The 41,625-nt window shown below is 65.4% G+C and carries 41 protein-coding genes and 1 pseudogene; 20 read left to right on the top strand and 22 right to left on the bottom strand.

The window, feature by feature from the left end; translation table 11 throughout:
* Positions 1-559, top strand: a pseudogene (locus AC5P88_RS20005) (IS110-like element ISStma6 family transposase); the annotation flags it as partial.
* Positions 560-707: 148 nt separating this feature from the next.
* Here AC5P88_RS20005 and AC5P88_RS20000 read toward each other — a convergent pair.
* The 4 genes from AC5P88_RS20000 to AC5P88_RS19985 all read right to left on the bottom strand — a co-directional run bounded on the left by AC5P88_RS20000 (position 708) and on the right by AC5P88_RS19985 (position 3,511).
* The gene (locus tag AC5P88_RS20000; RefSeq protein WP_049427595.1) at positions 708-1,100 is read right to left on the bottom strand and encodes a type II toxin-antitoxin system HicB family antitoxin; all 393 of its coding nucleotides are present in this window, start codon (positions 1,098-1,100) and stop codon (positions 708-710) included.
* A 13-nt stretch (positions 1,101-1,113) separates the two neighbouring features.
* Positions 1,114-1,290 (bottom strand): type II toxin-antitoxin system HicA family toxin, encoded by a 177-nt coding sequence (locus AC5P88_RS19995; RefSeq protein WP_495225868.1) that lies wholly within the window; start codon positions 1,288-1,290, stop codon positions 1,114-1,116.
* 94 nt (positions 1,291-1,384) lie between these two features.
* On the bottom strand, positions 1,385-2,113 hold the full coding sequence (gene hutC / locus AC5P88_RS19990) for a histidine utilization transcriptional repressor HutC (protein WP_286073830.1): 729 nt from the start codon (positions 2,111-2,113) through the stop codon (positions 1,385-1,387).
* Positions 2,114-2,140: 27 nt separating this feature from the next.
* Positions 2,141-3,511, bottom strand: a complete 1,371-nt coding sequence (locus AC5P88_RS19985) for a formimidoylglutamate deiminase (RefSeq protein WP_495225867.1) — start codon at positions 3,509-3,511, stop codon at positions 2,141-2,143.
* 67 nt (positions 3,512-3,578) lie between these two features.
* Between AC5P88_RS19985 and hutI the strand changes: the two genes are divergently transcribed.
* The 8 genes from hutI (at position 3,579) to AC5P88_RS19945 (ending at position 14,058) form a co-directional block, all read left to right on the top strand.
* Positions 3,579-4,802 carry an imidazolonepropionase gene (gene hutI, locus AC5P88_RS19980; RefSeq protein WP_495225866.1) on the top strand — a complete coding sequence of 408 codons (1,224 nt, stop codon included), beginning with the start codon at positions 3,579-3,581 and terminating at the stop codon, positions 4,800-4,802.
* On the top strand, positions 4,799-6,340 hold the full coding sequence (gene hutH / locus AC5P88_RS19975) for a histidine ammonia-lyase (protein WP_495225865.1): 1,542 nt from the start codon (positions 4,799-4,801) through the stop codon (positions 6,338-6,340). The genes hutI and hutH overlap by 4 nt, the downstream gene beginning before the upstream one ends.
* The gene (gene hutG / locus AC5P88_RS19970) at positions 6,337-7,191 is read left to right on the top strand and encodes an N-formylglutamate deformylase (protein ID WP_106549052.1); all 855 of its coding nucleotides are present in this window, start codon (positions 6,337-6,339) and stop codon (positions 7,189-7,191) included. Before hutH ends, hutG begins: the two co-directional genes overlap by 4 nt.
* On the top strand, positions 7,188-8,855 hold the full coding sequence (gene hutU / locus AC5P88_RS19965; RefSeq protein WP_286073835.1) for a urocanate hydratase: 1,668 nt from the start codon (positions 7,188-7,190) through the stop codon (positions 8,853-8,855). Before hutG ends, hutU begins: the two co-directional genes overlap by 4 nt.
* Positions 8,856-9,117: 262 nt before the next feature.
* Complete coding sequence (locus AC5P88_RS19960) at positions 9,118-9,339, top strand: hypothetical protein (protein WP_049443231.1); 222 nt, start codon at positions 9,118-9,120, stop codon at positions 9,337-9,339.
* A gap of 93 nt (positions 9,340-9,432) precedes the next feature.
* Positions 9,433-10,089, top strand: coding sequence for a hypothetical protein (locus AC5P88_RS19955; protein WP_495225864.1), 657 nt, complete (start codon positions 9,433-9,435; stop codon positions 10,087-10,089).
* A 273-nt stretch (positions 10,090-10,362) separates the two neighbouring features.
* Positions 10,363-11,799, top strand: coding sequence for a serine hydrolase domain-containing protein (locus AC5P88_RS19950; RefSeq protein WP_495225863.1), 1,437 nt, complete (start codon positions 10,363-10,365; stop codon positions 11,797-11,799).
* A gap of 147 nt (positions 11,800-11,946) precedes the next feature.
* Positions 11,947-14,058, top strand: coding sequence for a TonB-dependent receptor family protein (locus tag AC5P88_RS19945; RefSeq protein WP_495225862.1), 2,112 nt, complete (start codon positions 11,947-11,949; stop codon positions 14,056-14,058).
* A 46-nt stretch (positions 14,059-14,104) separates the two neighbouring features.
* On the opposite strand, the gene AC5P88_RS19940 is transcribed toward AC5P88_RS19945, so the two are convergent.
* The 3 genes from AC5P88_RS19940 to AC5P88_RS19930 all read right to left on the bottom strand — a co-directional run bounded on the left by AC5P88_RS19940 (position 14,105) and on the right by AC5P88_RS19930 (position 16,357).
* The gene (locus tag AC5P88_RS19940; RefSeq protein WP_495225861.1) at positions 14,105-14,623 is read right to left on the bottom strand and encodes a hypothetical protein; all 519 of its coding nucleotides are present in this window, start codon (positions 14,621-14,623) and stop codon (positions 14,105-14,107) included.
* Between the two features lie 13 nt (positions 14,624-14,636).
* Positions 14,637-15,320: a hypothetical protein gene (locus AC5P88_RS19935; RefSeq protein WP_495225860.1), complete on the bottom strand. Its 684-nt coding sequence runs from the start codon at positions 15,318-15,320 to the stop codon at positions 14,637-14,639.
* A gap of 191 nt (positions 15,321-15,511) precedes the next feature.
* Positions 15,512-16,357: an energy transducer TonB gene (locus tag AC5P88_RS19930; RefSeq protein WP_495225859.1), complete on the bottom strand. Its 846-nt coding sequence runs from the start codon at positions 16,355-16,357 to the stop codon at positions 15,512-15,514.
* A 389-nt stretch (positions 16,358-16,746) separates the two neighbouring features.
* On the opposite strand from AC5P88_RS19930, the gene AC5P88_RS19925 reads away from it, so the two are divergent.
* Positions 16,747-17,091: a hypothetical protein gene (locus AC5P88_RS19925; protein WP_495225858.1), complete on the top strand. Its 345-nt coding sequence runs from the start codon at positions 16,747-16,749 to the stop codon at positions 17,089-17,091.
* Positions 17,092-17,125: 34 nt separating this feature from the next.
* On the opposite strand, the gene AC5P88_RS19920 is transcribed toward AC5P88_RS19925, so the two are convergent.
* Positions 17,126-17,701: a TetR/AcrR family transcriptional regulator gene (locus tag AC5P88_RS19920; RefSeq protein ID WP_495225857.1), complete on the bottom strand. Its 576-nt coding sequence runs from the start codon at positions 17,699-17,701 to the stop codon at positions 17,126-17,128.
* 69 nt (positions 17,702-17,770) lie between these two features.
* Between AC5P88_RS19920 and AC5P88_RS19915 the strand changes: the two genes are divergently transcribed.
* Positions 17,771-18,316 carry a thioesterase family protein gene (locus AC5P88_RS19915; RefSeq protein ID WP_049463187.1) on the top strand — a complete coding sequence of 182 codons (546 nt, stop codon included), beginning with the start codon at positions 17,771-17,773 and terminating at the stop codon, positions 18,314-18,316.
* Positions 18,317-18,322: 6 nt separating this feature from the next.
* Here AC5P88_RS19915 and AC5P88_RS19910 read toward each other — a convergent pair whose 3' ends face one another.
* Positions 18,323-19,456, bottom strand: a complete 1,134-nt coding sequence (locus AC5P88_RS19910; RefSeq protein ID WP_495225856.1) for an agmatine deiminase family protein — start codon at positions 19,454-19,456, stop codon at positions 18,323-18,325.
* 104 nt (positions 19,457-19,560) lie between these two features.
* On the opposite strand from AC5P88_RS19910, the gene AC5P88_RS19905 reads away from it, so the two are divergent.
* Positions 19,561-20,421, top strand: coding sequence for a LysR family transcriptional regulator (locus AC5P88_RS19905; protein ID WP_495225855.1), 861 nt, complete (start codon positions 19,561-19,563; stop codon positions 20,419-20,421).
* A 36-nt stretch (positions 20,422-20,457) separates the two neighbouring features.
* Here the strand turns inward: AC5P88_RS19905 and AC5P88_RS19900 are convergent, their stop codons facing one another.
* The 3 genes from AC5P88_RS19900 to AC5P88_RS19890 form a co-directional block, all read right to left on the bottom strand.
* Complete coding sequence (locus AC5P88_RS19900) at positions 20,458-20,934, bottom strand: hypothetical protein (RefSeq protein WP_146256794.1); 477 nt, start codon at positions 20,932-20,934, stop codon at positions 20,458-20,460.
* A gap of 88 nt (positions 20,935-21,022) precedes the next feature.
* On the bottom strand, positions 21,023-21,826 hold the full coding sequence (locus AC5P88_RS19895) for an SGNH/GDSL hydrolase family protein (RefSeq protein ID WP_495225854.1): 804 nt from the start codon (positions 21,824-21,826) through the stop codon (positions 21,023-21,025).
* Between the two features lie 49 nt (positions 21,827-21,875).
* A complete protein-coding gene (locus AC5P88_RS19890) occupies positions 21,876-22,841 on the bottom strand; it encodes a DUF2268 domain-containing putative Zn-dependent protease (RefSeq protein WP_495225853.1) in 966 nt (321 codons plus the stop codon).
* 138 nt (positions 22,842-22,979) lie between these two features.
* Between AC5P88_RS19890 and AC5P88_RS19885 the strand changes: the two genes are divergently transcribed.
* Complete coding sequence (locus AC5P88_RS19885) at positions 22,980-23,963, top strand: hypothetical protein (RefSeq protein WP_495225852.1); 984 nt, start codon at positions 22,980-22,982, stop codon at positions 23,961-23,963.
* Positions 23,964-23,976: 13 nt separating this feature from the next.
* Here the strand turns inward: AC5P88_RS19885 and AC5P88_RS19880 are convergent, their stop codons facing one another.
* Together AC5P88_RS19880 and AC5P88_RS19875 are read right to left on the bottom strand one after the other, a co-directional pair.
* Positions 23,977-24,297 (bottom strand): hypothetical protein, encoded by a 321-nt coding sequence (locus AC5P88_RS19880; RefSeq protein WP_106549037.1) that lies wholly within the window; start codon positions 24,295-24,297, stop codon positions 23,977-23,979.
* A gap of 202 nt (positions 24,298-24,499) precedes the next feature.
* Entirely contained in the window at positions 24,500-26,962 is a 2,463-nt protein-coding gene (locus tag AC5P88_RS19875; protein ID WP_478446171.1) for a S9 family peptidase, read from the bottom strand.
* A gap of 154 nt (positions 26,963-27,116) precedes the next feature.
* Here AC5P88_RS19875 and AC5P88_RS19870 point away from each other — a divergent pair, with 154 nt between their 5' ends.
* The gene (locus AC5P88_RS19870) at positions 27,117-27,875 is read left to right on the top strand and encodes a DUF6602 domain-containing protein (RefSeq protein WP_495225851.1); all 759 of its coding nucleotides are present in this window, start codon (positions 27,117-27,119) and stop codon (positions 27,873-27,875) included.
* Positions 27,876-28,004: 129 nt separating this feature from the next.
* Here the strand turns inward: AC5P88_RS19870 and AC5P88_RS19865 are convergent, their stop codons facing one another.
* Positions 28,005-28,334, bottom strand: a complete 330-nt coding sequence (locus AC5P88_RS19865) for a hypothetical protein (protein ID WP_142806309.1) — start codon at positions 28,332-28,334, stop codon at positions 28,005-28,007.
* A gap of 540 nt (positions 28,335-28,874) precedes the next feature.
* On the opposite strand from AC5P88_RS19865, the gene AC5P88_RS19860 reads away from it, so the two are divergent.
* Both AC5P88_RS19860 and AC5P88_RS19855 read left to right on the top strand, forming a co-directional pair.
* Complete coding sequence (locus AC5P88_RS19860) at positions 28,875-29,381, top strand: hypothetical protein (protein ID WP_495225850.1); 507 nt, start codon at positions 28,875-28,877, stop codon at positions 29,379-29,381.
* Positions 29,382-29,393: 12 nt separating this feature from the next.
* Positions 29,394-30,821, top strand: coding sequence for an XVIPCD domain-containing protein (locus AC5P88_RS19855; protein ID WP_495225849.1), 1,428 nt, complete (start codon positions 29,394-29,396; stop codon positions 30,819-30,821).
* A gap of 83 nt (positions 30,822-30,904) precedes the next feature.
* On the opposite strand, the gene AC5P88_RS19850 is transcribed toward AC5P88_RS19855, so the two are convergent.
* On the bottom strand, positions 30,905-31,513 hold the full coding sequence (locus AC5P88_RS19850) for a hypothetical protein (RefSeq protein ID WP_495225848.1): 609 nt from the start codon (positions 31,511-31,513) through the stop codon (positions 30,905-30,907).
* Positions 31,514-31,651: 138 nt separating this feature from the next.
* Here AC5P88_RS19850 and AC5P88_RS19845 point away from each other — a divergent pair, with 138 nt between their 5' ends.
* Positions 31,652-32,428 carry a HipA family kinase gene (locus tag AC5P88_RS19845; protein WP_106549031.1) on the top strand — a complete coding sequence of 259 codons (777 nt, stop codon included), beginning with the start codon at positions 31,652-31,654 and terminating at the stop codon, positions 32,426-32,428.
* Positions 32,406-32,807 (top strand): DUF3037 domain-containing protein, encoded by a 402-nt coding sequence (locus AC5P88_RS19840; protein ID WP_106549030.1) that lies wholly within the window; start codon positions 32,406-32,408, stop codon positions 32,805-32,807. The genes AC5P88_RS19845 and AC5P88_RS19840 overlap by 23 nt, the downstream gene beginning before the upstream one ends.
* Positions 32,808-33,062: 255 nt before the next feature.
* Here AC5P88_RS19840 and AC5P88_RS19835 read toward each other — a convergent pair whose 3' ends face one another.
* The 3 genes from AC5P88_RS19835 to AC5P88_RS19825 all read right to left on the bottom strand — a co-directional run bounded on the left by AC5P88_RS19835 (position 33,063) and on the right by AC5P88_RS19825 (position 36,018).
* Positions 33,063-34,496, bottom strand: coding sequence for a serine hydrolase domain-containing protein (locus AC5P88_RS19835; protein WP_106549029.1), 1,434 nt, complete (start codon positions 34,494-34,496; stop codon positions 33,063-33,065).
* Positions 34,497-34,560: 64 nt separating this feature from the next.
* Positions 34,561-35,061 (bottom strand): DUF4952 domain-containing protein, encoded by a 501-nt coding sequence (locus AC5P88_RS19830; RefSeq protein ID WP_495225847.1) that lies wholly within the window; start codon positions 35,059-35,061, stop codon positions 34,561-34,563.
* Between the two features lie 51 nt (positions 35,062-35,112).
* Positions 35,113-36,018, bottom strand: coding sequence for a LysR family transcriptional regulator (locus tag AC5P88_RS19825; protein WP_111113377.1), 906 nt, complete (start codon positions 36,016-36,018; stop codon positions 35,113-35,115).
* A 120-nt stretch (positions 36,019-36,138) separates the two neighbouring features.
* Between AC5P88_RS19825 and AC5P88_RS19820 the strand changes: the two genes are divergently transcribed.
* A complete protein-coding gene (locus AC5P88_RS19820) occupies positions 36,139-37,128 on the top strand; it encodes a zinc-dependent alcohol dehydrogenase family protein (RefSeq protein WP_495225846.1) in 990 nt (329 codons plus the stop codon).
* Between the two features lie 805 nt (positions 37,129-37,933).
* On the opposite strand, the gene AC5P88_RS19815 is transcribed toward AC5P88_RS19820, so the two are convergent.
* The gene (locus tag AC5P88_RS19815; protein ID WP_495225845.1) at positions 37,934-38,416 is read right to left on the bottom strand and encodes an REP-associated tyrosine transposase; all 483 of its coding nucleotides are present in this window, start codon (positions 38,414-38,416) and stop codon (positions 37,934-37,936) included.
* A gap of 230 nt (positions 38,417-38,646) precedes the next feature.
* Positions 38,647-41,175 (bottom strand): membrane-bound PQQ-dependent dehydrogenase, glucose/quinate/shikimate family, encoded by a 2,529-nt coding sequence (locus tag AC5P88_RS19810; protein ID WP_495225844.1) that lies wholly within the window; start codon positions 41,173-41,175, stop codon positions 38,647-38,649.
* A gap of 82 nt (positions 41,176-41,257) precedes the next feature.
* On the opposite strand from AC5P88_RS19810, the gene AC5P88_RS19805 reads away from it, so the two are divergent.
* On the top strand, positions 41,258-41,470 hold the full coding sequence (locus tag AC5P88_RS19805) for a hypothetical protein (protein ID WP_495225843.1): 213 nt from the start codon (positions 41,258-41,260) through the stop codon (positions 41,468-41,470).
* Positions 41,471-41,479: 9 nt separating this feature from the next.
* Here AC5P88_RS19805 and AC5P88_RS19800 read toward each other — a convergent pair.
* The coding region (locus tag AC5P88_RS19800; RefSeq protein ID WP_495225869.1) for an integrase core domain-containing protein at positions 41,480-41,625 on the bottom strand (146 nt) is incomplete at its 5' end.

Below are 41,625 nucleotides of genomic sequence, written 5' to 3'. Positions count from 1 at the left end.
GCGTCTGGCTGAATTTGCGCAATGCCGCAGGCAACTGGTGCAGATGCGGGTCAGTGAGATGCAGCGCTTGCGGCGATTGGTCGATCCGGATCTGATTGCGATGAAGCAACGCCATATAGCTCAGCTATCTGACGACCTGAAACAGTTGGATAAAGCTATTGCCGAGCAGCTTGAGGGACAGCCTGGCTGGAAGAATATCGGCGCGCTCAAAGGCGTCGGCCCCATCCTGATCAGCACACTGGCCTGCGAGTTGCCCGAACTGGGCAGCTTGGGAAGCAAAGCCATAGCATCGCTGGTGGGGTTGGCCCCGATGAACCGCGAAAGTGGCACCTGGCAGGGCCAACGGCGGATCAGTGGTGGGCGCGCGGTGGTACGCGAAGCCCTTTACATGGCGGCCCTGACGGCCATCCGGTACGAGCCAAGGCTGCGCGCGTTTTACGCTGGCCTGAAGGCCAAGGGCAAAGCGAGCAAGGTGGCGCTCGTGGCGGTCATGCGCAAAATGCTGGTGATCCTCAACGCCCGTAAGCGAGACGCCGAGGTGGCCCTCGGCTGCCCCTGACAAGACAGTTGCTACTGAATCCCCATGCACGAGTCTTTGGTAGATCCACGCCATGCGTGGATGCCTTTGCAGAGTCGAGCCACGCTCGACTCATCGCGCATCGCGCGAACAGCAGCCGAGCATGGGCTCGGCTCTACATGGCGCCTGCTCAGCCCAAAGCCGCGAGATGGGCGATGTAACTGGAGCGGGATTCGCCGGCCGCTCTGGCCTGCGCATCCAGCCTCGCCAGGATGCGACGCGGCAGGCTGATGTTGACCCGCTCGATGGTGTCGTCCAGCAGAGACGGATCAATGCAGATGTAGGCAAGAATCCAGGCCGTACCACTGGGAGCCTCGGCGACGATCTTCTGTGGCGCAGAAGGATTCGGAATCGAGCGCCCCTCATCCAGGGCCGCATCGATCCAGGCAAGCGCAGATTCCTCGGCCGCACTGAGTGCATCGTCAAGCGTGTCGGCCGCCGAGAAGCACCCCTGCAGATCGGGAACGATGACACCCCACGCGGTGCGTTCATCGCCCGCCTCAATCAAGACTGGATAGCGCATGGGACCTCCTACGTCAGTCCTGCCAGCTTCCGCAGCGCCAGCACCAGCCCCTTGCCCAGATCTTTTTGGGGTGAGGCACGGTGATGATGTGAGGCCGCTGCGGGTGCACGAATACATGATGGGATCCACGAATCCTGCAACAGGTCCATCCTGCCGCCTCCAGATCCCGGATGAGGTCCCTGCTCTTCATGCAGGGACGATACACATCGTACACACGCACCAACAGAGTTCAAGACGACAGCCGTTCCGGACCAGTAGATCCACGCCATGCGTGGATGGAATCCCTATCGCGCGCCCGGCGCGAAGCGCGCCACCAGGTCCCAGGCATCCCCCAGAAACACCTGCCGCACGCGGGTGATCGGCTGTTCGCCGCGCCAGGTCAGGCGCTCGATCACCAGGCAGGCGGTGCCCGGCTTCACCTCCAGCAGCTTGGCCGTGGCGGTGTCCGCGCCCCAGGCACTGATGCGGTGCTGGGCACGGGTCCACGACACGTTCTGCAGCAGCCAGCTGCCCGGCGCGGTGGTGTTGAAATCGACCTCCAGCACCTCGGGCACGCCCACCGGGCTGATCAGTCGATGCTCAAGTGCCAACGGACGGCCATCGGCCAGATGCAGGCAGCGCATCGCCAGCAGCTGCTGCTGGCCGGCCAGCTCCACCTCACCGGCATTGCTGCTTTCGGCCAGGCGCAGCTCGCGCTGCAGCAGCCGGTAGCCGTACAGGTGGCCGCGTGAGCCGACCTCCATGGCGATATCCGGAATTTCCAGCGCCACCTGCTCCAGGTGCGGCGGCTGCCGCGCTACGAACGAACCCGCACGACGACGGCGCTCGATCATGCCGCTCTCGGCCAGCGCGGTCAGCACCTTGTTCACCGTCATCCGCGAGCAGCCGTACTGTTCCATCAGCTCGTGCTCGTAGGGAATACGGAAGCCCGGCGCCCACTCCCCGCTGAGGATGCGGCTTTCCAGATCGCTGCGGATACGCTGGTTGAGCGTGGCGGACTTGCTGGCCTTCACGTAATGGGGTCCCGGTGGCGGAGGCGATCAGCCCAGCACGCCCTTCAGGGCGGCGGCGAAGGCGGTGGTGATCGCCTCGCGCTGCAGGTGGAGGCCCTCGGCCACGCACTGGCGGCCATGGCGCCAGACCGATCGCAGCGCGCCATTACGTGCGGCGAACACCCAGCTGTCAAGCCATGCGTCATCCTGCCGCGCCTGCAACGCCGGGTGCGCGGCGTCCAGCTCGACCAGGTCGGCGCTGGCGCCGACCTGCAGGCCAGCAGCCACGCCCAGCGCCTGCGCACCACCGTGCAGTGCACCTTCAAACAGGAAGCGACCGGTGCTGCGGCGGGCATCCGGGGCCAGCACGTTGCGCCCGCGCAGGGTCAGGCGCTGGCCGTATTCGAGCAGGCGCAGCTCTTCGGCAGCATCGATCAGCACGTTGGAATCGGAGCCGACGCCGAAGCGCCCGCCCTCGCGCGCAAAGGCCTGCATCGGGAACAGGCCGTCGCCCAGGTTCGCCTCGGTGATCGGGCACAGCCCGGCCACGGCACCGCTGGCCACGATGGCCGCGCGCTCGTCATCGGTGATATGTGTGGCATGCACCAGGCACCAGCGCGCATCCACCGGCACATGGTTGTACAGCCACTGCACCGGGCGCTGGCCGCTCCAGGCCAGGCAGGCCTCGACTTCACGCACCTGCTCGGCGATATGGATGTGCACCGGGCCATCGGTGAGCGGCAGCAGCGCGCCCAGCTCCTCGCCGGTGACCGCGCGCAGGCTGTGCGGGGCAATGCCGAGCACCGCGTCGGGCAGCGCGGCCAACGCCGGCTTGGCCGCGTCCAGCAGCTGCGCGAAGCCTTCGACATCATGGATCAGGCGGCGCTGCGCTGGATTCGGCGGCGCGCCACCGAAATCGGCATGCGCATAGAACACCGGCAGCAGGGTCAGGCCGATGCCGGTCTGCGCGGCGGCGGCAGCGATGCGCGCGCTCATCTCGGCGCGATCGGCATACGGCTGGCCGTCGGCATCGTGGTGCAGGTAATGGAACTCGCCGACGCGGGTGAAGCCGCTTTCCAGCATTTCCATGTAGGCCTGGGCGGCGATGGCCTGCACCGCGTCGGGGCGCAGGTGGGCCAGGAAGCGGTACATCAGTTCGCGCCAGCTCCAGAAGCTGTCACCGTCGCCGCCGCCGATCTCGGTCAGGCCAGCCATGCCGCGCTGGAACGCGTGGCTGTGCAGGTTGGGCAGGCCCGGCACCAGGATGCCGACGCGGGTGTCACCGTCCCGCGCGCCCTGCCCTGTGCTGATCGCGGTGATGCGGCCGTCCTGGACCTGCAGGCGGACATCACGGGCCCAGCCCTGGGCCAGCAGAGCGTGGGTGGCATGGAAACTGAGCTGGGAACGCGAATCGGACATGGCTGGACAACCCGAAATGGACGCCTATATTGTATAGACATATAAGCACAGCCGCGTTGTGGATGCCATGCACGTCGATACCCTCTGGTCCAACGTTCACCTGATCACCCTCGACGGCGAGGGCCTGGGTGTCATCCGCGATGGCGTACTGGCCTGCGCAGACGGGCGCATCGTCCACGTCGGCGCTGCTGGCAGCGATGCGCACCTGCAGCCGACCACCCGCATCGACGGTGAAGGTCGCTGGATCTCGCCGGGCCTGATCGACTGCCACACCCACCTGGTCTACGCCGGCAACCGCGCCAACGAATTCGAGCAGCGGCTGCAGGGCGTCAGCTATGCCGAGATCGCCCGCGCCGGCGGCGGCATCGTCTCCACCGTGCGCGCCACCCGCGCCGCCACGCCCGAGCAGCTGGCCAACGAAAGCCGCCCGCGCCTGCTGGCGATGCGCGCCGAAGGCGTGACCACGATCGAGATCAAGTCCGGCTACGGCCTGACCCTGGCCGACGAGCGCAAGCAGCTGCAGGTGGCGCGCGCACTGGGCGAGGAATGCCGGGTCAATGTGGTCACCACCTTCCTCGGCGCGCACGCGATTCCGCCGGGCCGCGAGGCGCAGGAATACACCGACGAGGTGTGCAGCGTGATGATTCCGGCCATCGCTGCCGAAGGCCTGGCCGAAGCGGTGGATGTGTTCTGCGAGAACATCGCGTTTTCCCCGGCGCAGGCACGGCAGGTCTTCGAGGCAGCGCGTGCGAACGGGCTGGCAGTGAAGATCCATGCCGAACAGCTGAGCAACCAGCACGGCGCAGAACTGGCGGCCGGCTTCGGTGCGCTCTCCGCCGACCATATCGAACATCTGGATGACGCTGGCATCGCTGCGATGGCGGCGGCCGGCACCATGGCCGTGCTGCTGCCGGGCGCCTTCTATTTCACCCGCGATACCACCCTGCCCCCGATCGCTGCATTGCGCGCGGCCGGAGTGCCGCTGGCACTGGCCACCGACAGCAACCCGGGCACCTCGCCGCTGACCAGCCCGCTGCTGGCGATGAACATGGGCGCCACCCTGTTCCGCCTGACCGTGGACGAGTGCATCGCCGGCTTCACCCGTGAAGCGGCGCGCGCGCTTGGCCATGGCGATCGCATCGGCCGCCTCGCTGTCGGCATGGACTGCGACCTGGCGATCTGGGACATCGACGCCCCCGCCGATCTGGTCTATCGCATTGGATTCAACCCGCTGCACGCGCGCGTGGTGCGCGGGCAGTCCGACCTGCCTGCCTCCTGGAGCAACACATGAGCAACACCCTGGTTCTTCGCCCCGGCCATGTCACTCTCGCCCAGTGGCGGCAGGTCTATCGCGGTGCGCCGCTGTCGCTGGACCCGGCCGCGCTGCCGGTGGTGCGCGCCAGCGCCGCAGCCGTTGCTGCCATCGTCGCCAAGGGCGCGCCGGTGTATGGCATCAACACCGGCTTCGGCAAGCTGGCCAGCGTGCGCATCGAGCGCGAGGACCTGGCCACTCTGCAGCGCAATATCGTGCTCTCGCATGCTGCCGGCGTGGGCGAGCCGATGCCGGCCAGCGTGGTTCGGCTGATGATGGCGCTGAAGCTGGTCAGCCTTGCGCAGGGCGCTTCGGGTATCCGCGAGGAAACCCTGCTGCTGCTCGAAGCGATGCTGGTCAAGGGCGTGCTGCCGGTGGTGCCGGCGCAGGGTTCGGTCGGCGCCTCCGGCGACCTCGCGCCGCTCTCGCATCTGGCCAGCGTGATGCTGGGCGTGGGCGAAGCGTTCATTGGTGACCAACGCCTGCCCGCAACCGACGCACTGGCGCGTGCCGGCCTGCAGCCTATCGAACTGGGCGCGAAGGAAGGCCTGGCGCTGCTCAACGGCACCCAGTTCTCCACCGCCTACGCGCTGGCCGGCCTGTTCGAAATCGAAACCGTGTTCCAGGCTGCACTGGTCACCGGCGCGCTGTCGGTGGAAGCGGCCAAGGGTTCTGACACACCGTTCGACCCGCGCATCCACGCCATCCGCGGCCAGCGCGGGCAGATCGCCACCGCCGCCACGCTGCGCACCCTGATGCAGGGCTCGGACATCCGCGAATCGCACCGCGACAACGACGTGCGCGTGCAGGACCCGTACTGCCTGCGCTGCCAGCCGCAGGTGATGGGCGCGGCACTGGACATCCTGCGCCAGGCCGCGACCACGCTGGAAATTGAAGCCAACGGCGTGTCCGACAATCCGCTGGTATTCACCGATACCGGCGAAGCGCTGTCCGGCGGCAACTTCCACGCCGAGCCGGTGGCCTTCGCTGCTGACATGCTGGCGATGGCCGTGTGCGAGATCGGCTCGATCAGCGAGCGCCGCCTGGCGATGCTGGTCGACCCGGCGCTGTCCGGCCTGCCGGCGTTCCTGACCCCGCGCCCCGGCCTGAATTCCGGTTTCATGATTCCGCAGGTGACCGCCGCGGCACTGGTTTCGGAGAACAAGCAGCGCGCCTACCCGGCCAGCGTCGATTCGATCCCGACCTCGGCCAACCAGGAAGACCATGTGTCGATGGCCGCGCACGGCGCACGCCGCTTGATGCAGATGGCCGAGAACGCCGCCAACGTGATCGGCATCGAGCTGCTGGCCGCCGCGCAGGGCTGTGATTTCCATTCCCCGCTGCGTTCCAGCGCCGCGCTGGAAACCGTGCGCAGCACCCTGCGTGCCCAGGTGCCGACGCTGGAAGAAGACCGCTACTTCCACCCGGACATGGTGACTGCCACCAACCTGGTGCGCAGCGGTGCGCTGGCACGTGGCCTGACCGACCTGTTGCCGACCGTGGAACCGCAGGCATGAACGCCCATCCTGAATGGCTGACGGTGCACGAGGGCGATGCCCCGTTGATCGTCAGCTTCCCGCATACCGGCAGCGAACTGCCGCACGACCTGATCGGCGACTACCACTCGCCGTGGCTGGCCCGTCGCGACGCCGACTGGTGGGTGCACGAGCTGTACGACTTCGTGCGCGGCATGGGCGCGACCACGGTGCGCTCGGCGATCTCGCGTTCGGTGATCGACCTCAACCGTGACCCCAGCGGGGTCTCGCTGTACCCGGGCCAGAACACCACCGGCCTGTGCCCGCTGACCACCTTCGACAACCAGCCGCTCTATCACGCTGGACGCGAGCCGGATGACGCCGAGATCGCGCGTCGCCGCGACACGTATTTCCTGCCCTACCACGATGCGCTGGCTTCGCAGATCACCCGCCTGCGTGCACGCCACGGCACCGTGGTGGTGTACGACGCGCACTCGATCCGCTCACACATCCCGCACCTGTTCGAGGGCGAGCTGCCGCAGTTCAACCTGGGCACTGCTGGTCCGTCCGGCGCACCAGACACCTCCTGCGACAACGCCTTGAGCGACGTGGTGGAGAACCTGCTGAAGATCAGCGGCATGAGCCAGGTGCGCAACGGCCGCTTCAAGGGCGGCTGGATCACCCGCCACTACAGCAACGTCGCCGGCGGCGTGCACAGCCTGCAGATGGAGCTGGCCTGTCGCGGCTACATGCACGAGCCGTTGCCCGACCAGGTGGACGAACACAGCTGGCCCACCCCGCTCGACCCCGACCACGCCGCACCGCTGCGCCACACCCTGGCGCAGGTGCTCAATGCCTGCCTTGAATTCGCTACGAACCGGAGCGCCGCATGACCCGCAACGACCCGTCCCGCACCATCGCCGCGCCGACCGGCACCACGCTCAACGCCAAGAGCTGGTTGACCGAAGCGCCGCTGCGCATGCTGATGAACAACCTGCACCCGGACGTGGCCGAGCGGCCGCAGGAACTGGTGGTGTACGGCGGCATCGGCCGCGCCGCGCGCGACTGGGAGAGCTTCGATGCGATCGTCGAAACGCTCAAGCGCCTGGACGACGACCAGACCCTGCTGGTGCAGTCGGGCAAGCCGGTGGGCGTGTTCCGCACCCACGCCGATGCGCCACGCGTGCTGATCGCCAATTCCAACCTGGTGCCGCGCTGGGCCAACTGGGACCACTTCAACGAGCTGGACAAGAAGGGCCTGGCCATGTACGGCCAGATGACCGCCGGCAGTTGGATCTACATCGGCGCGCAGGGCATCGTGCAGGGCACCTACGAGACCTTCGTGGAAATGGGCCGCCAGCACTTCGGCGGCGACCTGACCGGCAAGTGGCTGTTCACCGGCGGCCTCGGCGGCATGGGCGGTGCACAGCCGCTGGCCGCAGTGATGGCCGGCGCCTCCTGCCTGGCGGTCGAATGCCGCAAGAGCAGCATCGACATGCGCCTGCGCACCGGCTACCTCGACACCTGGACCGACAACCTGGACGAAGCGCTGCGCCTGATCGAGGAGTCGTGCAAGGCCGGCACCCCGAAGTCGGTAGGCCTGCTGGGCAATGTGGCCGACGTGCTGGCCGAACTGCTCAAGCGCGGCGTGAAGCCGGACCTGCTGACCGACCAGACCTCCGCGCACGACCCGGTGAACGGCTACCTGCCGCAGGGCTGGACCGTCGAGCAATGGGACGAGAAACGTGTCTCTGCACCGAAGGAAGTGGAAAAGGCAGCGCGCGCTTCGATGGCCAACCACATCCGCGCCATGCTCGGCTTCCACGCACTGGGCGTGCCCACCGTTGATTACGGCAACAACCTGCGGCAGATGGCGCTGGAAGAAGGCGTAGAAAACGCGTTCGACTTCCCCGGTTTCGTGCCGGCCTACATCCGCCCGCTGTTCTGCCGTGGCATCGGCCCGTTCCGCTGGGCGGCACTGAGCGGTGATCCGGAAGACATCGCCAAGACCGATGCCAAGGTGAAGGAGCTCATTCCGGACAACCCGCACCTGCACCGCTGGCTGGACATGGCCGCCGAGAAGATCAAGTTCCAGGGCCTGCCGGCACGCATCTGCTGGGTCGGCCTAGGCGACCGTGATCGACTGGGCCTGGCCTTCAACGAGATGGTCGCCAACGGTGAACTGAAGGCGCCGGTGGTGATCGGCCGCGACCACCTGGACAGCGGCAGCGTCGCCTCGCCGAACCGCGAAACCGAGGCGATGGCCGATGGCTCCGATGCGGTCTCCGACTGGCCGTTGCTGAATGCCCTGCTCAACACCGCCAGCGGCGCGACCTGGGTGTCGCTGCACCACGGTGGCGGCGTCGGCATGGGCTTCTCGCAGCACGCCGGCATGGTGATCGTCTGCGATGGCACCGAAGCAGCGGCGAAGCGGATTGGCCGCGTACTGTGGAACGACCCGGCGACCGGCGTGATGCGCCATGCCGATGCGGGTTATGAGATCGCGGTGGAATGCGCGAAGGAGAAGGGACTGGATCTGCCGGGAATTCTGGGCTAATGCGGGGTTGCCGGCCAGCGGCCGGCACGCACATCATCCGGTGCCATCAGGGCAATGCGCAGCAGTGTCCCCGATCCGCCGGCGTGCATGCCATGGAAGAGGCTTGCGCCAGCTTCAGTGGCATCGCACCTAAAGTTGCGCGGTGCCCTGCCGATGCCGGAGATCAACAAGGAATGTTGCCCTCCGGCCTGTTTACTCGGGCCAGCGCCCCTGTGGGCTCATTCCTTTCTGATGAACTCTTCTGCTGAAAGGAATCCACTGTATGGCTCACGAAATCACCATGGATCTTGCCACCAAGTTCGTACTGCACAAGGACGTCGAACTTGCCGTCAGGAAAGATGGAAAGCTGCTCGGTACCGCCCTGATCAGCAAAGGCAACATCGAATGGGTGCCCGCAGGCAATTCGGTGAACAAGAAGCGGCTGAGCTGGGCTAGGTTTGCCGAGCTGATGCAGGACCAGGGCAAGGATGTGAAGATCAAGTAGATCGATCGCGGATTGCCACATCGCCCTGCGACGGAGTCTCAGTGCCAGGACTTCGTCTGAATCCCGTTCTGCACCATCGAGATGTTCTCTCCAATGAGCGTTCTTCAACGTCTGCTACTTGTCGCCACCTGCATTGCGGTCACCGGGCCTGCGAGCGCAGCAAACCAGATCAGCACAAAGCTCCCATACGAGACCCGGATCAGCCCGCTCGTTATTCTGGATGCGAACAATGAAGGTTCCTGCGCACTGCCCTCGCCGGATGGGCGTCGCCGCACTCCCTACTTCCCTGATCTCAGGCAGCGTTGCAGCATCCTTGCACAAGCCCTGTTTGCGTCACTCATTACCCGCGGCTTCGACGCAAAAATGGAATCTTTTACGCCTGATGCACCCATCGGCTACAAGGAGTATTACGCCGCGTTCGCTGAGTGGAAGCGAGGCGTAATTGAAAAGTACCCCGATCGGTACGTGCTGACTTACCACGGACTGGTGGACGAGAGAAAGCAAAGCTACCTGGTGATGAATCTGTCCGGACCAGGCGACGGCGAACGCCCGCTGCTTGGCACGATTGAGCTCAGCAAGGACCAGATGTGGACCGTTACCAAGCTCGGCGATATGAACTTCATTGGCCCGACCCCGTTGCCGCGCCTCATCGAGCTGCTGAGCAACACCCTGGAGGAGCGCTGTCCGACCCGCGGGTTCATGCGTAACTGCTATGGCCGTGGCTGGCTCATGGACAAGAGCCCCAGGTAAGGCCTCAGCCACAATCGATAGGGTGTCGGCCACCGGCCGGCATCACCGCCATCAGGAAATACAGGAAACCACGCACAGCACGCCTTTCATGACCGCTACGGACCTGCGTGCAACGCTCGACTGCCGCCACGCCTTCTATCCGGGCATACCCGCATGATCCCGTGTGGCACGAAGCCCATCCGCTCATGCATGCGTGATCCATCGAACAGGGCCCGCTTGACCCCACCTGCAGCCGTGACCAACATGCGCCATCTCCGCTGACGGATCACCGCGATGTACCGCACCCTTGCTGCTGCATTGCTCTGCGCCCTGTTCGCTGCTCCACCCGCTTCTGCGCGTGGGCTTCCCGTCGGCCTCTCTTCACAGCTCGAAGCCCAACTGCAGACCAACCGCGAGCGCTACGGCATCGCCGGGCAAGCGGTGCTGGTCGCCCACAACGGCCATGTGCTCTACCAGGGCGCCAGCGGCGAGCGTGACCCGGCCACCCACGCGCCGGCTACCATCGATTCCATTTTCACAGCGCAGTCGATGGCCAAACTGCTGACCAGCACGCTGGTGATGCAGTTGGTCGACCAGGGCAAGGTGGATCTGGATGCACCGGCCAGCCGCTATGTGCCGGACCTGCCGGCTGCCTGGCGGACGATCCCGGTGCGCGACTTCCTCAACCACAGTTCGGGCATCGGCGAGTACTACGACCGTGTCGACAACCGTTGGATCAGCAAGGGCTACAGTGGCGTCGCGCCGGATCTTGCGGCAGCCCTGAAGGTCGCCGCGGCCGCGCCGATGCAGTTCGCCACCGGCAGCCGTGTGCAGTACACGCAGGCCAACTACCTGGCGCTGACGGCGTTGCTGGAAGCGCACTATCGCAAGCCCTTCCCGGCCGTCGCGCGCGAGCGCATCCTGCGGCCGCTGAAGATGGCCAGCACCTCGTGGGGCGTGGCCAGCGTGCCGGCGCAGCGTGCGGCGGTGGCCTACATCGGCAAGGACGGCTCCTTGCAGCCGGCCAACGAAGATCCATGGCCGCACTACGGCTGGGGCCATGCCGACCTGCAGACCACCGTGGGCGACATGAACCGCTTCCTGCAGGCACTGGCCACCGGCAAGCTGCTGCGCACGGCCACCCTGGAAAAGCTCTGGCAGCCGCAGACGCTGAGCGGCGGCGGCCGCAATTACTACTCCACCGGTTGGGATACTGTGCGCAGTGACGGCTACACCCAGGTCGGCCACGATGGCGGCACTCGCGTACGTGCACGGCTGGCCTACAAGGACACCCTGGACAGTGGCTACTGGGTGTTTGTGTACCTGACCAATGGCAGTGCGCGCAATGTGTGGTCGAGCACGCTGGTGGAAAGCACGATGGCGGTGGCCGCGCCGAAGGAATTCCCGCACGCGGTGTTGTCCGAACGCTTGATTGCCTATGCGCTGGATGATGATGCGGGCGCTGCACCAGCCCTGCGCGCATGGTTGCGCGACAGCAGCGGCATTGCGACCGATGAACTGGAGCGCGCGATCAATGCCGATGGCTATGCCATCCGCGAGAGCCTTGGTGCACGCAGGGCGTTGAAGGTGTTCACGCTCAACACCGAGCTGTATCCGGATTCGGCCAACGTCTGGGACAGTCTGGCCGAGTGCCATGCCGCGCTGGGTGATGCCGAGACTGCAAAGGCGCTGTACGCGAAGGCGAAGGCGCTGGCGAAACCGTCTTTGTAGAGCCGAACCGATGCTCGGCTCCGTAAAAAGCAGCCGAGCATGGGCTCGGCTCTACAGGCGCACCAGCCCCCATACGCCGGTGATGGGTGACGTACCGTCCGCGACCTGTTAACTTGCGCGCCACTTTCGTGGTTTACAGCATTCCGTATGTCGCTCCCGTCTCACCGCCCCACCCCGTCCCTGCTGTTCCTGGCTGTTTCCCTCGGCCTGGCTTCCACCGCCGCCGCCGCCCCGCAGGCCACCACCCTCGATGCCGTACGGGTCACCGCTGCCGCCGATGCCAGTGCGCAGGCGCGCGAGGCGCTGAAGCGCGTGCCCGGCGCCAGCAACGTCATCGACGTGGCCAAGGCCGGCAGCCGCCTGTCCAGCAGCGCCGATGTGCTGGCCTACCAGCCCGGTATCAGCGCGCAGTCGCCGGGCAACGAGGGCACCAAGGTGTCCATCCGCGGCTCGGGCATCAATCGCGGGCCGGGTGCGCATGCCTCGGGCATCGCCGTGTCGATCGACGGTCTGCCGCTGACCGGACCCGGCGGCACGCCCTACGAACTGCTGGAACCGCTGTGGCTGTCGCGCGTGGAGGTGCTGCGCGGGGCCAATGGTTTCGAACGTGGCGCGCTGGCACTCGGCGGTGCCATCGATTACGTCAGCCGCAACGGCCGTGATTCTGCCGGCGTGCAATTGCATTACGAGGCCGGCAGCCGTGGCTACCAGAAGCGCGGTCTCAGCTGGGGCGGCGTCAGCGGCGACGTCGATTACTTCCTGGCCTACACCGATACCGAATTCGACGGCTACCAGCGCCATGCGCGCGGCGACGGTAAAGGCGCGATGGCGAACATCGGCTGGCAGATCACGCCCGACCTGCAGACGCGCTTCTTCGTGCGCTATCGCGAAACCAACCACGAAACACCCGGACGCCTGACCCGCGACCAGATCCGCAATGACCCGCACGCGGCGAACGCAGCCAACCTGGCCATCGATGCGCGCCGCCCGCAACCCGGCAGCACCTGGGTGGGCAATGTCACCACGCTGCAGATCGATGAGGACTCCTCATTGCAGGCCGGGCTGGTCTATCACAAGTACCCGATGGACTTGAACGAGAGCCTGTACCGCCAGCAACTGGACTACGCCAACCTCAACGCCACGCTGGACTATCGCCACCGCCACCGGCTGTTCGGGCTGGACAGTGAAACCACGGTCGGCCTGCGCGTCACCCACGACCTGGACGCCGACGTGCGCGAGTCGCTGCGCTTTGCCAGCAACGGCTATGCCGCCGGCACGCGCACGCGTGATTTCCGCCACCACGGCACCAACAGCACGCTGCACGTCAGCAATACCCTCACCTTCAACGACCGCCTGCGCATGCAGACCGGGCTGGCGCTGATCAACACCCGCCGCGACGTGCAGGTGACCTGGCCAAACAGCGGCGGTCGACTGCGCGATCATGACTGGGACTACGCGCCGCGGCTGGGCTTCACCTGGCAGCACAGCGCTCAGACGCAGTGGTTCGGCAACCTCAGCCGCTCGGTGGAAGCACCGCATCCGTGGTCGATGATCTGGGGCTCGAACCAGTACTTCGGGCCGGGCAATGGCCCCTCCACCGGCCGCCAGCGCGCGCCGGTACCGATGCAGAACCAGACCGCCACCACGCTGGAACTGGGTGCGCGCGGCGACGCTGTGCTGGGACGCTGGGAACTGACCGGCTACTACGCGCACATCAACCACGAGCTGCTGAGCGTGGAGCTGCAACCGGTACCGAACCTGTTCATCGCAGAGAACAACGCCAGCCCCACCGTGCACCGTGGCATCGAAGCCGGCTTGGACAGCACGCTGTGGCAGGCCGCGCCGGGGCGCCTGTCCTTGCGCCAAGCGTACACCTTCAGTGATTTCCGTTACCGCCACGACGCGCGCTTCGGCAGCAACCGCCTGCCGGGCCTGCCGCGCCACAGCTACCAGGCCGAGCTGCGTTTCGATCACGCCTCCGGCCTCTATGCTGCACTGAACACCGAATACGCCTCGCGCATCGCAGTGGACTACGCCAACAGCTACTGGGCCGACAGCCATGTGATCTTCGGCAGCCGCATCGGCTACGACGCACCCGGTGGCCGCTGGCAGGCGTGGGCGGAGATGCGCAACATCGGCAACCGCCACTATGCCGCCACGGTCACGCCGGGCTACGACGACGCCGGCAAGGATGTCGCGCGCTCGACGCCAGGCGAAGGCCGTGGCGTCTATGCCGGCGTGCGCTGGCGCTTTGACTGATCGCCTCAGGCGGCGCCGGATGTGATCCGGCGCCGTCATTCCAGGGTCAGCCGATACGCCAGGCCGGCAGGCGTTCGCTGCGCTTCCAGATGGAGGGCGCGAAACCAATCAACACCAGCGCCGCCAGCCACTTCGGTGAGGTATTGAGCAGTGTCGAGGTGAGCGAGCCATCGACGGGGGCGGCCATTTCCTGCCACGGGTTGTAGCCCAGGTAGACGACGCTGCCAGCCCACCACAGCAACGCCGCACCGACACCCACCAGCAGCAGGGACAGCGTGCGGCAGGTCCAGCGCTGCGAGGTGGTGCCCCATTCCCGCGACGCCGCGATCAGAAGGCCCACCACCAGCAGCGACACCAGTGCAACCAGCCCGATATCGACCTTGTGCCCGATACGCTCATAGCTGCAGGCGCGGCATTGGGCCTCCTCCGCGGCGGTAGCGGCTTCGGCGGTATCGGCCTGCCCGGCTGCAGGCTGCGCCAGTGCTGCAAACGGCATCAGTACTGCCAGCAGCGTAACCATGATCCAACGAAACAACGTCCTGTTCCTGCGTGCAGCGACATCCATGCGCTCTTCCTCGTCAGTGGTTGTACGTCCAGGGCCGCAGTACGCGGCCGTCCCATACGCCGCCAAGACCTCGTTCCGGGGGTTCGGCCATCCAGCGTCCTTGTTCGCGATGCAGTACGACAAGCTCCCGGTAGACGAAATCGCCGGAACACGAATCCCAGGCGACCGCGATCATAGCCCACTGCCCATCGACGCTGAAAACGGGCCGGGTCAGATAGGCGAAGTGGTCGTATGTCCGAGTCGGCCCATGCACCGTTGCCCCACATCCCTGCTCCCGCAGCGCTCGAAGCCCCGCGCTGTCCATCCGCTGCGCACCGGCCAGTGCGGCCACAGGCACTGGCGTGGGACGGCGATTGGCGGGAACCAGGTCCGCCTGCAGCTGCAACCGCAGCGCATGGATGTCAGGCTGCCACCGGTCGTCCAGCGGCAGGACCAGATCGTCCACCTCCTGGCAGGTGGAGGCACTGCTGCCCGGCCAGCAATAGGGCAAGGTCTGCTCCATCACGTAGATGTCCTCCGCCACCGGGTCGGTCAACTGCGGCTGCTCCTGCGGGCACCATCGATCGACGCGCGCGGACGACGTCTGCGGTGCGCCGGGCACCGCGCTCAGCGAGGTTGGCAGAACTGGCGTTGGCTGCGGCAATGCGGGTGGAAGGGGGAATGGCGGCCTCTGCCGGATCGCCAGCGCCATCGCCATCGCCTCAGCCTGCATCTGCGCTGTTCACAGGTTGACCGGTGGCGGACCGCTCTCCTGCTGCCACCTCGGGCGCAGGCTGCAGATTCCGGCCATGAGAGCCAAAGCCGACAGCGCCGCCGCCAGCGATGCAATGCGCCGCCAGGCGATCCGTTGTTGGCAGTCACGGTCTGGCTTGAAAGACGTATCTGTCATCACGGCTCCGGCAACGCGGGCCACAGGCCCTGTCCAAACCCCGTATAGCGGACAGGCTCCACTCGAATGCGCTCCCATCCGCCATTCCTGCGGTGCAGAAGGTAGAGGCCGCGCATACCCGTTCCGCCGCTGCACAGATCCGAGGCGATCGATGCCATTGCCCAGTTCCCGTCCAGGCTGAACACAGGACGCTGCAGATAGACAATGCCCAGATCCGGATTGCCCGGTCCGCCCATGCATCCCTCGATACCGCGCGCGCGTCGTTGCTGAAGCTCGTCCCACGTCATCCGCTGCGCCCGCACGTGTGCAAGCTCAAACGCGAGGTCGGGTACCCGTACAGCCCGACGGTTCACAACCTGCAGCATCGACTCCAGATGCTGCTGCAGTTGAAAGGACGCCGCGCTGTCATCATCGCGCCACTGGAAGACGCTGTGACGAACCTGGCAGACAGGGGCGGGATCTCCTTCACCGCAGGTAGGCGCAGTCCATTCCATCACGGCAAATGGCATGTCGGGCTCCCAGCCGCGCGGCTCGAAGTGTGCTGGCTCGACGTCTTCCAGCGGCACCGCCGCGGTCGCGAACCCACTGTTACCGGTCAGCATCGGGAAGGAGACTGCCTTGATTGGAGTCGGTGGTACGGGCGGATTTCCTGGTGGTGTCGGTCGCAGGTCGATGAGCTCTGCCATCACCTCGGCCTGCATCCGTGCCGTTCCCAGATTGATCGGAAGCGGGCCGACATCCTGCCGCCACTGCGGGCGCACGCTGGCCACCAGCGCTAAGACTGCAACCATCGATAGAACGACCGTTGTGGCCAGGACGCGTTTCGGTGCAATGCGCTGTCGCATGAAGATCCTGGAAAAGTGAAGCACAGGGGAAATCGCCCGGAACTGCAGTACTACCCGTCCAGCACTACCGCCATCGGGCAGCGCAGGCGCCGGTCAACGCGACGATCAGGGCCACCTGCGTGCGCGGCCAGCCGCACGCACGACTTCACCGCCACGGCTCCTGGGCAGCTTCAATGCACTGATGGAAAAATGGCGCGAGTTCTTCATGCCGCCACCCGTGGGCGGGCGGCATCGCGGCCAGGGAGCTCAGAAACCTGATACTGCATGCGGACATCCTTGCCGGGCACGCGTAGGCGGTGTTGGGCGGATTCTACCGCGATGGGGCCGCAGGTCCATTACCCATGGGCCGGACTGGCGCCTGCCTTGTACCGCGCGCTGGCGGCTGGACTATGATTCTCCACCAGAAAAATATTTGCCACGGCATGCAGGCCTCCCAGTTCACCCGCGCCACCGCACTTGTGATGTTCGTTCCAATGCTTGGCCTCGCCGGTTGGGGTTCGTGGTTTGGCAGCCGCTGCTTCAGCGATGGCTGCCTCGGCGTCCTGGTGGCATGGCTTGCCGCCGTCGTTGCATTTGTAGTTCAGGCGTTGCTGGTACTCCCGACACATGCCTGGGCCCTCAAGCGGCAGGGAGCGCCCGCCGCTCGCAGCTATTTTCGTTGGTTGGGCGCGTCGGCCGTCGCAGCCTTCCTGCCCATCGTGCTCGGCTGGGGCTATCTGGTGATCTTCCGCTGACCTGCCGCGCGTCTCCCGCACACGAATAGCCGGATCAGGGCGGTGCGGTCGCCTTCAGCAACTGCGCGGCCACCTGGTCGAACGGGGCGATGTCCTGCAGCGCGCGGCACATCGCCACGGCGCCTTCGACGCTAGCGATCACCAGGCTGGCCAGCTCGCCCGCCGCTGCCGGGGCATGCCCTTCAGCGACGAACGCCGAGGCCAGGTGGCCCTGCCAGCGCGCGAAGACCTCGGCGGCAGCCGCGCGGGGTTGGCTGGGCGTCGCCTCCACCGGCTCTTCCACTGCCGCAGCCAGCACCGGGCAGCCTGCGCGGAAGTCGGAACGCAGCAGACGCTCGCGCCACATCGCCAGGAACTGCTGCAGACCCTGCGCCGCTCCCTCCTTCAGCAACTCCACCAGCAGCGCCTCGACCTTGTCGCCGGCCATGTAGGTGGCGCGCGCCAGCAGTTCCTGCTTGCCGCCAGGAAAATGGTGATAGGTCGAGCCCAGCGGCGCCTCGGCCAGCTTGGTCACCTCACGGATGCTGGTGGCATTGAGGCCTACCCGCGCCAGCATCTGTGCTGCGGCATCAATCACCCGTTGCGGGGCATCAGAGGGTCGTGGGCTCACGGCGATCGCCTTGCTAAGACAGTCGTCATAGATTAGCGTACCGGCCGTTCTATAACAGTCGTCATAGCCATGAATCTCTGGTTCCGCCTGCTCCATCTGCTGCTGTGCAGCCTGTTCCGGCCGAAGCTGGACGCCCCGTTCGGGGTTTCGCGGCTGCAGTTCCGGGTACTGCCCAACGACCTGGACAGCAACCTGCACATGACCAACGGCCGCTACTGGAACATCTTCGACCTGGGCCGGCTGGACCTGATCCTGCGCATGGGCCTGGGCCGGGTGGCGCTGCGCGAGAAGTGGGCTCCGATCGTCGGTGCCGGCACCATCCAGTTCCGTCGCGAGCTGAAGCCGTTCCAGCGCTTCACCCTGGAAACGCGCCTGGTGGGCTGGGTCGGCTCGCGCGGCATCATGGAGCAGCGCGTGCTGATCGGGCCCGAGCAGAAGATCGCCACACGTGCGCTGCTGGTCACCGGCATCTACGACCGTCGCGCGCGCCAGTTCCTGGGCATGCCGAAGATGATGGAAGCGATCGGCGTGGTCGCCCCGCCCTCGCCGCCACTCAGTGCGGCCGCCGAGGCGTTGCTGGCGGCCGATGCTGCGTTGAAGCAGGATGACGCCTGAGACGCGTCACCCGACCTTCGGCATGTTCTTGGTCACGCAATGGATGCCACCTCCGCCGCCGGCGATCGCATCGATATCCACCTGTTCGATCACGCGGCCGGGATACAAGTCCTCCAGCAGTTCACGGCAGTAGCCATCGGCTGCGTCGTCACCGAACTGCGGCGCGACCACCGCGCCGTTGATCGGCAGGTAGTTGATGTAGCCCATCGCCAGATCGTCGTTGTCGCGGGTATGCACGCTGTCGCGCCCGTCCAGCGGTGGCGGCAGCGTGTGCACCTGCAGGCGACGACCATCGGCATCGGTGGCCTCGCGCAGGATCTGTAGATGTTCGCGGGTCAGGTCGTGATCGTAGGACTCCGGATCATTGTCCAGGTTGGCGATCACCACGCCCGGACGCACGAAGCGTGCGTAGAAATCCACGTGCGCATCGGTGATGTCCTCGCCAGCAATGCCGGGCAGCCAGATCACCTTGCGCAGGCCGAGGTGGTGCTTCAGCTCGGTCTCGATATCCGCGCGCGACCAGCCGGGATTGCGATTGCGGTTCACCCAGCAGCTTTCGGTGAGGATGGCCGTGCCATGGCCATCGACTTCGATGCCGCCGCCCTCGCCCACCAGATCGCTTTCCAGCAGCGTGGCACCGGTCACCTGCGCCAGCCACGGCGCCACCGCACCATCGTTGCGTGCGCTCTGCTTGCCACCCCAGCCGTTGAAGTTGAAATCAACCAGCCCCAGCCCGCCCCGGTCATTGGTGACGAAGCAACCACCGTAATCACGCACCCAGATGTCATCCAAGGGCACGTCCAGGAACTCGATGCTGTCGCGGCCGCAGCGGTCCTGCGCCTGCTTCAACTGTGCAGGGCGGCACAGCACGCTGACCGGCTGGTAGCGGGCGATGGTACGGGCCAGGCGGGCCACGGCGGTGTTCACCGCGTCGGCCTGCGCACCCCACACCCGTGGTTGCGCGGCAAACGCCAGGAAGACGCGTTCCTGCGGGCCATGCTCATCCGGCATGCGCCAAGTCCCCGCACCTGGCCCCGCCGCGGATACGCGCCCCGGCAGCCCAACCAGGCCCAGAGCGGCCAGGCCACCAAGACCGGCGGCGCCCGCCAGCTGGGTGAGAAAGTGACGACGGTTGCTCATGACAGGCTCCATGGCCGGTGTGGGATGGGCGCCATGCTGCGCTTGCCGACACATAAGAACAAACGATAGATTCAGTCGACAATTGAACAGTTGTACTTATCAGAATGCTCAAGCACTGGCCACCGCTGAACGCCCTGCGGGGTTTCGAGGCTGCCGCCCGGCTCGGCAGCTTCCACCGTGCGGCTGAGGAACTGCACCTGACCCAGTCGGCCATCAGCCAGCAGATCCGGGGCTTGGAAGCTTCGCTGCAGCAACCGCTGTTCTTCCGGCAGGGCCGCAGCGTCACCCTCACTGACGCCGGCGTCGACCTGCTGGAAACCACGCAGTCACTGCTGCGGCAGCTGGCCAGCGGCATCCGCCGACTCGATCAGTACCGCAAGCCGAATCAATTGATCGTCAACACCAGCCCGGCCTTCGCCCGGCATTGGCTGGTACCGCGCCTGGCCGGGTTCCATCGCCTGCATCCCGGCGCCGACCTGTGGCTGCTGACCAGCGAGGACGCGCCGGACATGACCACGCAGACGCTGGACGTGTCGGTACGCGATGACCTCGATTCGCAGGCGCAGTGCCACCATCGCGTGCTGCTGCAGGATCGCCTCTTTCCGGCCTGCCATCCCGACCTGCTGGCCACGCCCACGCATGAACGCCTGACCCTGCATGGCGAGCGCGAAATGGACTGGAGCCAGTGGCAGGTGCAGGGTGGTGCCGATGTCGGACAGCGACGCGAGGGCATGAACTTCTCCGAGCCTGGGCAGCTGCTGGATGCTGCCTGCCAGGGCCTGGGCATCGCCCTGGTCAGCGAGCTGCTGTCGGCACGCGCATGCGAACAGAGCCTGCTGCAGCCGCTGGATGAGGGGCGCGTGCGCGGCCCGCGCTGGAGCTGGCTGGTGCATGAGGACAGCGCAGCCGATCCGCTGGTGATCAGTTTCTGTGAGTGGCTGCTGGCAACAATACCGCTCCAGTAATACCCCGACACCTGCAAGCACAGACTTCACGCGACTTTAGATTGCATCCTTCAGAACACGCTTCAATCTGCGCGAGTGCGATTCAACCGCTTTCCAATTCCAATCCCTCACGGGAGGAAGATCGATTCCACCGCGCTCTCTGGCGAAGGCGCCGCGTTCGGACATGCGATAGATACTTGCCAAGCTACTGGCGTCTTGATTCACCGGCAGAAAAACGTGTATTAGCCCCCATCCTGCAACGCTCGAGCGCATCTTCCCGCGATCTGGCCCCTTGGTCAGCTCAAATTCTCGGATGGTGACGTCACCGTCCATATCGGGATATCTCACTCCGACAAAAACCGCTCCTCCTTTTACCTGCCGGAGCAATTCCGCATAGCTGCATAGATCCTCTGCGCTACCGAATCGCTGGAGAGTCTCGCCCGGCGTGGAGTAGATTTCGGTGACCAGCGACGGTGCGCGCTTGAAAATTGCGCGCGCCACAATCTCTACTACCGTGAGCGAAACAGCGCCCATCGTCCCTCCCGATCCAAATCAGCCATTCTGCAACAAACAAGCGCCAGCCACTGCGGCGTATGCGTCAATGTCTGACGTTCCGGCCTGACTATGGTGCTCCAGCATTCATGTCCTTGAGAGCTCGGCCAATCGCTGCCTCGGCCAACGGCGCCATCACCGCATAGCCCTTCGCCGTGGGATGCACGCCATCCTCGGCCAGCTGCGGATCGAGTCCTCCGGCGGCATTGGCCATCGGCGTGTAGTAGTCCAGATAGACCAGCTGCTGCGCATCGGCATAGCGCTTCAATGCCGTGTTCAATGCACGCACCTTCGGCGCTGGCGCTGTTCCCGGCAGCCACGGGTAATCGCTGACCGGCAGCACCGATGCCAGCACCACGGCGATGCCATGTGCACGCGCCAGGTCCACCATCGCGTGCAGGTTGTCCTCGATCATCGCCTGCGTGGACGGGCCGGTGTTGCCGGCAATGTCGTTGGTGCCGGCCAGGATCACCACCACCTGTGGCTTCAGTGCCAGCACGTCCTGCGGGAAGCGCACCAGCATCTGCGCCGTGGTCTGGCCACTGATGCCACGGTTGAGCCAGCCCTTGCCGGGGAAGAATCCAGCGCTGCCTTCCGCACCCCAGCCTTCGGTGATCGAGTCGCCGAAGAACACCACGCGCGGCTGGCCCGGCACTGCCGCAGGCAGTTGCGCGTTGGCATCACGATAGCGCTGCAGCTCCGGAAAATCGGCCAGGCGCTGCTGCATGAAGCGAACCTCGTCGGGGCGCAACTGGTCGATGGGCGTCTGCAGCAGCGGATTGACTGCGACGGCTTCGGCGGCACCCAGCGGAGAAGCCAACGCGAGGCCCAACGTCACGACGGTTGCAGCGGCAAGCTCAACAGGTCCACGCATGCGGGTACTCCTGAAATCATCTTGCGCAGTCTAACGCCCTGCCCTGTGCTCAGCGTGCAGCCGTACGCGCCGCCACACCGGTCACCTTGGCCGGCATCCACATGCCCGGCGTCCATCCACTGGCAGCCAGGATTGTCTTGGGGTTGTCCTGCTGGATCAGCGCGCGCACCGCGTCACGCTTGTCCTTGGCCTGCAGGTAATAGGCCTTGGCGATGCGGTAGCCCACCCAGTAGCCCAGGTCGTAGGGTTCCTGCGAGCCCGGCTTGTAGTTGTACAGCCACGGCGACAGATCGGTACTGTCCAGGTCCAGCGCGAACGCGCTTTCGATATGCACTTCCCGTCCGCGGGTCCACGCCGCATGGCGTCCATTGCCGACGTTGCCGGAAATCAGTTCGGTGATGAATTCGGCGATGCCTTCGCCCAGCGACACGCGCAGCACTGTCGCACGCGGGTCCCCCGGCTCGAAGTCGGTCAGGCCGGTCTGCTGGATATGCACGTATTCGTGTGCGATCACATGCACGAAGCGGTCCTGCACATTGGCATTCATGAAGTCGGCCGCGCACAACGCCTCCAGGCCGATGATCACTCCGCTCTTAGAGGTCAGCCCCACAGGACGGCCGCGGCCCACCGCGATGGTCACCGGCGGGAACCGGGTCTGCGGGTAGATGGCCTGCAGGTTGGCGAACACCTGTACCAGGCGCTGCTTCACCGCCGGCAGCTCGGCCAGGCAGCTTCGCCCCTGTGCATACAGCTCGGGTTGACTGGCGATGGACTCGGCAATGCGCTCTGCGGTGACCCGGCGCGCCTTGGCCAGCTCCCCCAGACCAGCCGAGCCTTCGGCCATGTATCCACGCAACTGCGCAACACTGGGTTTACCGCCGGCGCTGTCGTAAAGCGCATAGAAACGACTGACATCCTCGGTGAGGATCTGCGGCCCTGCCGGTACCGCTGCGGAGGCCACGCCTACCGCCCCGGCACAGGCCAGGGCCAACAGGCCGCGCAGGATCATGAACATCGCTCCGTCCTTGGTGGAGTGCATGCGAAGCGCGCAATCTATCACTCCGCCCGGCCCACTGCAGCAGGCGGATGCGGGCGCCCCGGCGCTGTGCCAGACTCGCTTCGGCACCTGCCATGGAAGATGGAGCACCGCACGATGATGATCGTTCCCGCGTACTGGGCCGAAGCCCGCCTGCAGGCCCGTTTCCGTGGCCGGCCGGTGGTCGTGCGCCGCTTCGGCTGGTCAGACGAAGGCCCTGCCGAGGCCCAGGGTCACGCCGACCGCCGTGCCAACGAAGCACTCAACGCCATCCTTGCCGGGCAGGCGCTGCCGCGCCGCGAAGTACGCAGCAATTACGGCGTGGAAGGTGTACCGATCCGCGAGCAGATCGTGGAGCGCGACGGCGATGTCATCATCACCCGCAACAGCTACGGTGCGCTGTGCCTGAACACACCGGACGTGCTGTTCGCCGACATCGACCATGCGCAGCCACCGGCAGGTTGCGTGATGCCTGCAATCATCACGGCAGTGCTGCTGTTCGCCGGCGCCATCATCGGCACCCTGCTCTGGCACTGGCTGGTCGGGCTGGTCCTGGGTATGGCAGCCGTGGTGCTGGTCAACACCGCGATGCTGATGCAACGCAAGCGGCGCCTGGCTGCGGCCGGCGGCGCCGAAGGCGTGGCCCTGCAGCGGGTCGCGGCCTTCAGCGAACAGCATCCGGAGTGGCACCTGCGCACCTACCGTACGCCTGCGGGACTGCGCGTGCTGGCGATGCATGCCACGTTCACGCCCGAGGACGAGCAGCTGCAGGCATTCCTCAAGGCACTGGGCACCGACGCCCTGTACGCGCGCATGTGCCGGTTGCAGCACTGCTTCCGTGCGCGACTGACCCCCAAGCCGTGGCGCGTCGGCTTGAGGTACCGCATCCGTCCGCCGGTCGCCGCGTGGTCAGCCGAGCAGGCCAACAACCCGGATCGCCTGGCCTGGATTGCCGAGTACGAAAAGAAGAGTGCTGGCTTTGCCGCGTGCGCCTATCTGCGCAGTTTCGGTGATACCACACGCATCCATGCCAAGGCCGAGCACGTGCGCGAACTGCACGACCGGCTGGCGCACGCGCAGGACCGCCTGCCGCTAGCGTGAGGGAGGCAGACCTTCAGTCAGCGCCCTGCACGAACGGCTGCCCTGCCAGGGTAGTCCCCAGCCGCACCGCGACCTGCTGTCCGCCCTTCTCGAAGGTCGTCGCGCACTGCTTCCCGCCCTTCTGGCACCCCACTTCCGGAAAGCCCTCCAGTGATTCCGGCGCGCCCTCCACCGGCTTCACCTGCCAACCGGCCGCGTCCAGCAGGCGCTTGGCCTTGGCGTAAGGCATGCCGGCGATGATCCCCAGCTGCGCCAGTTCGGCGGGCAGCGGCTGAGCACCCGCGGTTGAGACCAGGAACAACGACAACGTTGCAGCAAGAAGGATGGCTTTCATTGCACCGACCCGGGACGGACTTACAGGTTCAGCCTAGACCATTTGCATGGCATGCGAATGTGCCGGTAACACGTCGTTACCGAGTCTCCACAGTTGATTGCAGAGCACTTGCAGCTGTTTGCAGGCGAACGGGCAGCCGAGCGTGGGCACGGCGCTACAGCAGGATGCAGGAAGGCCACCCGGAGGTGGCCTTCCTGTTCCCTTACTTGGCGTTCTTCACATAGGTGTCGAACCAGTTCAGCATTTCCGATACCAGCTGCTCGTTCGACTCCAGCGCGGTGTACCAGTGCGGCTCGTTCGGCAGCATCACCAGGCGGGTGGTACCGCCGTTGCCGCGGATCGCCTGGTACAGCTTGCGCGACTGGAACGGCTCGGTACCCGGGTTCGCATCGTCTTCGCCATGCACCAGAAGCAGTGGCAGCTTGATCTTGTCGGCGTAGAAGAACGGCGACGCCTTCAGGTACACGTCCTGCGCCTGCCACACCGAGCGGCGTTCGTTCTGGAAGCCGAACGGGGTGAAGGTCTTGTTGTACGAGCCACTGGTTGCCACGCCGGCCTTGAACAGATTGGTGTGCGCGATCAGGTTGGCGGTCATCAGGCCGCCGTGGCTGTGGCCTGTCACGCCGATGCGGTTGCGGTCGACCACGCCCATGTCGACGGCCTTGTCCACTGCGGCCTTGGCGTCGGCTTCCAGCTGCTCCAGGTAGGTGTCATAGGCGTTCTTCGGGTCGCCCACGATCGGGAACGAGGCGTTGTCGATGATCGCGTAACCGGCCAGCAGCATCAGGCGATACGGCTGCAGGCGGGTGAAGGTCTGCTGCGAACCCGATACCTGGCCCGCCTGTGCGGCGTTGGCGAAGTCGGCCGGGTACGCATACAGGATCGCCGGCACGCGCTGGCCTTCCTTGTAGCCCGGCGGCGTGTACAGGGTGAAGGACAGATCCACGCCGTCGGCGCGCTTGTAGGTCACCAGCTGCTTCTTGATCTGGCGCACTTCCGGGGTCGGGTCGACCAGCCGGGTCAGCGCGGTCGCGGTGGAGGCGAACTGCGCCTCGCCGGTCCTGGCGTCGGCCACCGCCTCACCCTGCTGGCGGATGAAGGCGTTCGGCGGATCGATCACCGACTGGTGCCAGGTCAGGTAGCGGCCGGGCGTGTTGCTGAAGCCGAGGAACTGCTCGTAGGCATCGGCGCTGCTGCGGAACAGGCGCTCGCTCTTCAGCGAACCCAGGTCCAGGCGGTCCAGGAACGGGCGGTCGCCCTGCGGCGAGGCGCCACGGCCGCTGAGGAACACGTGGTTGCCATCGCGACGCACCACCTGCGCACCATTGGGCAGGCGGGTGAAGACCAGGTTGCCGGGGTTGCCGTACAGCTCGTCGCTGGACATGTCCCACAGCAGGCGGCCTTCCTTCTTCGGCTGGTCGACATCGACCACGCGGGTCTGCATCCAGTGGCGGTTCTCGTCGTTCTCGAACTGGAACGCCACGGCCGGATCGGCGGTCCACGCGAAGCCTTCAAAACGCTGCGCGGTACGAGTGACTTCGGTCGGCTTGCCGTTGAACGGCGCCTTCAGCATCAGCACGCGATCGCGGTGCGGCACGTTGACCTTCCAGTCACCCTTGTCCAGTGCTTCGGCATAGACCAGGGTGGCCGGATCGGTGGCACGCCAGTCGAAACCACGCGGGCCTTCCGGCACGCCATGCACCGGCACGCGGTCGGCCAGCGGCAGGCTGGCGATCGGCGTGGACTTGCCGCTGGCGATATCCAGCACGGCCACGTCGTTGGCGAAGCGCTGGTAGGTCACCGCATGCGAATACGGTGCCTTGATCGACTCGGTCAGCACATGCACGCCATCGGGCGCGGCGCTGACGTCGTTGAACAACGCAGGCTGCCCTACCGGGCGCACGCTGCCGGCGGCGGTGTCGACCACGGCCAGCTGCGAGGCACCGTAGTAAGCGAACAGCTTCTCGTCATGCACGCTGGTCAGCGTGTCGCGCGCCTCATAGGTGCTGCTTTCGCCACTGCTGCCCAGCGACTCCTGCGCATCCGGGCCGGTCGGCACGCCACCGTCGGACGGCGCCGGGCCCTGGTTGGCCGGCACCAGCTTCACCAGCAGCTTCTGGCTGCCGCCCAGCCACTGCACGGTGTTGCCAAAGATCGGGTTCAGCTGCACGTTCGGGATCTGCTTCACCTGCCCGGTGGCGGCGTCGCCCACCCACAGCTGCACGCTGGTATCGACCGCATTCTGGAACGCGAAATGGCTGCCATCGGCCGACCACAGCGCGCCGGTGGCGCAACCCTGCGGCAGGTTGACCTTGGTCTCCTTGGCGCTGGCGATATCGACCAGGGTGAAGTCGGCCACGCAGGCCGGAATGCCGTAGCCACCCGGGGTGTCATGGCGGCTGCGGTTCTTCGGCTCCAGGCGCACGCCGGCCAGCTTCAGGTACGGCTGCGCGACGCGGCTGATCGACGGATAGGTCTGCGCGGTGGTCAGCAGCAGGCGCTGGCCGCCCGGGGCCACGTTCGGCGCCGGCGGCGGCGGTGCCTTCAGCACCTTGAGCAGGTGTTCCGGCGGCTTCGCGTAGTCGGCAAGGGCCGGGCCAGCGGCCAGCAGGCCGACGGTGGCAACGGCAACGGCGGCCGCCAGAGAGGTTCGACGGATGAGCATCCTTATCCCCTGGGGTGTGATTGGGCGCCCGAGGACGGGCAAGGGCCCGAATCTAGCACCGCAGGGGTTGTCGTGAATGGGCCGGAAGGGCTAGTGGCCGGATGGGGCAAAGTGGAGGACAACCCCGCACACCACCATTTGGCGCTCAACTATCATGAAGCTCCCCATTCGAGGCGATGACATGGGAACTCCCAAAGTCCCCCCCTATCTTCAATACTGCCGAAGCGCCATCAACTCCCTTGTCGCCCAGTACGAAATGAGCAAGGTGATCGGGCACTCTGCCACTGCAGGAACCGTCCGCGAGAGACTGATCCATGACTTTCTCGAATCTCACATCCCTGAAATGACCAGTGCTGTGAGCGGCGTCATCATTGACTCACAGGGAAGGCGGTCATGCCAGCAAGATATCGTTTTAATGCTGAAGTCCATGCCGAGGCTTCGCTTTAACAGCGGTCACGACATGATTTTCCACGAGGGTGTCGTTGCGACGATCGAAGTAAAAACAAACGTCTCCAAGTCCATTCTACTTGAAGTATCCAAGAACATTTCTAGCGTCAAACTCCTGGATCCCACAAGCCTCGGGGGCGTCCAGCTGGGTGAGCTGGACTGGCCTATGCATCGAATTCTGCATTGTATTGTTGGTTACGGTGGATCAAGCCTTCACGATATATACAATGTCCTCAGCGCTTTTCCTGAAGGAGAGAAACCAGACATCTATCTCGACCTTACTAAAGGAGCGGTTATCCGAAATGAGGGAATCTTCTCAAAGAAAGTTCTTGGAACCGACTATCTAATCTATGACGATCCCGGCGAGGCTCTCGCTCGATTCCTGTCAGCACTCACGGTCGTCACATCCTCATATTCAGTTCGAGATGTAAAGTGGGAGAAGTACATTCAACTACCATCCGGGTGACAGCCCTCGCAACACCAAATCCGCGAGAGGATCCGAACGTGGCCCGACAGGCTAGAGACCGGATGGGGCAAAGTGAGCCGCGCCAAGAGCTGCCGCTGGTGGGGAGCACCTGCCGGGCAGGGCCCGGCGCTACTGCTGGGCGTGCAGGTCCCAGGTGGCCAGATAATCCGGGTCGATCACGATCATGCCGCTGTTGCGCATGCGATACTCGCCGGGCTCGGCCGGCTGGTACTGGTCGAGCATCGGCGGCAGGTAGCGCTCATGGCCGTCGTTCTCATCTGCCAGGACCACGCCTTCGTCGGCGCTTATTCGCAGCACGGTGCCGGCATATTGTTCAAGGCCCTGCACCTGACCGTCCCCCCCATAGCGGGTGACCCCGACCAGCACCAGCTTGCCGATCATTTCCTCGACCTTGGCATCATCCAGGGGTGGCAGCATGGGATTGAATTCGTCGCTCATCGGTGCACCTCCAAAGCCTGCAGGAACATCATGGACAAGGCACATTGAAAGCGGGCGTCCAGCGGAGTCGCGGAGCCGACAGAGAACTGCCGAGGCCCGGATACACGATGGACACGTCTGGACAAGTGGCGCGTACGGCGGCCTCCTTGCCGGTGGAAGGCCCTATCGGGCCAGGGTCAACACCACCCGTTGCATTGCATGCAGGGTGAAGCGTGACGGCTGCGCTGTAGCGGCATGACGGCCTCCTGTTGAAGGTCACACGCGTGTGGACGCTCCTTGGAAACCGATGCTGCCACCGCTGAAGGAAGGACGAAGTGAAGACTGCGCGTCAGTTTCCCTTTGCTGCCGACTTCCCTCGCCCCGATTCGGCTTAACCTCTGCTTCATCCGGCTGGCCCTAGGGTCAGCCTTCAATCTGCAAGGAACGCACATGCCCCGGTACGCATTCATACGACCGTGGACGCTCGCACTATCGGTGACCACGCTCAGCGCCTGCGCACATGCCGCCGACCGCACGCCAACTTCTCAAGGAACCGACACCATGGCCCCATCCGTATCCGAGACCACTTCGCCCTCCCCGCTCAATGCCGAGCAACTGTTGTCGCGCCTGCTGGACCTGATCAAGGCAACGACGTCCACGCGCGAACTGACCGTCGAACGCCTGTCCGCCGCAATGCAGGCACCGGCGCAGACCTTCGGCCCCGGCCACTTCGGCTATGGCGGCACGCTGACGCCGGAATGGGGCTATGGCCTGGAAGTGAAGCAGGATGGTGCAGCCGGCACGCGATTGGACCTGAACTTCATCGATACCAGCAGCGACCGCAAGGCCTCGGCTGCGGCGATCTGCCAGGTCGACTTCAACCACTTCGCCTCGGCACTGGATGCCGCCGGCTTCAAGCACGAGACGGTGCGCGGCGAACACGGCCGGGTGATCTACAACCGCTTCGATCGACCGCAGCTGAGCATCAAGGTCGACACGATGCCCGAGAACCCCCACGCCCTCGGCGACGCCACGCATGCCTGCGTGCGTCTTGTCACCGTGCAGTAAGGGGAGCCATCAATGACGACCCTTTCCGCAGAAACGGAACGCCTGCTGGGCGAGTTCGCCGGCAGGACCGACGTCACCAGCGACCAGGTCGACAACCTGCGCAGCGTCATCGCGGGTTCGCCCGTGCTGGCAAAGCAGGTGGACGCAGCCATCGCGGCAGGCTATCTGGAACGCTTCGAACTGTTGCCCGCCACAAGCAATGCGGGTGGCACCTACGAGACCGGCACGAAATCCATCAACCTGCCCGCCAGCAGCCTGTCGACCCCGGCGACGCCGGACAGGTTCGACGCGGCCGAGGTTGCCTTTGTGCTCGGCCACGAGATCCAGCACGGCTTCAACGATGCAGATGTCGAGCGTGCCTATGTGCAGTTCGACGCCGACGTGGAGCAGATCGCAGGCCGTACCACGAGCCATGATTACACCGAGGCGATCGGTACCCTGCTCGCGGCCAACCGCCGCGATGAGGCCTCTTCGAACATCGCAGGCTGGAATGCGCTGGTCAGCCAGGTACGCGCCAGCAACCCGGACGCTACCCTGCGCGACCTGTATGAAGCCAGCACCCGCTCAACAGACGTCATCCAGTCGCGACCCGGCCCGCCGATCACCTATGCACCGCACCCGGACCTGACCCTCAATACGGACCTGACCATCTCCCCCACCGCAGCCAACATCGAGGGGATGGCCAGGCACTATTACGATCAGGGCGTCAGCACCGGCCTGGGCCATCATGGGAATTCGGACTACCAGAATTTCTACGGCGTCCAGGCGATCGAACTGGTCAGCGCATACGAGGCCGCGAATCCAGCGCCCGACGGTGTCAGCCGGATGGAAGTGAACATGAAGAAGCTGGGCCTGGACGAGCGCCTGCTGGAGCAGAACGGGCTCAACCTCGGCGAGGGCTCGCCCCCACGCCAGCCCTACTTCGATACCAGCACCTCGCCGTCGACGCTGCACTACTTCGACCACACCGAGGGCACACACGTCCATGTGCCCATCACCGCACAGCATGCGGTAGCGGGCGCTGGCGTGCAGATGCCGCTCATGGATGGTCGCGACCGCTCCCTGCACGAGCAGATCCGCAGCAAGGTGGCGGAGCTGGATACTGCCAATGGACGCAGTTTCGATGCCTCCAGCGAACGCCTGAGCGCCAGCCTGCTGGTGCTGGCCCGCGAGAACGGGCTGGACCGTGTCGACCACGTGGTACTCAGCCGTCAAACCGATGCATTGGGCGCTGCGCAGAGCGTCTTTGTTGTGAAGGGGCCACTGGACGATCCCGCCTCGCTGCGCGCGTCATCACCCACCGCCGAGGCTGTGCAACGCCCCGTACAGGACAGCCTGGATACGCTTGTCATGGTCAACCAGCGGCAGGCCGACCAGGCCTCGCAGGAACAATCCCGCACGCAGGCGCAGGAACAGCAGCGTGGTGCGCTGTCACACTGATCGCGCGCTTCCCGCATTCTGCAGGTCGCCGCAGCGAGGGCGACCTGCATTTCCCGGCGCCGGGTACCGTCTGGACGCTTCCGTCAGCGCTTCAACAGCGCATGTGGGGCCCAGTCGAAACCGCTGGCATGCAGCGCGAAATAGCGGGTCGGCAGATTCACGGACACTTCCGCCAGCCCCTTGATGAGGGCGTCATCGCCGATGCCATTGGCGGCCGCATCTTCGTCCGTGGTGTGCAGTTGCTCGCCCTCGCCGTAGACCAGCACGTACTCATGCTCGATCTCTCCGGCCCACATACTGCACGAATAGAACATCACCGCCTGCCCGAGCTGGGCGGCCACCGACTGCAGCCAGCGGCGGAATCCATCAGGCGGGTATTGATCTTCCATGCCCCGTTCGGCCAGATAGGCAAGCAGCCTTGCAGACACGTCCAGATCCAGCGCTGCGGCCTGTTCGGAAATCAATTCATTCCAGGAAACGCCGCCCTTCATTCCATAGCCGCCCGGATGGCCTACGCGCCGAAGCACCAACAAGCCATCCGGGCCTGCATCGTGCATCCATTCCCGCCTGTACCAAGCATCATCCGGCACCTGGCGCACGACATGGGCCAGGTGAGCGAGCGGCGAGGCAGCCGTCCAGTCGACGGCGTGCATGGTGGCGGCAGTGAAGATCGAATGTGCGCCCCAGCTCATGCGTGGCCACCATCGTCGATCTGGGAAAGGTTGTTGCGGGTGCGTGGGTCCATACGGGGATCGTACCGGACGACCGGGCCTACGTCCGCCTGCAACGTTCCGGCACTGCCTATCGCCTGGCCACGCTAGAATGCGTCCATGCGCACCGTCCAAGCCCTCCGCTACATCACCCCCTTGCGGGAAGGTGGCTCCCTGCCCGCCGTGGTCGAGACCGACGACGACGGCATGGCCGTGCTCAAGTTCCGTGGCGCCGGCCAGGGCCCGAAGGCGCTGATCGCCGAGCTGATCGCAGGCGAAATGGCGCGCACGCTCGGCCTGCCGATTCCGGAAATCCTGTTCGTCGAACTGGACCGCGAGTTCGCCCGCACCGAGCCGGACCCGGAGATCCAGGAACTGATCCGTGCCAGCGAAGGCCTGAACCTGGGCCTGGACTACCTGCCGGGCGCAATCAACTACGACCCGGCGGCGATGCCGGTGGATGCCGACCTGGCTTCGCGCATCGTCTGGTTCGATGCGTTCACCAGCAATGTCGATCGCACCACGCGCAACCCCAACCTGATGGTGTGGCACCGCAAGCTGTACCTGATCGACCATGGCGCGGCGATGTACTTCCATCACGATTGGGCCAACGCTGGCGATGCCTGCGAGAAACCGTTCGTGCTGATCCGCGACCATGTGCTGCTGTCGTTCGCCAACCACATCGCCGAGGTGGATGCCGAGCTGGCCGCACGCCTGACCGATGCCGAGATCGAGCGGATCGTCGGCCTGGTGCCGGACAGCTGGCTGGTGAACGAGCCCGCGTTCGACAGCCCGCAGGCTTATCGGCAGGGCTACATCGACTATCTCAAGCACCGCCTGAAGGTGCGTGCGGTATTCGTGCAGGAGGCCATCCGTGCCCACGCTGCACACGTATGACTACGCGATCATCCGCGTGGTGCCGCGGGTGGAACGCGAAGAGTTCATCAACGTCGGGGTGATCGTGTCCTGCCCCGGTGCACGGCACCTGGAAGCAGCCATCGAGATCGATCCGGCGCGCCTGCAGGCGTTCGCGCCGGCACTGGACCAGGACGCGCTGCAACCGTGGCTGGATGCGATCGTGGCGATCTGCCGCGGTGACGCCACGGCCGGACCGATCGCGCAGCTGCCCGCGCGCGCGCGGTTCCACTTCCTCACTGCCAAGCGCAGCTCGATCGTGCAGATGTCGAGCACGCACGTGGGCCGCACCGCCGATCCGGCGGGTGTGGTGGAGCATCTGATGACGAAGATGGTGCGGGTACCGGCACCGACTGGGTGATGTCGACTGGGTAGAGTCGACTGGGTGGCGTCGACTGGGTGGCGTCGACTGGGTAGAGTCGACTGGGTGGCGTCGACTGGGTAGAGTCGACTGGGTGGCGTCGACTGGGTGACGTCGGCTGGGTGGCGTCGACTGGATAACGTCGACTGGGTAGAGTCGACTGTTAGTCGACTGCCGTTTGCGGATGGATCGAAGAGCCCGCGCTTCGCACGATAGTCGATCAACAGTCGACTCTACATCCATCGCCCCCCATGCTCACTGCAACGGCAACCGCCGCGCGATGTAATTGACCACGTTGCCGATCGCATCCGGATCAACATTGGCAAGGCCAACGATCACATAACCCTGCGCAGGCATCACCACGATGGCACTGTTCGACCCCGGCGCACCGCCTTCGTGGCCGTACTGGTGTTCCCTGCCCTCGCCCTGCACCACGAGGCCAAAGCCATACCAGCGCTTGTGGTTCTGCGCCGTGATGGCCTGCTGCAGCAGTGCCGGCGAGACCAGCTTTCCGCCGCGCAATGCCTCGGCGAACTTCAGCATGTCGGCGGCCGTGCTGTAGCCGCCACCGGCGGACATGCCGCGCCAGGGTAGCGACTTCGTTTCACGCACCCATTGCCCGTCCTTCTTCGTGTAGGCGACGGCACGCTGTGGCACCTTCACCGTTTCCGGTTCGAAGCCGGTGCCGGTCATGCCAGCCGGTCGCAGGATGTGCTGCTCCACATAGGCATAGTACGACTGCCCTGAAACGGCCTCGATGATGCGCCCAAGCACGATGAAGCCATAGTTCGAGTAGCTGTCCTGGCTGCCGGGCGTGAACTGCGGTGCATCCTTGGCAAAGCGCTGCACGTAGTCATCCAGCGTCTTCAGCGAGGCCGAGTACTGGTCGAAATCATCGCCGAAAAAATCGCCAAGGCCGCTGGTGTGGGTCAATAGCTGGCGGACGGTCACCTCAGCGGCGACGGCCTTGTTCGGGTAGTCCGGCAGGTGCTTGCCGATCGTATCGTCCAGCCCCAGCTTGGCGGCCTGCACCAACTGCAGGATGGCCACTGAGGTGAACATCTTGTTGGACGACGCCAGCCGGAAGCGCGTATCCGCCCGCACCGGAATACCGCTTTCGCGATCTGCCTGCCCGCCCCGCCAATCCAGCAGCACCTGGCCGTTGCGCGCCACCAGCAGCGCTCCCGACAGCGCGTCCTGTGCGCGCAGCGCGTCCAGCTTCGTCCTGGCGTCAGTCATCAGGGCCGGCAACGCAACACGCTCCGGCTTGTATTTGTCCGGCACTTCGGTGCCTTCGATCTGGAACAGCTTCAGGTGTGCTGGATGGTCCGGGTCCATCTCCGCCGTCACCCACATCGCACGCTCGTTCAGCTGGCCCATCACCAGCAGCTTCGCGTGACCAGGCTTGCCCTCGCGCGTTTCCAGCACGCGCAGCGGGCCGGTACTCTCGCGGAACTCGAGATAGTCCTTGGGAGCACTGCCTTTCTTCTTCGCATACTTGTCGGCGAAAGCCTGCAACGCATCGAGGCTGCCTGCGTTGAAGGCAAAAAGCCAGTCATCGATGGCGTTCTGCGCATGCGGATGTGCAGGCTCGGAGGTGGTTGCGCCAATCGCGGGAAAAACCGGCACGGCCGTCAGAAGCGAACAGGCCAGCGCAGCGCACAGCAGCGGACGTCCAACAGCCTTCATCGCAGTTCCTTTGCACGGATCCCTGCACGCATCCTAGAGCAAGCATCCGCCTGCCGCATCCACGCTACGGGCTCTGCCGCGTCACCTCCACGGTGACGTTGAATGCTTCGATGCGGCGCCACTCGCTGCGCTGATGCGGCAGCGATTCCACGCCCATTCCGATCTGGTACCTCACCGTGTCTGCACCTTCGCGCCAGGTGTACGGCGCGCCATTGCTCCAGCCACAGCAGGTGTAACGCAGCATCGGCATTCCGAATGTCGTGTGCAGATACGCTTCGACCTGCTCGGCGCGTGCGCCGGCGACGCGGTAGTGGGCCTCCATGGGCTTGATGTAGGACGCGTCGTCCTGGCTGCAGCCCACGTACTCCAACCCAGCCGGCTTCCGCCCCATTGCCTGCAGGAAATCCTGGCAGGGGGTGTCCGGTCGCGCCAATCCATCGGCACGCCCATTTGCCTCCCATTCGGCCAGCGCCTGCGCAGGGGGCTGCTCCATGATCCCGCTGCTGCCGGACAATGCCGCCAGCAGCAGGAAGCCAACGGTAAGCTCGGGCAGCAGAAGAGACATCACAGGGCGATCCTTCGCAGACGGTCGAGGAAATGCTAACCGATGCCCGCGCTATCGCCGCGCCATGCTCTGCTCGCTGAAGCGCGCCACGCAGAAATCCAGGAAGCTGCGCAGCTTGGGCGTCAGCTGGCGATCACGCGGGTACAGCAGGTTGATCCAGGTCGACACCGGCACGAATGCCGGCAGCACCTCCACCAGTTCGCCGCGCGCGAGTGCGGCGGCCAGCATCTCGTGCGGCTGCAGGATCAGCCCCAGCCCACCCACTGCGGCAGTCAACAACGGCTCGGCCTGGTTCACCATGAAACGGCTGGACACCGGCACGCTCAACACGCTGCCATCGGCATCACGGAAGCTCCAGCGGGTGCGGATGATCGAATGCGCGAAGCCCAGGCACTCGTGCCGGCTCAGGTCACTCGGGTGGGTAATCGGCGGTCGCGACGCCAGGTAGGCCGGCGATGCGCACAGCACCAGCGGATACGGCCCCAACCGCCGTGCCACCAGTCCGCTGTCGGCCAGGTCGCCGGTGCGGAACACCAGGTCGTAGCCGTCTTCGACGATGTTGACCAGGCTGTTGGACAGATTCAGATCGACCTGCACGTCCGGATATTCCTGCATGTAGGCCACCACCGCTGGGCCCAGCGCATGCACGCCGAAGGTGACCGGTGCGCTGATGCGCAGGCGCCCCATCGGCCGTCCGCGCGCCACCTCGGCCAGCTGCTCGGCGCCCTCCACCTCTTCCAGGATCACCCGCGCCCGCGCCAGGAACGCCTGGCCGAAGTCGGTCAGGCTCTGCTTGCGCGTGGTGCGGTTGAGCAGGCGCACGCCCAGGTGCTGCTCCAGCGCCTGGATGTGCTTGCCAACCAGCTGTGGCGACAGGTCCAAGGCGTCGGCGGCGGCAGCGAAGGAGCCGACCTCGGCCACTTTGGCGAAGGTCCGGAGCGGAACGATAAGGTCCATTGCAAACGAATGTTTTCCAATGAAACGCCAGATTACCCCTTATTCTGGATGCAGACCACGCGCATAGTGGCCGCCACGTCCCCGCCGGCCCGAGCGCCGGCCCTTCCCTGGAGCCCCCCCATGAGTCAGGTTGTCCGCATCCACGAATATGGCAACGCCGATGTGCTGCGCATCGACGAGATCGACATTCCCGCCCCTGCCGCCGACGAGGTGCAGATCCGGGTCAAGGCGATCGGCCTGAACCGCGCCGAGGTGATGTTCCGCAACGGCGCGTACCTGCAGGAAGCGCAATTCCCCAGCCGGCTGGGCTACGAAGCGGCCGGCGTGGTCGCGTCGGTGGGCAGCGCGGTCGACGGATTCGCCGTCGGTGATGCGGTCAGCGTGGTGCCGCCGCTGGATATCGCCCGCTGTGGCACCTACGGCGAGCTGGCCAATGTGCCGGCGCGGCTGGTGGTCAAGCATCCGCGGGCGCTGGATTTTGAAACCGCGGCGGCCGTGTGGATGCAGTACGTCACCGCCTGGGGCGCGCTGCTGGAGCAGGCGCATCTGGCTGCCGGGGATTTCGTCATCATTACCGCCGCCAGCAGCAGCGTCGGCCTGGCCGCCATCCAGATCGCCAATGCCGTGGGCGCCACGCCGATCGCGGTCACCCGCGGCCCGGGCAAGCGCCAGGCCCTGCTCGATGCCGGCGCCGCCCATGTCATCGCCACCCAGGAACAGGATCTGGTCGCCGAAGTGGCCCGCATTACCGGCGGCGCCGGTGCCCGCGTGGTGTTCGATCCGATCGGCGGCCCGCAGTTCAACGCGCTGACCGAAGCGATGGCGCGCGGTGGCATCCTGCTCGAATACGGCGCACTGAGCAGCGAGCCGACCCCGTTCCCGTTGTTCAACGTGCTGGGCAAGTCGCTGACGCTGAAGGGTTACCTGTACTCGGAAATCGTCTCCGACGATGCCGCGCTGGCGCGTGCCAAGGCCTTCATCGTCGACGGGCTGGACAAGGGCGTGCTGATGCCGATGATCGCAAAGGTGTTCCCGTTCGCGCAGATCCAGGACGCGCATCGTTATCTGGAATCAAACGAGCAGATCGGCAAGGTAGTGGTGACCGTGTAACCCGTCAGCAGACCGGCGAGGTAGAGTCGACTGTCAGTCGACTATCGCGCGAAGCGCGGGCTTTCCAGCGCGGGCGAGAAGAGCAGTCGACTAACATTCGACTCTACCCAGTCGGTTCGGCCCAGTCGGCTGTAGAAGCACGCAGTCGCGTGGAATCGCGCGAACCCGTCAGTAGACCGGCGAGGTAGAGTCGACTGCCAGTCGACTATCGCGCGAAGCGCGGGCTTTCCAGCGCGGGCGAGAAGAGCAGTCGACTCTACCCAGCCGGTTCGCCCCGGTCGGCCGTAGAAGCACGCAGTCGCTTGGAATCGCGCGAACCCGTCGGTAAACCGACGAGGGAGAGTCGACTGTCAGTCGACTATCGCGCGAAGCGCGGGCTTTTCAGCGCGGGCGAGAAGTGCAGTCGACTGCAGAAGCACGCAGTCGTCTGGAATCGAGCGAACCCGCCAGTAAACCGACGAGGTAGAGTCGACTGTCAGTCGACTATCGCGCGAAGCGCGGGCTTTCCAGCGTGGGCGAGAAGAGCAGTCGACTGACAGTCGACTCTACCCAGCCGGTTCGCCCCGGTCGGCCGTAGAAGCACGCAGTCGCTTGGAATCGCGCGAACCCGTCGGTAAACCGACGAGGGAGAGTCGACTGTCAGTCGACTATCGCGCGAAGCGCGGGCTTTCCAGCGTGGGCGAGAAGAGCAGTCGACTAACAGTCGACTCTACCCAGTCGGTTCGGCCCGGTCGGCCGTAGAAGCAAGCAGTCGCGTGGAATCGCGCGAACCCGTCAGTAGACCGACGAGGTAGAGTTGGCCGTATCAGAATTCATCCTCGTGGACCGGCTCCAGCTCGCTCAGCGGCCAGCGACACCACCCGTACGGATGGTCACCGACCTGCGCGGCAAGACCCGATCGAACGGGATTTGCCAGAATGTAGCCGGCGTGCCGCTGCAGGGACGCGTCACTGCGGATCGCATGATCGTGATAACCCGCCTGCCATATTGCACCCTGGCTCCCTCGCCGCCGGTTGATCAGAAAACTGCTGCGCGCCTTGAAGCGCTGCACGCAGTAGCCCAGCGAATGGCCACGTAGTTGAGCCAGCCAGTGGATATGATCCGGCATGATCACCCAGGCAAGCGACGCAGTCAGGCCTTCCCGGTCCATCGATTCGAGGAGCTGCATGGCAAGGTCGGCATTGGCAGGGCAATCGAAGACGCGATGGCGGTTCCGGCACACCATGGTGATGGTGTAGACGTTGCCGACGATGGATCGCCGGCCGGCAAGCAGTTGAGGGCTGGGCATGAGTTCGAGAATGCTCGCCAGGATGGATTCCCGACATCGGTTCACTACCAATGTCAGGATCAGAGATCATCTCGATACAGCGTCCGGGGACGTGGAGTCGCACGGGTAGCGTCGACTGCTGGTCGACTGTCGCGCGAAGCGCGGGCTTTCCAGCGCAATCGCGAAGAGCAGTCGACTAACAGTCGACTCTACCCAGTCGGCTCAACCCAGTCGGCTCTACTCTTCAGGCTCTACCTGGGCAGCGCAAACGCCATCACGTAATCACCCTTCGGGGTTTCCATGAAATGATGGCCGCCGGCCATGATCACCACGTACTGGCGGCCGCCCTGTTCGTACACCATGGGGTTGGTCTGCCCGCCCGCCGGCAGCTTGGCGTGCCACAGCTCCTTGCCGGTTTTCAGATCAATCGCGCGTAGCAGATCATCGGTGGCGGCGGCGATGAAGATCAGACCGCTGGCAGTCACCACCGAACCGCCATTGTTTGGTGTGCCGATCTCGATCGGCAGGCCTGAGCGGATGCCGAACGGTCCGTTGCCGCGTGCGCTGCCAAACGGACGATCCCACAGCAGCTTGCCGGTGCGCAGATCGATGGCGCGGATGCCGCCGTAGGGCGGTTGCTTGCACAGCAGGCCGGTGAACGGCAGCCGCCAGCCGGCATTGACCTGGATGCCATACGGCGTGCCCACCTGCGGATCACCTGCACCCTCGCCACCGCCCTTGTCGGCGCGGATCTTCTCGCGCGGCAGCCAGCCCAGCCGGTCGGCCTCGGCACGCGGCACCAGGCGGTTGTAGTTGGGCATGTCGTTGTAGTTGGCCACGATCACGCCACGGCGCGTATCGATGGACACGCTGCCCCAGTCCGATCCGCCGTTGTAACCCGGGTACTCGATGGAGTGGCGGTCACTGCTCGGCGGCGTGTAGAAGCCTTCGTAGTAGGCCTTGCGGAACTGGATGCGGCAGACAAGCTGGTCGATCGGAGTCAGTCCCCACATGTCGCGCTCGGTCAGGTCATGCTCGCGGCGCAGCGTGTGGTACAGCGAGAACAACTGCGTAGGTGAGCGCTGCTCGGGCTCGACACCGCCCACAGGCACCTTGCGCTCTTCGGCCGCACTCAGCAGCTGGCCATTGCGGCGGTCGAGAATGTACAGGTCGCCCTGCTTGGTCGGCAGCAGGATCGCCGGTACCTTGCCCGCCGCGGTCGGGTAGTCGATCAGGCTGGCCTGTGAACCCAGGTCGTAATCCCACACATCCTTGCGCACGGCCTGGAAGTGCCAGGCCGGTTTGCCGGTGGCCACGTCGATCGCCACCAGCGACGTCGAATAGCGGTTCTGGTTTTCCGTGCGCGAGCCGCTCCAGTAATCGCCGGCGGAATTGCCCAGCGGCAGGTAGACCAGGCCCAGCGCTTCATCGCCGGTGGCTGTGGTCCACATGTTCGGCGTGCCACGCGTGTAGGTCTGTTCGCGCGGAGGCAGCCCACTGCGCTCGGGCTGGTCCATGTCCCAGGCCCAACGCAGCTTGCCGGTGACCGCGTCGTAAGCCTGGATCACCCCCGACGGCGCATCGCGGCGCTGGCCATCCAGCACCTGGTGGCCGGTGACGATCACACCGCGCACGATCGCCGGCGGCGAGGTGATCGACACATAGCCCGGCGGCACCTCGCCCATGCCCAGGGTGATGTCGACCTGACCGTTGTTGCCGAAGTTGGCGCAGGGGCGTCCGCTGTCCGCATCCACCGCGATGATGCGACCATCCAGCGTGCCTTCGATGATGCGCGCCCAACAGGCCGGCCGGCTGCCCGGCGCGGCGCTGCGGGTGACCGTGGGCGGCGGCTCGGGCAGCGCCAGGTCGGCAGCGACATCGGCCAGCACTGCATCAGCCACGGTCGGCGTGCTCGATTGCTCGTGGTAGCTCACGCCCCGGCAGGCTGCTGTATAGGGAATCGAAGCGTCCTTCACCTTCGGATCAAACCGCCACAGCTCCCTGCCGCTGCCGGCTTCCAGTGCGATCAAGCGGTTGCGCGCGGTGCACAGGTACAGCCGGTCGCCGATCTTCAGCGGCGTGGTTTCCGCGCCCCAGCGCTTCTTCGGCAGGTCGCCGGTGCGGAACTGCCAGGCCAGCTGCAGGCTGGCAACGTTGGCCGGCGTGATCTGCTGCAGGGGGGAATAGCGGGTGGCGGCATTGCTGCGGCCCCACGCAGGCCAGTCACCGTCGGCAGGCTGGTCGGCGGGCTGCAGACCGGTGGTATCACGCGTGGGTTCCAGTCCGGCGCTAGCCGCGCCTTCCGGGAACGGCTGGTGCCCGTCCACTTCGCCATGCGGCGCAAAGGCGAGGCCGAACGCGGCGACGAACACCAGCATCAGCAGGCCAGCCACGCTGCGCGAGAGGCGTTTGGACACCGGTTCACGCAGGGTCGGTGCCAACAGCGCCATCACGATGCCGAGGGCCGTAACCAGACCCAGGCGCGGCACCCAACGCCAGTAGTCGCTGCCCGATTCCCACCAGGTCCACAGCAGCGTGCCGATGAACACCAGCGCGTACAGCAGCGCGCCACTGCGGCGGTTGCCGAACAGCAGGATGCCGCTGGCCAGCAGGCCGAATCCTGCGATGGCGTAGTACGCCGAACCCCCAAGGCTGAGCAGCCATGCGCCGAGGCCGCCGATGACCAGGCCGAGCACGACCAGCAGCAGCGACAGCACGGTCACCAGCGGATGGCGCGGGGTGCGGACGGCGACAGGAGCGGACTGCGGCGTGGCGGACATCGTCGATCTCCGGGGGCAGCATGCGCCCTTATCCCACCGCACATGTGAAGCGCGCGCGTATTTTCTGGGTGGACCTGACGGGGTGATCTTCGGCTTGGGGATCTTCGACTGGGTGATCGTCGACTGGGTGATCTTCGACTGGGTGATCTTCGACTGGGTGATCTTCGACTGGGTGATCTTCGACTGGGTGATCGTCGACTGGGTGATCGTCGACTGGGTGATCGTCGACTGGGTGATCGTCGACTGGGTGATCGTCGACTGGGTGATCTTCGACTGGGTAGAGTCGGCTGGGTAGAGTCGACTGTTAGTTGTGTAAACCCACCACGTTGTTCAGCGGGATTCTGGAAATAGGCGGTTGGCTGCCGATCCCCATGTGGGGTCGGTGCCAGTTGTAGTGATGCAGCCATTCAGGCAGCACGGCGTCGCGCTGCTCTGACGAAGCGTACTCGC

It is taken from the genome of Stenotrophomonas sp. YJH_SMC_8 (assembly GCF_059371315.1).
The sequence above is the reverse complement of the archived record's forward strand: the minus strand, read 5'-3'. Positions and strand labels throughout refer to the sequence as shown.

Coding starts and splice junctions, on each gene's coding strand:
- AC5P88_RS20000 (WP_049427595.1), bottom strand. CDS start 1,100: ATGCGCTATCCAGTCTTGATTGAGGCGGGCGATGAACGCACCGCGTGG.
- AC5P88_RS19995 (WP_495225868.1), bottom strand. CDS start 1,290: ATGAAGAGCAGGGACCTCATCCGGGATCTGGAGGCGGCAGGATGGACC.
- AC5P88_RS19985 (WP_495225867.1), bottom strand. CDS start 3,511: ATGTCCGATTCGCGTTCCCAGCTCAGTTTCCATGCCACCCACGCTCTG.
- hutI (WP_495225866.1), top strand. CDS start 3,579: ATGCACGTCGATACCCTCTGGTCCAACGTTCACCTGATCACCCTCGAC.
- hutH (WP_495225865.1), top strand. CDS start 4,799: ATGAGCAACACCCTGGTTCTTCGCCCCGGCCATGTCACTCTCGCCCAG.
- hutG (WP_106549052.1), top strand. CDS start 6,337: ATGAACGCCCATCCTGAATGGCTGACGGTGCACGAGGGCGATGCCCCG.
- hutU (WP_286073835.1), top strand. CDS start 7,188: ATGACCCGCAACGACCCGTCCCGCACCATCGCCGCGCCGACCGGCACC.
- AC5P88_RS19960 (WP_049443231.1), top strand. CDS start 9,118: ATGGCTCACGAAATCACCATGGATCTTGCCACCAAGTTCGTACTGCAC.
- AC5P88_RS19955 (WP_495225864.1), top strand. CDS start 9,433: ATGAGCGTTCTTCAACGTCTGCTACTTGTCGCCACCTGCATTGCGGTC.
- AC5P88_RS19950 (WP_495225863.1), top strand. CDS start 10,363: ATGTACCGCACCCTTGCTGCTGCATTGCTCTGCGCCCTGTTCGCTGCT.
- AC5P88_RS19945 (WP_495225862.1), top strand. CDS start 11,947: ATGTCGCTCCCGTCTCACCGCCCCACCCCGTCCCTGCTGTTCCTGGCT.
- AC5P88_RS19940 (WP_495225861.1), bottom strand. CDS start 14,623: ATGGATGTCGCTGCACGCAGGAACAGGACGTTGTTTCGTTGGATCATG.
- AC5P88_RS19935 (WP_495225860.1), bottom strand. CDS start 15,320: ATGGCGATGGCGCTGGCGATCCGGCAGAGGCCGCCATTCCCCCTTCCA.
- AC5P88_RS19930 (WP_495225859.1), bottom strand. CDS start 16,357: ATGCGACAGCGCATTGCACCGAAACGCGTCCTGGCCACAACGGTCGTT.
- AC5P88_RS19925 (WP_495225858.1), top strand. CDS start 16,747: ATGATTCTCCACCAGAAAAATATTTGCCACGGCATGCAGGCCTCCCAG.
- AC5P88_RS19915 (WP_049463187.1), top strand. CDS start 17,771: ATGAATCTCTGGTTCCGCCTGCTCCATCTGCTGCTGTGCAGCCTGTTC.
- AC5P88_RS19910 (WP_495225856.1), bottom strand. CDS start 19,456: ATGAGCAACCGTCGTCACTTTCTCACCCAGCTGGCGGGCGCCGCCGGT.
- AC5P88_RS19905 (WP_495225855.1), top strand. CDS start 19,561: ATGCTCAAGCACTGGCCACCGCTGAACGCCCTGCGGGGTTTCGAGGCT.
- AC5P88_RS19900 (WP_146256794.1), bottom strand. CDS start 20,934: ATGGGCGCTGTTTCGCTCACGGTAGTAGAGATTGTGGCGCGCGCAATT.
- AC5P88_RS19895 (WP_495225854.1), bottom strand. CDS start 21,826: ATGCGTGGACCTGTTGAGCTTGCCGCTGCAACCGTCGTGACGTTGGGC.
- AC5P88_RS19890 (WP_495225853.1), bottom strand. CDS start 22,841: ATGTTCATGATCCTGCGCGGCCTGTTGGCCCTGGCCTGTGCCGGGGCG.
- AC5P88_RS19885 (WP_495225852.1), top strand. CDS start 22,980: ATGATGATCGTTCCCGCGTACTGGGCCGAAGCCCGCCTGCAGGCCCGT.
- AC5P88_RS19880 (WP_106549037.1), bottom strand. CDS start 24,297: ATGAAAGCCATCCTTCTTGCTGCAACGTTGTCGTTGTTCCTGGTCTCA.
- AC5P88_RS19875 (WP_478446171.1), bottom strand. CDS start 26,962: ATGCTCATCCGTCGAACCTCTCTGGCGGCCGCCGTTGCCGTTGCCACC.
- AC5P88_RS19870 (WP_495225851.1), top strand. CDS start 27,117: ATGAAGCTCCCCATTCGAGGCGATGACATGGGAACTCCCAAAGTCCCC.
- AC5P88_RS19865 (WP_142806309.1), bottom strand. CDS start 28,334: ATGAGCGACGAATTCAATCCCATGCTGCCACCCCTGGATGATGCCAAG.
- AC5P88_RS19860 (WP_495225850.1), top strand. CDS start 28,875: ATGGCCCCATCCGTATCCGAGACCACTTCGCCCTCCCCGCTCAATGCC.
- AC5P88_RS19855 (WP_495225849.1), top strand. CDS start 29,394: ATGACGACCCTTTCCGCAGAAACGGAACGCCTGCTGGGCGAGTTCGCC.
- AC5P88_RS19850 (WP_495225848.1), bottom strand. CDS start 31,513: ATGAGCTGGGGCGCACATTCGATCTTCACTGCCGCCACCATGCACGCC.
- AC5P88_RS19845 (WP_106549031.1), top strand. CDS start 31,652: ATGCGCACCGTCCAAGCCCTCCGCTACATCACCCCCTTGCGGGAAGGT.
- AC5P88_RS19835 (WP_106549029.1), bottom strand. CDS start 34,496: ATGAAGGCTGTTGGACGTCCGCTGCTGTGCGCTGCGCTGGCCTGTTCG.
- AC5P88_RS19830 (WP_495225847.1), bottom strand. CDS start 35,061: ATGTCTCTTCTGCTGCCCGAGCTTACCGTTGGCTTCCTGCTGCTGGCG.
- AC5P88_RS19825 (WP_111113377.1), bottom strand. CDS start 36,018: ATGGACCTTATCGTTCCGCTCCGGACCTTCGCCAAAGTGGCCGAGGTC.
- AC5P88_RS19820 (WP_495225846.1), top strand. CDS start 36,139: ATGAGTCAGGTTGTCCGCATCCACGAATATGGCAACGCCGATGTGCTG.
- AC5P88_RS19815 (WP_495225845.1), bottom strand. CDS start 38,416: ATGCCCAGCCCTCAACTGCTTGCCGGCCGGCGATCCATCGTCGGCAAC.
- AC5P88_RS19810 (WP_495225844.1), bottom strand. CDS start 41,175: ATGTCCGCCACGCCGCAGTCCGCTCCTGTCGCCGTCCGCACCCCGCGC.